Raw genomic sequence first — 56,665 nt, forward strand, 5'->3', positions numbered from 1 at the left:
GTGCCGGCATGAGCGGGCGCCAGCGAGCGAGTCATCGGCTCAGTGTGTGGGTGTCTCGTGGCGGTACGCAGCGCAGCGGAGTGCCGGCATGAGCGGGCGCCAGCGAGCGAGTCATCGGCTCAGTGTGTGGGTGTCTCGTGGCGGTACGCAGCGCAGCGGAGTGCCGGCATGAGCGTGCGGTCGGTGTTGGACGCCGCGCGGCGGCTGGCGCCCCGGCTGGCGGCCCGGGCGGCCGGGCACGACCGGGACGGGTCGTTCCCGGTGGACGACTTCGCCGATCTCGGTGCGGCCGGGCTGTTCGGGCTGATGGTCCCCGCCGAGCTGGGCGGCGCCGGGGCGACGTTCGCCGGGTACGCGGCCGTCGCCACCGAGCTGGCCCGGGGCAACGGTGCCACGGCTCTGGTGTTCAACATGCACGCCTCGGTCACCGGCGCCCTGGGTGCGGTCACCGAGGAACTGGCCGAGGCGTTGGGCGTACCGGACGAGGCGCTCGCCGCCCGCGACCGGTTGCTGCGGGCGGCGGCCGAGGGGGCGTGGTACGCGGTCGCGATGAGCGAGCGCGGCGCCGGTGCCCGGTTGTCCCAGCTCGCCACCGTCTACGAGCCGGTCGACGGCGGATGGCGGATCAAGGGCAGCAAGACCTTCTGCTCGGGCGCCGGCCACGCCGACGGCTACCTGGTGGCGGCCCGCAGCGCGGCCGACCCGTCGGTGGTCTCGCAGTTCCTGGTGCCGGCCGGTGCGGGGCTGACCGTCGAGCCGACCTGGGACGCGCTCGGCATGCGCGCGACCTCCTCGCACGACCTGCACCTGGACGTCACCGTGCCGGCCGATCGGCTGCTCGGCGGGGTCGAGGGCCTGGCCCTGGTGGTCGCCCAGCTCATGCCGCACTGGCTGGTGGCCAGCTACGCCGCCGTCTACGTCGGGGTGGCACAGGCGTCGATCGACGCGGCGGCGGAACACCTGAACGCCCGAGGTCTGACGCACCTGCCGGCGGTCCGCGCCCGGTTGGGGCGGGCCGACGCCGCGGTGGCGGCGGCGCGGCTCACGGTCGCCGAGGCGGCCCGCCGGGTGGACGAGGCACCGGGCGACGCCGAGACGAACCGTTGGGTGTGGCGGGCCAAGCTGCTGGCCGGTACGACCGCGGCGGAGGTGGCCGCGTCCATGCTGGAGGCGGCCGGCACGTCCGCCACCCGGCGCGGCCACCCGTTGGAGCGCCTCTACCGGGACGCCCGTTGCGGGTCGCTGCACCCGGCCACCTCCGACGTCTGCGCCGACTGGTTGGGCATCGCCGCGCTCGGCGGTGACCCGGACCGTGACGGGTCGGCTCCTCGTTGGTGAGCGTGGGGAGCCCGAGCGAGCGGAAGGTGGGACGGTGACCGTACCGGTGATCGCGGGTGTGGGTACGGCTCATCCGCCCTCGGCCGACCAGCAGGAACTCTGGGAGCGGTTCTTCTCCCGGCACTACTCCGGCAGTACTCGTGCGCTCGCCGAACGGATCTTCGCGAACTCGGGGGTGACCCGCCGGCAGGCGGCGGTGAGTCCGCTGATCGAGGACGTCTCGGACTGGCCGACCGAGCGGCGGATGCGCCGCTACCAGGTGGAGGCGTTGCCGCTGGGCAAGGAGGCGGTCGGTCGTGCGCTGACCTCGGCCGGGCTGGACGCCGGGGACGTCGGTCTCTTCGTGGTCTGCTCCTGCACCGGGTACGCCACCCCGGGGCTGGACATCCTGCTCGCTCGTGACCTGGGCATGTCCTCGACGACGCAGCGGATGTTCGTCGGCCACATGGGCTGTTACGCGGCCCTGCCGGGGCTGGGCGCGGCGAGTGACTTCGTGGTCTCCCGGGGACGCCCGGCGTTGCTGCTCTGCGCCGAGTTGACCAGCCTGCACCTGCAACCCTCGTCGGCCCGGGTGGACACCCAGCAGATCGTCTCCCACGCGCTCTTCTCGGACGCCGCGGTCGCCGCCGTGATCATGCCCGGCGGCCGGGGGTACGCGGTACGCGAGGTCACCTCGGTCACCGACACCTCCACGGCCGACCACATGACGTGGGACGTGACCGACACCGGATTCCGGATGGGGCTCTCGCCGAAGGTGCCGCAGGTGCTGTCGACCCACGTACGCGGGCTGGTGGAGGGCCTGCTGGCCCGGCACGGCGCCACGGTGTCCGGGGTGGACGGCTGGGCGGTGCACCCGGGCGGGCCGCGCATCCTGAACGTGGTGGAGCGCGAACTGGAGCTGCCGCCGACCGGGTTGGCGGCGTCCCGGGCGACGCTGGACGAGCACGGCAACTGCTCGTCCCCGACGGTGCTGCTGATCCTCGACCGTCTGCTGCGGGCCGCGCCGTCGCCTCGCCGGGTGCTGATGCTCGCGTTCGGACCCGGGCTGACCCTCTACGCGGTCCTGCTGGAACGGCACGTCTGATCGCGCGGGCGGCTACCCTGGAACTCATGCACGTCGATCCGGTTCATCGGCTGCGCGGCGCTCTGCTCGCCGGGATCGGTGCGGTCGCGCTGGCGCTCGGAGGCTGGTGGTGGCAGGCGCAGGCACCGACACCGGCCCCGGCGCCGATCGGTCCCGGCGACGGCCCGTGGTCGGCGACGACGTGGCGGATGGAGCCCGGCATCAGGACCAGCGTCGTACTCGACGGACGAAGCGGTGCCGTCGTCTCGGCGCATCCCGGCGGCGGGTACGGGCCGCCCGGCGGCACGGCGGACGCGTCGTCCAGTGCCGACCATCGGAGCCCAGGGCGGGCGGAGGTCCGCAATGTGGTCTGGACCGAGTCGACGAAGCTCAGCGAGGGCGCGTCGGTGGTCCGACGGGCCCCGATCGGGTACGGCGAGTCGTTCCGGCTCCGCTTCCGGTGCATCGGGCCGGGAGACCTGTTGGTGACGGTCGACGGAGCGCGGGCGGCGGACCCGATCACGATCGGCTGCGACGGTGCGGCGGCCACGACGGAGGTGACCGGCACCGGCGGCCCGGTACGCATCTCGTTCTCCACCGCAGGTGCGGAGCCGCTGCAACTGGAGGCCCGCCTGATCGCGCCGTCCTGAGCCGCTCGGGCAACTACTCTTCTCGGCATGCGTGACGATCCCGTCCATCGGCTCCGAGGCGCCCTGCTCGCCGGTGTGGCGGTGGTGGCGCTCGCTGCCGGTGGCGGTTGGTGGCAGGCGACCGCACCGGCCGGGCCGACATCCAGCAGCGTCCCCCAGGCGAGCGGCTGGCAGGTGGATCCGCTCACCGGTGGCTGGACCCGGCAGTATCGCGGTACCGACTCGCCCCGACCAGAGGCGACGGCGACATTCCGGGTGGATGCGGCGACCGGCGCGTCGTTCTGGGTGGATCCGGCCACCGGTTCCTCGCTCGTGTTCGAAACACGCGACGGCAGGAGACGCGTGCTGGCCGGGGCGGGTTCGGGTGACGTCAGCGTTCCGGAGACCGGAGAGCCGGGCCGGCGGCGGGCCGGCGGCGGCAACGTGGTGTGGATCGACCGATCGACGTTGCGGGCGGGCGAGCCCGTGGTCCGCAGGGCTCGGGTCGCCGACGGCGACCAGTTGACGTTGCTCGTCAACTGCACCGGTTCGGGCGAGGTCAGCGTCGCCGTCGACGGTGCCCGGGGTGCGTTCTACCCACACCGGGTCGAGTGCACGGGGGCGCTGTCGACGATCGGGATCACCGGTGCCGGTGGGCCGCTGCGGGTCACGTTCTATCCCGGCGAGGCGGCGCAGGCCCAACTGGTGGCCCGCCTGATCGCTCAGTCCTGAGATCGGTCAGACCGGCCAGGCCGGGTGTCGCGGCGGTGGCCGGGTCGGGCCCGGCCACCGGCTCACCGTCCAGCTCCGCGAGGCGCGGTCAGCCCGCCAGGCGGGCGAGTTCGGCCTGGTAGTCGGCGAGAGAGCCGACCTCGGGCACGACCAGGACGATCCGGCCGGTGCGGTCGGCGAGCAGGGCGGTCACGGTGTCCGGGCGGGCCGGCAGGTGCAGGAAGTCGCGGAGGCCACCGGCCGGATCGGCCAGCGCGCGGACCTCGGTGCCGGCCGGTGCGGCCCGAGGACGGGCGGCGGCGACGGTGACCACGCTCACTCCGGCCGGTGCCGCCGTCGCTGCCTCGGCGACCCGCTCCGGGCAGGCGCACCCGTCGACCAGCAGCACCACGGTCGGCACCAGGCCGCGCAGCGGCACCGGGGACTGCCCACCGTCGACCAGGTCCAGGGCGGGCAACGGTCGTCCGGTGAGGCGGATCGGTGCCGGGTCGGGAGTGCCGGTGGTCGGCCCGGGGGAGCGGCCGGCGCGGGGCCAGGTGCCAGCGGCCAGGCCGGCGACCGTCGCCACGACCGCGAGCAGCAGCGCGAGCACCGGCAACGCGGACGAACGCCACCGCCGGGCTCGTCCGGCGGTGGGGCCGTGCAGCTCACGGCGTACCTGCTCGGCCTCGTTCGCGAGGGCGGCGGCGTCGTCGGGGACGACCACCCGGCCCCACTCGGGCGGCAGGTCGGGTAACCCGGGACCGTCGGCGTCGGCCTTGCCCATCACCACCCCCTCAGGGCGACCGGCGGTGGGACCGCCCTGTCGCCGGTCGGTCCCGACCCTCGCGGATGCGGGTACGCGGGCACCCCTCCAGCGTCCCGTACCAGGCCCGGGTCGCGCTACCGCTGCCCACACTCCGCAACGGCGGGATATCATGGGGCGGGTGGCGTAGGCCCTGACGTGCAATGCCAATCGTGATCTTCGATGGCTCTCGCCGGACGATGTCCGGGGGTCATCTTCTGATTACGCAGCGTGGTCGAATCATTGTTTGGGTGGTCTGTCAAGCCGAAGAAATACCTCTCACAGGGCCCCTGAGCTGCGCCAACGGTCAGGACAGCGGTGAGACATCGGTGCCTGAGCGTGTTACCCTAGACACAGCGAAAGGGGTTTCGAACCTATGGTTTTCAGTGTCGGCGAGACCGTTGTTTACCCCCACCACGGGGCCGCACTCATCGAGGCAATCGAGACTCGGGTCATCAAGGGCGAGCCCAAGCAGTACCTCGTCCTGAGGGTCGCGCAGGGTGACCTGACGGTCCGGGTGCCCGCTGAGAACGCCGAGATCGTGGGTGTGCGCGAGGTGGTCGGCGAAGAGGGTCTCGGCAAGGTCTTCGACGTTCTCCGGGCTCCGCACACCGAGGAGCCGACCAACTGGTCGCGGCGTTACAAGGCAAATCTGGAGAAGCTGGCCTCCGGCAACCCGCTGAAGGTGGCCGAGGTCGTGCGTGACCTGTGGCGCCGGGAGCGGGAGCGTGGGCTGTCCGCAGGTGAGAAGCGGATGCTCGCCAAGGCTCGCGACATTCTCGTCGGCGAGGTCGCGCTGGCCGAGAAGAGCACCAAGGACGAGGCGGAGACGCTGCTCGACAAGGTGCTGACCGAGGCCTAGTCCGCACAGCATCGTCGTACCCACTTCGTAGCGAAGAAACCATCGAGGACCGCGACGTGACCGCGCAGCTTAATCCGCGCGGTGACGTCGCGGTCCTCGTGCCTGCGGCCGGTGCCGGCGTACGCCTGGGGCCGGGCCGTCCGAAGGCGCTACGGCTGCTGGCCGGCGAGCCGCTGCTGGTGCACGCGGTCCGCCGGCTCGCCGCCGCTCCGTCGGTGCGCACCATCGTGGTGGCCGCACCGGTCGCCGACGTCCCGGCGGTGCGCGACCTGCTCGCCCCGGTCGCGCCGGTGACGGTGGTGCCGGGCGGGGCGGAACGGCAGGCGTCGGTGGCCGCCGCCCTGGCCGCCGTGCCGGAGGGCCCCGAGATCGTCCTGGTGCACGACGCGGCCCGCGCGTTGACCCCGTCGACCCTGGTGGAGTCGGTGGCCGCTGCGGTCCGGGACGGCCACGACGCGGTGATCCCCGTGCTGCCCGTGGTCGACACGATCAAGGAGGTCGACGCCGGTGAGGTGGTGCTCGGCACCGTCGACCGGGCCGCGTTGCGGGCCGTGCAGACCCCGCAGGGCTTCCGCCGGGCGGTGCTGACCGCCGCGCACGCCGCTGCCGGTGACCCGCTCACCGACGACGCCGGGCTGGTCGAGAAGCAGGGGGTACCGGTGTACTGCGTACCCGGATCGGACCACGCTCTGAAGATCACCCGGCCGTTCGACCTGGCGCTGGCCGAGCACCTGCTCTCCGCCGGGCTCTGACGCGTACCCTCGTTTCATGATCGTTCCTCGGGTGGCCATCGGCACCGACGTGCACGCCTTCGAGGCCGGTCGGCCCTGCTGGGTCGCCGGCCTGCACTGGCCCGACCAGGACGGCCTGGCCGGACACTCGGACGCGGACGTCGCCGCCCACGCCGCCTGCAACGCGCTGCTCTCCGCCGCCGGTCTGGGCGATCTGGGTGCCAACTTCGGCGTGGACCAGCCCGAGTGGGCGGGTGCCAGCGGGGTGGCTCTGCTCGCCGAGTCGGCCCGTCGGGTCCGGGCTGCCGGCTTCGTCGTCGGCAACGTGTCGGTCCAGGTCGTGGGCGTACGCCCGAAGATCGGCCCACGGCGCGCGGAGGCCGAGCAGGTGCTCTCCGAGGCGGTCGGCGCACCGGTCACCGTCTCCGCCGCCACCACCGACGGCCTGGGCTTCACCGGGCGCGGCGAGGGGCTCGCCGGGATCGCGGTCGCCCTGGTCCACGAGCAGGCGAGCTAGGCTCGCGCGATGTCCGCCGACGTCCCCACCGATCCGCCCACCGCCGACGGCTACCTTGAGCGCGCCACCCTCCTCGCCGAGCTGGGCCGCTACGACGAGGCCGCCGCCGAGCTGGGCTTCGCCCTCGCCCTCGATCCGGCCGCCGTCGAGGCGTCGACGATGCTGGCCCGGGTGCACCTGGCCGCGGACCGCCCGGCCGAGGCGCTCACCGCCGCCGAGACGGCCGTCGCGGCGGCGCCGGGGCAGGTCGCCCCACTGGTCGTGCGGGGGCTGGCCCTGGGCGACCTGGAACGGTACGGCGAGGCTGCCCGTACCGCCGACGAGATCCTGGCGCTGGGGCCGGAGGACGCGTACGCGCAGCGCAGCGGGGCGGCGATCCTGGCCGGATCCCGTAACGGGCAGCCGGCGCTGAACGCGGCCTGGCACGGGGTGGAGCTGGCACCCGAGGAGCCGCAGGCGCACCTGGTGCTCGGTCTGGTCGCGGCCAACATGCAGATGTACGACCTGGCCGAGCGTGCCTATCGGGAGGCGCTGCGGCTGGACCCACGCCTGGCCGAGGTGAGCGGGGACGTCGGCGTGCTGCGGTTGGAGCAGCGCCGGTGGAGTGCCACGCTGGAACAGCTCGCGGAGGCGGCGGTGGCGAGCCTGCCGCCCGATTCGGGCCGCCGGGACGGGTCACGGACCGACCCGAACCGGCCGGACGCCGTCCCGGACGACCTGAGCGGTCTCGACCAGTTCCGGGACGACACCTCGGACGGGCGGAAACCGGGTCCGGGTGGGTCGGGCGGCCCGACGGCTGGCCAGAGCGGTCCGAGCTGGCCCAGCGGCGGCCCAAGTTGGCCCAGCGGCGGTCCGAGCTGGCCCACGGCGGGCCAGAGCGGGACGAGTCGGCCGGAGAACCCGACCGGGCCCGGGACGGGCCAGCCGGAGGGGCAGAGCGGCCCCGGTCGGCCGTTGGGCGGTCAGAGCGGCACGAACCAGGGCGGATCGGACCAGGCCAGCGCGGACCAGGGCGGCGCGGACCAGGCGGGGGCAAGCGCCGGGCGGTCGGCCGACGGGCGGGACGAGCCGCCGGCCTGGCCCGCCGAGAGCGGACCGGCCGAGGCGTACCGGGCTGACCCCTTCGCCGCACCGGGGGGCAGCGCGGGGCCGGTCGGTCCGGTCGCCGACCGTACCGTGCCGGCGGCGTTGCGGCAGCTTGTCGTCTGGGGCGCCGGCTGGTCGGTGATCGCCGCCGTGATGGTCGCCTGTTCGGCCGCCACCGGGCCCGGCTTCTCCCGTCTGATGGCGGTGCTGGCCGCGGCCGGCGGCGGCTTCGTGGTGTGGCGGCAGGCGTCGCGGCTGCCCGGGCTGACCCGGACCGTGCTGCCGGTGCTGCGGCGCACCGACCGGACGCTCGCGTTCGCCGTCTACGGTGCCTGCGTGGCACCCGTGTTCATCCTGCTCTACGCCCTGCTGGGCACCCCGTGGCCGCTGGTGCTGGCGATCGGGGTGGCGATGGCCGCGCAACTCGCGATCGTCACCCGACCGGTCGCCTGACCGGCTGGGGTACGGCGGCCCGGGTCAGGGGCGGCGGGCCCAGGTCCAGGCGTACGCGTCGTCCTCGCACTCGTTCGCCGCGTCGCACAGGTCGAGTGGCCGGAAGGTGTCGACCATGACCGCCAGCTCGTCGAAGAAGTCCACCCCGATCGAGCGCTCCGCCGCGCCGGGCTGCGGTCCGTGCGTGAAGCCGGACGGGTGCAGCGAGATGGACCCCTGCTCGATGCCGGAGCCGCGCCGGGCCTCGTAGTTGCCGCCGGTGTAGAAGAGCATCTCGTCGGAGTCGACGTTGTGGTGGTGGTACGGCACCGGGATGGCGCCCGGGTGGTAGTCGACCTTGCGCGGGACGAACGAGCAGATCACGAAGTTCGGCCCCTGGAAGGTCTGGTGCACCGGTGGCGGCTGGTGGACGCGGCCGGTGATCGGCTCGAAGTCGTGGATGGAGAAGGCCCACGGGTACATGTGCCCGTCCCACCCGACCACGTCGAACGGGTGGTTGGCGAAGACGTGTCGCGTCCAGCCCCGGCGGTGGCGGACCAGCACGTCCACGTCGGTGCCGTCGACCAGCAGCGGCGTGTCCGGGCCCCGGACGTCGCGCTCGCAGTACGGCGAGTGCTCCAGGAACTGCCCGCGTACGGAGAGGTAGCGCTTGGGCGGGCCGATGTGACCGGACGCCTCGACGGCGAGCAGCCGGGTCGGCGTGTCACCGGTGGGCACCAGACGGTGCACCGTGGAGGTCGGGATGATCACGTAGTCGCCGGCGGTCACGTCCAGCACCCCGAAGGTCGACTCGACCCGCAGCGCCCCGGACTCGACGTAGAGGCAGTGGTCGCCGGTGGCGTCCCGGAACAGCGGGGAGGGCCGTTCGGCCAGCACGTACGCGATCCGGACGTCGTCGTTGGCGAGCAGGTAGTGCCGTCCGAGGACCGGGTCGGTCCCGGTGCCGTCGAGCTTGTGGGTCCGCAGGTGCCGGGGCTTGAGCGGCAGGTTGGGCACCCGGGTCACCACCGGTGGGGTGAACTCCTCGGCGGCGACGATCGCGGTCGGCGCGTACCGGTGGTAGAGCAGGGAGGAGTCGGAGGAGAAGCCCTCCTGGCCCATCAGTTCCTCGGTGTAGAGGCTGCCGTCGGGCTGCCGGAACTGGGTGTGACGCTTGCGTGGCACCTCGCCGACGCTGCGGTAGTACGGCATCTCGCCTCCCGGTCACCAGCGCGTCCGATAATCGGACGCTGTTGTCCGCTTCTTAGAGCGTCCCGTACATTCTTGTCTCGTGTCAACGCAGCTTCCCGCGCTCGTCACCGGACTCGTCGACGACGCCGCCGTCTTCCCGCCGGGCAGCGCGTCGCTGCGCGACGCCCTCGCCGCCCACCGGCAGCACCGCGCCGCCTGGTACGCCGACCTCGTCGGCCCGCTGCTGCTGCCGGCCTCCACCGTGACCGCGGGCGAGCTGGACGGCCTGGTCGATCCCGGGCTCGCCATCGGGTTGATCGGCGACACCGGTCTGGACCGCCTGCCCTTCGCGCTGTCGTTCCTGCCGCCGCTCGGCGTGACCGCCCGGCAGGTCGAGGCACCGGTCGCCCGGCGCGGTGAGGACCCGCAGCCCGGCCTGGCCGAGCTGGTGACGCTGACCGACCGGCTGGACGGCGTCCCCGTCTATGCGGAGATCCCGCTGACCTTCGGGCTGATGGGGGCGCTGGACGCGCTGGCCGAGGCGCGGTCCGGTGGGCTGCCGGTCGCCGCGAAGTTCCGCACCGGCGGGCTCGCCGCCGAGCTGTTCCCCACTCCCGCCGAGCTGGCGGCGGTGATCTGCGCCTGCCGGGACCGCGAGCTGCCGTTCAAGCTGACCGCCGGGCTGCACCACGCGGTGCGGCAGGTGGATCCGGAGACCGGCTTCACCCACCACGGCTTCGGCAACGTGCTGACCGCCACGCTGGCCGCCGCCGACGGAGCCGGGGTGGACGCCGTCGCCGAGCTGCTCTCCGTGCGCGACGAGCGCCCGCTGGTGCAGGGCACCGAGGGACGACGGGACTCGGCGCGTCCACTCTGGGTGGGCTTCGGCTCGTGCAGCATTACCGAACCACTGACCGACCTGATCCGGCTCGGGCTGGTGAACGGAGGATTCGAGGGATGAGCGAGTGGGCACTGTGGAACGGAGGGGCGGCGTGAGCTGGGTGACGGGTGCCGAGAGTTCCGGGTACGGGGTGCACCACCTGCCGTACGGGGTGTTCCGGGTGGGCTCCGGCGAGCCCCGGATCGGCGTACGCGTCGGGGACCTCGTGCTGGACCTTGCCGGCGCGGAGGAGGCCGGCCTGGTGCTGGCCGGTGGCGCGTTGCGGCAGCCCACGCTCAACGCGTTCCTGGCGCTGGGCCGCCCGCAGTGGACCGCCGCCCGCCAGCGGATCACCGAGCTGCTCACCGAGGAGACCCATCGCGCGACGGTGGAACCGCTGCTGGTTTCGCTGGCCGAGGTGACGATGGAACTGCCCTTCGAGGTGGCCGACTACGTCGACTTCTACTCCTCGGAGCACCACGCCTCGAACGTCGGACTGATCTTCCGGCCGGGCCAGCCGCCGCTGCTGCCGAACTGGAAGCACCTGCCGATCGGTTACCACGGCCGGGCTGGCACGGTGGTGGTCTCCGGTACCCCGGTGGTGCGCCCGCACGGCCAGCGCCCCGGCCCGCAGGGGCCGGTCTACGGCGCGTCCGCCCGCCTGGACATCGAGGCCGAGGTCGGGTTCGTGGTGGGCGTACCGAGCCCGCTCGGCCGACGGGTCGCCGCCGCCGACTTCGCCGACCACGTCTTCGGGGTGGTGCTGGTCAACGACTGGTCCGCCCGGGACATCCAGGCGTGGGAGTACCAGCCGCTCGGGCCCTTCCTCGGCAAGTCGTTCGCCACATCGGTGGCCGCGTGGATCACCCCGCTGGACGCGTTGCGACACGCCTTCGTGCCCGCTCCGGAACAGGACCCGCCGGTGGTCGACTACCTGCGCGAGGAGTCCCGCCTGGGGTTGGACCTGCGGCTGACCGTGCACTGGAACGGCGAGGCGGTCAGCGAGCCGCCGTTCGCCGGCATGTACTGGACGCCCGCCCAGCAACTGGCGCACCTGACCGTCAACGGCGCCTCGCTGCGTACCGGCGATCTGTACGCCTCCGGCACCGTCTCCGGTCCGCAGCGGGACCAGGTCGGCTCGTTCCTGGAACTCACCTGGGGCGGCACCGAGCCGGTCGTGGTGGGCGGAGCGGAGCGAACCTTCCTCGCCGACGGGGACACGGTGACCATCACCGCGACCGCTCCCGGACCGGACGGCAGCACCATCGAGTTGGGTGCGGTCACCGGCACGGTCACGCCCGCCAACTGACCCCAACTTGACACTATTCCTTGATCGCACTCGATGTGCGATCAAGGACCGTCACCGACTTCGTTGATGACCTCGGAATCGCGTCGCCACGAGGAGCCGGGCCGGCCGGTGCCCCCCGTTCCGGTCGGCCCGGCCCCGACTGGCGACACGTCACAAACCGAGGAGATGACGATGCACGAACTCGTGGGCGCGGTCTGGCGCACCAGCAGCCGCTCGAACGACCAGGGACTCTGTGTGGAGGTGGCCGACAACCTGGCCCGTGTCCACGGCGTGGTGGGCATACGCGACTCCAAGGACCAGGCCGGGCCGGTCCTGGTGGTCAGCCCGCCGGACTGGACCTCGTTCGTCGGCGCGATCCGGGCGGGGCACTTCACCCGCTGACGCCGTAGGCCGTGTTCCGCGAGCGCCGTACCGTTCTCGTGGGACACGGCCGTTCCCGTGCCGGGACGGCCCGGTGGCGGTGGGTGTGCCGCCCGTACCGCCGGGACCGTCCCCCGGCGCACTCAGCCCGGCTGGATAGGGTGCCGGTCGGAGGTGCGGGATGGCGTTGACGACGGGCCGGCGACGGATCGTGGCGGTGGTGTCCGTGGCGGTCATGGTCGCGGTCACCGCGATCACCGCGTACCGCGTACTCGCTCCGGCCGAGGTCAGCACGACCGCGCGGGGTGAGTACCCGGCCGCCGCCGTCCGGGAGGCCGGGGTGGTCGGCCGGTTGCCGGTGGCACCGTTGATCGTCGACGGGCGCCTCCGCGTGTACGCGGCACAGCGCCAGGTGTACGCCGACGGGCCGGTGGACGCCCGGCACCGGGGCACGCCGTACTGGTCGTACCGGCGCTGGCCCGCCGAGGTGAGCGGGGTCGTGGCGGCCGGGACCACGGTGGTGAGCCACTGGTCGGACGGGAAGCTGGTGGCGCTGGACGCGCGTACCGGACAGGTGGCCTGGCAGGTCGACGGCCCGGCGCCCGCCGATGGGTGGACCGCGCGCCGCACCGGCGCCGGTGCGGTCTGGAGCCCGGCGGGCCTGTTCCACACCGGGACCGGCGACCCGCCGACGCTCGTGGTGTCCGGGCCGGAGCGCCTCGCCGCCTTCGCGTTCGACGATGGCCGGGAACTCTGGTCCACGGAGGTGGACGGCGCATGCCGCACCGACGTCGGTACCACCTCGACCGGTCGGTTCGCCGCGGTGGACCGCTGTGCGGGCCCGGCGGTGGTCGAGTTCCGCGACGTGCGCAGCGGTGAGCTGGTGGACCGGTGGCAGCCGCCGGGTGTCACGGCCGAGTGGAGCGTCACCCCGGTCGGTTGCGTCACCGAGGGCGTCCGCTGCGGTGGTCTGCGTGTCACCGGTCCGAGCGACGACGGCGGACGCGGCTGGTTGCTGGCCGCCGACGGCCCGGTGGCCGTGCCCGCGCTCGATCCGTCCGACGCCGAGCTGACCGGCGAGTGGGTCGTCCGGGCGGCGGACGGCGTGGTCACCGGCGGGTCCGCCCGCGACGGCGAGGAGGTCTGGCGACGCACCGACCTCGGGACGGTCCGGATCGTGGCGGTCCAGGCCGACCGGGTGCACCTGGTCACCGAGACCAACGACCTGATCACCGTCGACCCGGCCACCGGTGCCGAACGGTCCCGTTTCGTGCTGAACGTGGGCGCCGACGGGGTCGGCTGGACGCCTGGCGCGGCGTACGCGAGCGGGGGCTATCTGGCGCTGGAGCGGCTCCGGCCGCCGCCCGCCCCGGACGCCGACGACCAGCGCTACTTCCTCACCTCGGAGCCGCTGGTGCTGGCGGCGACCTGAGTCGGCGGGCGCTAGCGAGTCTCGGGCAAATCGGACAAAAGTTACGTATGCTCTCGGTGGGCTTCCGGGCCGGTCCGCTGGGGGATGGCGGACCGGCCCGGCACCGCTCGTGGCTCAGCCCAGCGCGGACTCGGCGGCGGCCAGGAAGGCGTCGTTCTCCTCCGGAGTACCGATGGTCACGCGCACCCCGTCACCCGCGAACGGCCGGACGATCACGCCCCGCGACTCGCACGCCTTGCCGAACGCCACCGCCCGCTCGCCCAACGGCAACCAGACGAAGTTCGCCTGGCTGCTCGGCACGTCCGGGACGAACTTGCGCAGCGCCTCGGTGACCCGGTCCCGCTCGGCCACCACCAGCGCACACCGTCGCTGCACCTCGTCGGCCTGGGCCAACGCGGCCAGCGCGCCCGCCTGCGCCGCCATGCTCGTGGAGAACGGCGTGACGACCTTGCGTACCGCCGCCGCCACCTGCGGCTGCGCGACGAGGAAACCGATCCGCAGACCGGCCAGGCCCCATGCCTTGGACAGGGTGCGCAGCACCGCCACGTTTGGCCGGTCGGCGTAGGTCAACCCGTCCGGCACCTCCGGGTCCGTGACGAACTCCCGGTACGCCTCGTCGATGACCACCAGCACGTCGTCCGGTACCGCGTCCAGGAAACGGTCCAGCTCGGCCCGGCGGACCGCCGTACCGGTCGGGTTGTTCGGGTTGCAGACCAGGATCATCCGCGTCCGGTCGGTCACCGCCGTGGCCATCGCGGGCAGGTCGTGCCCGTGCCCGGCCGCGTTGGGCACCTGCACGCTGGTCGCGCCGCTGGTCGCCGCGATGATCGGGTACGCCTCGAAGGAGCGCCACGAGTAGACCAACTCGTCACCGGGCAGGCAGGTGGCCCGGACCAGGTGCTCGGCCAGCGCCACCGAGCCGCAGCCGGTCGCGATCCGGTCCGGGTTCACGCCGTACCGGTCGGCCAGCGCCTGACGCAGCGCGACGACACCCATGTCCGGGTAGCGGTGCGCACCGGCGACCGCCTCGGCGACCGCCTCCACCACCCCGGGGAGCGGGCCGTACGGCACCTCGTTGCTGGCCAGCTTGATGGCCTCGGGCAGACCCAGCTCGCGGGCCAGGTCGGCCGGGCTGCGTCCGGGTACGTAGTTGGGCAGTGCGTCCAGGTCGGCGCGGGTCAACCGGGGTGCCGGCTGTCGTCCGGTGTCGGTCATGGGGTGTCTCCCGATGTGTCGGCACGGTCGTCGGGGCTGCGGTCGTCAGGGGTGCGGGGAAGCTGGACCACCACGGTCTGCGCCCGCTTGTCGTGCAGGGCCTGCCGTAGCGGGTGGTCGAAGAGCGGCGAGAGTGAGTCGATCAACTGGAGCACCAGGCCGAGGCCGCAGCAGTACCAGAGCAGGGTGGGCAGGCCGAGCGTGTTCCAGCGGCGCAGGGCCCGGGCGAAGCCCAGTGGTGCGTCCGCCTCGACCGGCACCGCCTTGACCCGGAGCAGCCGCTTGCCGAAGGTCTGCCCGTTGGCCGCCATCGCCGGAACCTCGTACGCCAACCACAGCGCGGTGGCGAGCAGCAGGATCACCACCACCAGCGAACCGGCCTGGTCCCCGGCCGGGGGCAGTGGGTCGGTGGTGCGGTCCTGCGCCTCCACCCGCCGCCAGAACTCGTTGAGCGGCGTGGCGTACGCCTGCGCCAGCCAATAGACGAAGATCCCGTTGACGAACACGTTGAGCAGGAAGACGATGCCGAAGTCGATCAGTCGGGCGCCGAAGCGGGCACCGAACGAGGCCAGCGGCAGCCCGTGCGGCCGAGGTGGGGGTAGCTGACCGGGCCAGGTCGGATACGGCCAGCCCGGCGGCGGTCCCGAGCCGGGCGGCCAGCCCGGCTGCTGTCCGGGGTGGCCGCCGGGTTGTTCGGTGGTGCCGCCGAGTTGGCCTGGCTGTGCTCCGGGTGTGCCGCCGGGCTGGCCGGGCCAGGTGGTCTGCGGGCCCGGCTCGGTGGGTGTGCCGGTCGACGAGCCGGGCCCGGCGGCCGGGGTCGCCGGCGCGGGTTCGGGCGTCGGCTCGGGTTCCGGTGGGGGTGGGCCCTCGGGTGGGGTGGCGTCCACCGGGATGGGCGCGCCGATCCAACCCTCACCGTCCCAGTACCTGCGGGTCTCGGGGTCGGCGGGGTCGACGTACCAACCGGGTGCCACGCTCACGTCGCGGCCTCGCTGCGCTCGTTCACCTCGACACCTTAACGACGACGGTCCCGGCGAACTTGTCGTGGAGGCACTGCTGCCAGGGCTTGTCCCACAACTGCCAGAGCCCGTCGAGGTAGCTGCCGCCCGGCACCAGGGACCCGCCGACGAACTGCACGAGGTACCGCCTACCTGCCGCCCGGCGGTCCAGGGCGTGCGTCGGGTCGAGCATCACCACCCGCAGGTTCATCACCCGCTTGCCGACGCTCTGCCCGCCGTTCCGGATCAGATACTCCACGTGGTAGACCCAGTACAGCGCGAACATCGCCACGAAGAGACCAGCCTGGAGCAGCAGGAGTGGCAGCAGGAAGTTGGTGACGATGTTCCCCGGGTCCGGTTCGACCAGGGTGCCGTCCGGGTTCGTCCGGGTCAACGCGCTGAACATCCGGAACCAGACGTAGAGGAAGGCCGGCACGAAGAACACCAGCAGCACCGCACCGGCGACCAGCGAGTCGATCATGTACGCGGCCAGCCGGTCACCGAAGCCGGCCAGCGGCTGCCCGCCCGGTCCGAGTACCGGTGGCGCCACACCCGGCGTCCAGCCGGGCGGCGGCTGCGGTCCGGGCGGACCCGGCCAGCCCGCGCCCGGCTGCTGCGGTCCAGGCGGACCCGACCAGCCGGGCGGTGGCGGATAGCCGGGCGGCGAGTGGCCCGGCGGTGTGTACTGGGGCGGAATCGGTTGCGGCGGGCCGAGGGGCGGCGGTGCGCCGCCGGCCGGGGGCGTAGGCCCACCGGCCGGCGACGGGTGCGCGGGAGGCTGGGTCACGCTGGACAGTGTTACAGGTTGCCGCGCTTGTCCTGCTCCCGCTCGATCGCCTCGAAGAGCGCCTTGAAGTTGCCCTTGCCGAAACCGAGCGAGCCGTGCCGCTCGATCAGCTCGAAGAAGACGGTCGGGCGATCCTGCACCGGCTTGGTGAAGATCTGGAGCAGGTAGCCGTCCTCGTCCCGGTCGACCAGGATCTTGCGGGACTTCAGCTCCTCGATCGGCACCCGCACCTCGCCGATGCGGGCCCGCAGCTCCGGGTCGTCGTAGTACGAGTCCGGCGTCTCCAGGAAGTCCACGCCGGCGGCGCGCATCGCGTCGACGCTGGCCAGGATGTCGTTGGTGGCGACGGCGATGTGCTGGGCCCCCGGGCCCTGGTAGAACTCCAGGTACTCGTCGATCTGCGACTTCTTCCGGGCGATCGCCGGCTCGTTGAGCGGGAACTTCACCTTCCGGGTGCCGTTCGCGACGACCTTGCTCATCAGTGCCGAGTAGTCGGTGGCGATGTCGTCGCCGACGAACTCCGCCATGTTGGTGAAGCCCATCACCCGCCGGTAGAACTCGACCCACTCGTCCATCCGGCCCAGCTCCACGTTGCCGACCACGTGGTCGACCGCCTGGAAGAAGCGCTTCGGCTGCACCCCGGCGTCGATCATCGGCTGCCGGTCCACGATCGGCTTACGGGCGACGAACCCGGGCAGGAACGGGCCGGAGTACCGGGAACGGTCGACCAGGGTGTGCCGGGTGTCGCCGTAGGTGGCGATGGCGGCCAGCCGTACGCTGCCGTGCTCGTCGGTGACGTCGTGCGGCTCCGCGAGCCCGGTGGCGCCCTGCGCGGTGGCGTGCGCGTACGCGGCGTCCACGTCCGGCACCTCCAGCGCGATGTCCGAGACACCGTCACTGTGCCGGGCGACGTGCTCGGTGCCGGTGGCGTCCGGCCGTACCGCGCCGGTCAGCACGAACCGGGCCGAACCGCTGGTCAGCACATACTCGGCGTGGTCGCGGTAGCCCTGCTCCGGGCCCCGGTAGGCCACGCAGGTCATGCCGAACGCGGTGGAGTAGTAGTGCGCGGCCTGCTTGGCGTTGCCGACCAGGAAGCGCACGTGATCCATGCCCTTGACCGGGAACGGGTCCTTGCTGGTGTCGTGGTCGACAGCGCCGACGAGCGCGTCGACGTCGACCTCCTCGGTCGACTGGGGTCGGTCGATCGCCTGGGTCATGGTGGTGGCCTCCCTTGCGTACCGGCCGGCCTCGTGGGCCGACGGGGTCGTCTGCTGCTGCGAGCATCGCGGTGACCGGGCTCACTGGGCAACACACTCCGCCTACGCTGGTCAGGTTGCGCAAACGGTATGGTGTTTCCACATGAACCCTGGGCAGGTTGTACAGCTCGACGCGTTGGACGCCAGACTGATCGAGCTGCTCGCGGCGGAACCCCGGATCGGTGTGCTGGAGTGCTCCCGTCGACTCCAGGTCGCCCGGGGCACCGTCCAGGCCCGGATGGACAAGCTGGTCGGCCGGGGCGTGATCACCGGTTTCGGGCCGGACCTCGGGCCCGCCGCCCTCGGTTTCACGGTGACCAGCTTCGTCACGCTGGAGATCAGCCAGCGGCTCGGGCACGACCCGGTGACCCGTCACCTCGCGGCGATCCCCGAGGTGCTGGAGGCGCACACCATCACCGGCTCGGGTGACGTGCTCTGCCGCATCGTGGCCCGCTCGAACACCGACCTCCAGCGGGTCATCGACCAGATCGTGGCGTACGAGGGGATCACCCGCGCCTCGACGATCATCGCGCTCGCCGAGCAGATCCCGTACCGCGTCCTCCCGCTGGTCCGCTCCGCCGCTGTGTAAGGAGGGGACCCCTGCTAACGCCTGGTGTATAGGAAGGGACCCTTCCTTGCATCCTCAGCGTTCGGCGAGGGCGTCGCCGAGCGGGGTGCGTCGGTAGCGGACGGCGCGGCCGGAACGCACCCGGCTGACCAGGCCGGCCTCGCGCAGCACGGTCAGGTGGTCACCCACCCCGCCCAGGCTCAGCCCGAGTTGGGCGACGAGCTGACTGGTGGTGGCGGGCAGGGCGAGCGCCCGCAGCACCGCCGCCCGGGACCGTCCGACCAGGCGGTCCAGCACCTCGTCGGGGCGGCTCGGGTCGGGCGGTCCGAGCAGTTCCGCCGCACCGTAGGCCGGGTAGACGATCGCGAACGGCCAGGGCGGTTCGAGGTATTTGATCAGGATGCCGAAGACGGTGGGTACGAAGAGCAGGCCCCGCCCGGCCAGCGAGTGTGTCTCCTCCTGGTGCGGGTCGTCGACCTCGATGGTGCCCACGTCGCCGCCGGGCACCCAGCGCATCCGGGGGTCCAGGTCCGCCACCGCCGAACCCCAGCCGTACGCGAGCAGCCGGCCCGCCCGGTGCAGCAGGTCGCGTTCCAGCACTGCCCGCAGGCGGGGCCAGTCCGGCTGTACGAGCGTCGTCCAAGCCGCCTCGATCGCGTCCGCGAGCAGATCCACCACGTTCGGCGACCGGTAGATCCGGCGGGCGTACCCGGGGGGTGTGGTGTGCGGGGCGACGAGGTTGCGGGCCAGTTCGTCGCGCGCCTGGGCGAGCGGGGTGGCCCGGACCACCGCCAGTTCGTCGGCGAAGTCCTGGGCGGTGTCCGCCGGTGGCGGATGGATGAAGTCGGCGTTGTAGCCGCCCCGGCGCATCAGCGCCAGCAGTGCACCGACCTCCGGCAGGTCGCGCCGTAGTCGCTCGTACACCGGCCGTTGCCGGGCCACCCAGGGGGTGAGCCCGGGGGCGCTGTTCAGCCCGGCCAGCAGCCGCAGCGCGGAGACCGTCTCACCCAGTGGCGAGATGGCGAACCGGCTCGCCGCCAGGTCGGCCGGGGTCACCTCGATCCGCATGCCCATGACCTTTCGCCTCCTGGCGAAAGGATAGAGCCCGCCCGGCCGGACCACGAAGCTTGCCGACGTGAACAGCACCAGTGCCACCGCAGCTCAGGCTGCTGCCGACCGGCCCGCGACGTTCCGGGACGTCTTCGCCGTCGCCGAGTTCCGGGTGATCTTCGCGAGTTTCAGCGTCTTCATGATCGGCGAGACGGTGAAGATGCTCGCCCTGTCCGTGCTGGTCTACGAGCGCACCGGCTCCGGACTGCTGGCTGCCCTGGCGTACGTGACCGGGTTCCTGCCGCACGCCCTGGGCGGGGTGTTCCTGCTGGCGCTGGCCGACCGGTGGCCGGCCCGGGCCATGATGGTCGGGTACGACCTGCTCCGGATGGCCATGGTGGCGGTGCTCGCCGTCGGAGCGCTGTCCCCGTCGGCCATGCTCGGGCTGGTCGCGGTGGTGGCCCTGTTCGGCCCGGTCAGCAACGCCGCCCGCACCGCGCTTCTGCCCGAGGTGCTGCACGGCGACGCGTACGTGCTGGGGCGCTCGCTGCTCTCGGTCGCCTCCGGTGGGACCCAGGTGGCCGGGTTCGCGGTCGGCGGACTGCTGCTCGGGCTGGTCGGCCCGTACGGTGCGCTCTGGTTGACCGCGGTCACCTGCGGGCTCTCGGCGCTGTTGGTGCGGGTCGGTCTCACCCGACGCCCGGCCCGCATCCAGTACGCCCCGACGACCGACAAGCCGGCACGCGGGGCGGTACGCGAGACCCTGCGGGTCAACCGGAGCCTGCTCGCCGATCGCCGGATCCGGGGACTGCTGCTCGCCCAGTGGCTGCCCGGTTCGCTGCTGGTGGGCGCGGAGGGGGTGGCCGTGCCGTACGCGGCCGACCTGGGTCCGGGCGCCAGCGCGGGCGTACTGCTGATGGCCGGTGCGGGCGGCATGCTCGTCGGTGACCTGCTGGTGGGGCGGTTCGTGGCACCGGCCCGGCGGGAGCGGTGGACGCCCTGGCTCGCGCTGCTGCTCGGCGTACCGATGCTCGCGTTCGTGGCCCGGCCGTCGTTGGTGCCGGCGGCGGCGCTGTTCGCGGTGGCCACCGCGGGCTTCGCCTACCAGCTCGGGTTGGCCCGGCGGTTCCTCGACGCGGTGCCCGAGGGGCGGCGTGGGCAGGCGTTCGGGCTGGTCAGCACCGGCATGATGGCGATGCAGGGGTTGGCTGCGGCGGGCGCGGGCGCGCTCAGCGAGGTGCTCGCGCCGGGCCTCGTGATGGCGCTGGCCGGTGCCGCGTCGGCGACGGCGACGTTGGTCCTGTGGCCGGTGCTCGCCCCGACGGGCCGCACGCGTCGGGTCGCCGCGTGAGGCGGCCGTGTGAGGTCGCCGCGAGCAGTTAGGAAGGGACCCCTTTACCACCGGAGCCGTTAACAAGGTGCCCTTCCTTTCACGACACGCGGGGCGGTGCGGGCGGTTCAGAGCGCGGGTGGCTACCGTGATCCGGTGGCGAAGGGCAGCGGGCTCGGCGTGCGTGGCGGCCTGCTGCTCGGGCTGGCCGCGGTGGTGGCGCTCGCCGCGACCGGAGTGTGGAATCCGTTCCCCACGATGTGGGACTGGGTGAATCGGCGTCAGCCCATCTCCTCCCCGGACGTGCAGTGGCAGCAGCGCATCGGCGGCACCCCGCGCAGCGTCACGATCGCCGGCGAGGCGGTGGTCGTCGAGCAGCGCACCCGCGTCGAGGCCCGCAGCCTGGCCACCGGCTCGCAGCTCTGGGAACGCAAGGCCGACTGGAGCGCGGTCGCGGGCGTCGGCCCGGAGTCCGTCGTCGCCGTGGGCAAACTGCTGGTCAAGGGGTACGAGGTCCTCGACCCCAGCACCGGTGTGACGCGCCGACGCGACGACGACGCGGTGGCCGTCTGGACGTACCGGAACATGCTGCTCGACGCGCGGTGCGTGGAGGCCACCGACTGCACACTGAGCGCCTGGGATCCGCGCGGCACCGCCCCGATCTGGACGGCGTTCCTGCCCGGCGTCAGCAGTGGTCTGCTCGCCGACAACCCGAACCTGCTGGACACCCGTCGCCTCAGCGCCAACCGCATCCATGAGGAGGTGGCCGGCCCGGAGTCGGTGCCACCGCTGCTCGGGTTCCCGGTCGACGGCCGGGTGCACGTGGTCGACACCGCCACCGGACGGGTGTTGCAGAACGTCGAGCCCGGCCGGGACGAGCGGCTGGCGGTGATCGGTGGGCGTCTGCTGCACGTCGCCGCCCGCTCACAGGACGGCAACTGCTACTTCGCCATCACCGGACGTGACCCGGCCACCGGTCAGGAGGCGTGGCGGCGGTCCGGGATCAACCTGCGGACCGCCGACAGCGCGGGCTGCGTGCAGCGGGAGGACCCGTACGGTGCCCGCAACGTGCTGATCGGGGTCGCGCCCGACGGCCGGGAGACGGTTCTCGACGGCTACGACGGACGGCTGCTGCTGGTGGCCGCCGAGGGGGAGCGGGTACTCGCCGTCGACGACCGGTACGGCGTGGTGCGGACCGCCGACGGGGAGACCGTCTCCGGCCGGGAACTCGGCACCGACCGGACCAGGTGGAACCGGCCCGCCGGGCAGAAGACGGGTGCCGCGCTGACCCAGTACGCGGCGGTACTCGCCGACGAGAAGCCGAACCGGCTGGTGGCGCTCGATCCGCGTACCGGTCGGGAACTGGCCGTGCTGCGGACCTCCGCCAACGCCCTCGCGGTCGGCCCCGCCGGCATGGTGATCGGCGAGGGCCGCGAGATCGGGTACGTCCGCTTCGGTGCCACGGGCGGCCCGGCGCGCGACGGTGACGGGGGAGTACCCGGTCCCGCCGGCAGCGGCCAGGGGCCGCAACCCCAGGACAGTTGCGGCCCCAAGAACGAACTCTGCGCCGCCCCCGATCCCGGCAAGTGAGCCGGTAACCGGGGCGGATGAGTGCGACGCCCCACCGCCCCACCCGGCGGGTGGGAATGATCGACCCGTCTGCCCTAGGCTTTGCCGTCATGAGCGAGCGCCAGCGAGCGAATCATCAACTCGGTGCGGTGATGGCCTCATGGCGACACGCAGCGAAGCGGAGTGTCGTCATGAGCGAGCGCCAGCGAGCGAATCATCAGCGCAGTGCGGCGGTGCCTCATGGTGGCGCGGAGCGAAGCGGAGCGTCGTCATGAGCGGTGCTGTGGATTTCTCGTACGCCCCCCTGCTGCCGACCGGTCCCGACCAGACGGAGTACCGCCTGATCACCGACGAGGGCGTCGACGTCGTCAACGGTCCCGGTGGTCGGCGGTTCCTGACCGTGGACCCGGCGGCGCTGACCGCGTTGACCGCCGAGGCGATGCACGACATCGCGCACTTCCTGCGGCCGGCGCACCTGGCCCAGTTGCGGTCGATCGTCGACGACCCGCAGGCGTCGCCGAACGACCGGTTCGTGGCGCTCGACCTGCTGCGTAACGCCAACATCGCGGCCGGCGGGGTGCTGCCGATGTGCCAGGACACCGGTACCGCGATCGTGATGGGCAAGCGTGGGCGGCACGTGCTCACCGACGGCAGCGACGCCGAGGCGATCTCGCGCGGCGTGTGGCAGGCGTACACGCGGTTGAACCTGCGCTACTCCCAGCTCGCCCCGCTCACCATGTGGGAGGAACGCAACACCGGCAGCAACCTCCCGGCCCAGGTGGATCTGTACGCGGAGGACCCGGACGGGCACCCAGACGCGTACAAGTTCCTGTTCATGGCCAAGGGGGGCGGCTCGGCCAACAAGTCGTACCTCTACCAGGAGACGAAGGCGCTGCTGAACCCGACGCGGATGATGCAGTTCCTGGACGAGAAGCTGCGGCTGATCGGCACCTCGGCCTGCCCGCCGTACCACCTGGCGGTGGTGATCGGCGGCACCAGCGCCGAGTACGCCCTCAAGACCGCCAAGTACGCCAGCGCCAAGTACCTCGACGCGCTGCCCACCTCCGGCTCGATGACCGCGCACGGCTTCCGGGACCTGGAGTTGGAGGCCGAGGTGCTGGAGCTGACCCGCAACTTCGGCATCGGCGCGCAGTTCGGTGGGCGGTACTTCTGCCACGACGTGCGGGTGGTGCGGCTGCCCCGACACGGCGCGTCCTGCCCGGTGGCGATCGCGGTGTCCTGCTCGGCGGACCGCCAGGCGGTCGCGAAGATCACCCCGTCGGGTGTGTGGCTGGAGCGACTCGAAACCGACCCGGCCCGCTATCTGCCCGAGGTCACCGAGGCGCAGTTGGATGCCACCGAGGTGGTCCGCGTCGACCTGAATCGCCCGATGGACGAGATCCGGGCCGAGCTGTCGAAGTACCCGGTGAAGACGCGTTTGTCGCTGACCGGCCCGCTGGTGGTGGCCCGCGACATCGCGCACGCGAAGATCGCCGAGCGGCTGGACGCGGGCGAGTCGATGCCGCAGTATCTCCGCGACCACGCCGTCTACTACGCCGGTCCTGCGAAGACCCCGGAGGGGTACGCCTCCGGCTCGTTCGGTCCGACCACGGCCGGGCGGATGGACGCGTACGTGGAGAAGTTCCAGGCGGCCGGCGGCTCGATGGTGATGCTCGCCAAGGGCAACCGGTCGACCCAGGTGACCCGCTCCTGTGAGCAGCACGGCGGCTTCTACCTGGGCTCGATCGGTGGGCCGGCGGCCCGGCTCGCCCAGGACTGCATCAAGCACGTCGAGGTCCTGGAGTACGCGGAACTCGGCATGGAGGCGGTCTGGAAGATCGAGGTGGAGGACTTCCCGGCCTTCATCGTGGTCGACGACAAGGGCAACGACTTCTTCGCCGAGGTGACCAAGCCGGTCCTCAGCATCGGTCGCCGCTGACCGCGCTGCCGCGATCATCTGCACGTCCGCTGTCTGCGGGGCAGGATGGAACGCGTGACGAACACGGAGACCACGGGCTACCGGATCGAACGCGACTCGATGGGCGAGGTGGAGGTGCCCGCCGAGGCGCTCTGGCGGGCCCAGACGCAGCGGGCGGTGCAGAACTTCCCGATCTCGGGCCGGGGGATCGAGCCGGCGCAGATCCGCGCCCTCGCGCAGATCAAGGGCGCGGCGGCCGAGGTCAACGGGGATCTGGGCGTGATCGCCGGGAACGTGGCCGCCGCGATCGCCGCCGCCGCCGCGCACGTGGCCGACGGCGGGTACGACGACCAGTTCCCGGTCGACGTGTTCCAGACCGGCTCCGGCACGTCGTCCAACATGAACACCAACGAGGTGATCGCCACGCTCGCCGGGCGGGAGCTGGGCGACGCCGTCCACCCCAACGACGACGTCAACGCCTCGCAGTCCAGCAACGACGTCTTCCCCTCCTCGATCCACCTGGCGGCCACCGAGGCCGTCGTACGGGATCTGCTGCCGGCGCTGGACCACCTGGCCGCCGCGCTGGAGGCGAAGGCGTCGGAGTTCGAGACCGTGGTCAAGGCCGGGCGTACCCACCTGATGGACGCCACGCCGGTTACCCTCGGGCAGGAGTTCGGCGGGTACGCCGCCCAGATCCGCTATGGCCGGGACCGGGTGGAGGGCGTGCTGCCCCGGCTGGCCGAGCTGCCGCTGGGCGGTACGGCGGTGGGCACCGGCATCAACACGCCGCTCGGATTCGCCGCCCGCGTGATCGAGAAGCTGCGTGACTCGACCGGGCTGCCGCTGAGCGAGGCGCGGAACCACTTCGAGGCGCAGGGCGCCCGCGACGCGCTGGTGGAGACGTCGGGCCAGTTGCGTACCGTCGCGGTGGGGCTTTACAAGATCGCCAACGACATCCGCTGGATGGGTTCCGGCCCGCGCGCCGGCCTGCGTGAGCTGCGTATACCCGACCTCCAGCCGGGCTCCTCGATCATGCCGGGCAAGGTCAACCCGGTGGTCTGCGAGGCGGTTCGGCAGGTCTGCGCGCAGGTCGTCGGCAACGACGCCACGGTGGCCTTCGCCGGTTCGCAGGGCGACTTCGAACTGAACGTCATGCTGCCGGTGATGGGCCGCAACCTCCTGGAGTCGATCCGGCTGATCGCCGCGTCGAGCCGCCTGCTCGCCGACCGCTGCGTGGTCGGCCTGGTCGCGGACGCCGAGGTCTGTCTGTCGTACGCCGAGGGCTCGCCGTCGATCGTCACCCCGCTCAACCGCCACCTCGGGTACGACGAGGCCGCCTCGATCGCGAAGGAGGCGCTGGAGAAGCAGATCTCCATCCGGGAGGTGGTGATCTCGCGGGGCCACGTCGAGTCCGGCAAACTCAGCGAGACGCAACTGGACGAGGCGCTCGACCTGCTCCGGATGACCCACCCCTGAGCGTGGACCTCTGCGGGGGCGCCGGTCACGGGCCGGGGGTGTGTCACGGGTCAGGCTGGTCACGGTCAGGTTGACCGCGCGGCACCCAGGCGAGGAGCGGGCGAAGAGTGCCGCTGGAGTCGGTCCGTCGTCCGGATTCAGGCGGTACAGGTCGGCGGTGGCGTCGTGCAGCACCGCACACAGGTAGACGCTGAGCGCGACGCGGTCGTGGGCGTACTCGGCGACGAGGGGCGGGCCCCGCGGTGGCGCAGGGCCAGGGTGCGGCGCAGACCCGGCAGAGCCACAGCGGACGCAACGCCAGGTGCGGGCGGACCGGCGTGACCGGCACCGACGAGCCGGTCACCACTGGCCGCCGTCGGCCCGCCAGGACTGTGTCAGCGTGCGCCTGCCGGCCCTGCCGAACTGCGGGTTCGCCACGGCGGCCTGGGCCACGGCGGCCTGGGCCACGGCGGCCTGGGCCCACGAGGGACGGTTCGGCGGCGGCGCGGCGGTCGGCTCGGTCGGCACCGGGGCGTGCCGGTCCGGGCAGGTGCGCCAGCGCAGGCCACAGGAGCAGTAGCGGCGCAGCCCACGCCAGACCCGACGGTGTCGGGGCGCGAGGGGGATCGGCCGTTGATTGCGGCGGGTGCTGCGGAACCAGGTCGGTCGGGCGGGTCGGGACAGGCGCGGCGTCCTTTCGAGCTGAGTCGGATATGCCATCGCCCCCGGCAGTGGTCCCGTCGGCTCAGTGTGTCTCGGGACCAAGATCATGCTCGATCCGGGATCGAGTGGCATCGGTCGCCCGCGATAACCACTTGATCCTGGATCGAGCGTGACCTTGCTCCCGAGCGTGACCTTGCTCCCGAGGACGGCGGGCGGGCGATGAACGGCTCGGGGTCGGGTCACCTCAGGAGCGGGCGGCGGCCTTTCGGGCGCGGTAGGCGCTGACGGCGGCGCGGTTGCCGCAGCCCGCTTCGCAGAACCGGCGGGACCGGTTCTTCGACAGGTCGACGAGTACGTTGTCGCAGTCGGGGTGATCGCAGGTCCGCAGTCGGCGTAGCTCGCCGCCGCGGACCACGTCGGCGATCGCCATCGCGGCCTCGACCGCCATCCGGGTGGCCAGCGGGGCGTCGCGGGGGACGGCGTGCAGGTGGTACGGCTCGTCGTCGTGCGTGATGAGCTGCGGCAGGGCGCGGTGCTCGCGGAGCAGCCCGTTGACGATCTCGACGATCTCGTCGACGCCGGCGGACCAGAATCGTCGCAGGCGGGGACGCAGGGCGCGTACCGCGCGGAGTTCGGCCTCGCTGTGCTCGTGCCGACCGCTGTAGGAGTGGGTGACGTAGAAGGCGTCCAGCGCGGCGACGTCGGGCAGTTTGTCGCCGTCCCGTCCGTCGGTGTTGACCAGCGCGGCGGCGGCGGTCAGCGAACATTCGGTGTCATGGGCGAAAAGCAACTTGACTCCTGTCGTGGCCCCGCTTTAGCGTCATCGGCGTAAGACTAGTTTGCCCATGGCGGGCGACCGTGCCAAGGAGAGTCGATGCGTCATTCCCCCGTCGCGGGGGCCGGGCTCGCCCTGGCTCTGCTCTCCGCCGTCACGTTCGCCACGTCGGGCACCTTCGCCCGTTCGCTGATCAACGAGGGCTGGTCCGCCGAGGCGGTCGTCGCCGCCCGGGTCGGCATCGCGGCCCTGGTGCTGGCCGGGCCGGCACTGCTCGTGCTGCGAGGCCGGTGGACGGTGCTCCGCCGCAACATCGGCTCGATCGGCGTCTTCGGGCTGCTCGGGGTGGCGCTCGCCCAGGTCTGCTTCTTCAACGCGGTCCGCTATCTGCCGGTCGGTGTCGCGCTGCTGCTGGAGTACCTCGGCATCATCCTCGTCGTCGGATGGACCTGGTTGGTCCAGGGGCAGCGACCCCGCCGGCTGACCGTGGCCGGCTCGGCGGCGGCCCTCGCCGGTCTCTTCTTCGTGCTCGACCTCACCGGAGCCGGGCGACTCGACCCGATCGGGGTGCTCTGGGGGTTGGGCGCGGCGGTCGGTCTGGCCGGCTACTTCGTACTGGCCGGCCGGGTCGACGCCGCATTGCCGTCGGTGGTCATGGCCAGCGGCGGAATGGCCGTCGGTGCCGGTGCGCTGCTGGTGCTCGGCCTGCTCGGCGCGCTACCGCTGCGGGCCAGCTTCGGCACGGTCGAGTTCGCTGGACAGGAGACGAGTTGGCTGGTGCCGATCGTCGGCCTCGCGCTGGTGGCGGCGGTGGTCGCCTACCTGGCCGGGATCGCCGCGGCCCGTGTCCTGGGTGCCCGGATGGCCTCCTTCGTCGGGCTCACCGAGGTGATGTTCGCGGTGCTGATCGCCTGGCTGGTGCTGGGTGAACTGCCGACGGTCGTGCAACTGCTGGGCGGCGCGTTGATCGTCGCCGGGGTGGCCCTGGTCCGCGTCGACGAACTGCGCGCACCCGCCGCCACGGATCAGACGAAGGCGGCGGAGCCGGCCCTCACGTAGGACGCGACAGTGTCCATGCTTGCGGAGCTGCCTGCCGTCCTGGTCGGCCTTTCCGGCGAAGCGGAACTTCCGCCGCGTTACCGACGCCGGTCTGGCGAAACGTCATGCGTTGATGTCTGATGACGCCACGTCCCTCAAAGAGAGGATTCGATGTGGTGAGCAAGCGCTTCACCGTCGGTGTCGTCGCGACCGCGGCGGCACTGGCACTCACGGTGACGGGTCTGGGCGTGCCGGCCAGCGCCGAGCCGACGACCGTCCGGACGTTCACCGTGGTCGCGGAGGACGGGTACTCCGCCGACGCGGCCCTCGCCGCGATCCGGTCGGCCGGCGGGACCGTGGTGTCCCGCACCGACGAGGTCGGCGTGTTCCAGGTGACCAGCGACCGGGCCGACTTCGCGACGAAGGCGACGGCTGCCGCCGCCCTGATCGGTGCCGCCGAGCAGAAGGCGATCGGCCGCAAGCCGAAGCTGGACCGGGTCGAGCAGGAGAACCTGCTGGCCGTGGCCGCCGCGAAGGGGGCCGGCAAGCAGCGGGGCAAGAAGCTGGACCCGCTCGACGACAAGCTGTGGGGCCTGGAGATGATCCGGGCCGACAAGGCACGCAAGATCGAGCCCGGCGACCGCCGGGTGACCGTCGGCGTGCTGGACACCGGCGTGGACGCCGCCCACCCGGACATCGCGCCGAACTTCAACTGGGCACTGTCGCGCAACTTCGCCCCGGACATTCCCGAGATCGACGGGGAGTGCGAGGTGCCGAGCTGCCTCGACCCGGTCGGCACCGACGACGGCGGGCACGGTACGCACGTGGCCGGCACCATCGGCGCCGCCGCCAACGGATTCGGCCTGTCCGGCGTCGCTCCGAAGGTCTCCCTGGTCAACCTCAAGGGCGGCCAGGACTCCGGGTACTTCTTCCTGAACCCGGTGGTCAACGCGCTGCTGCACGCCGGCCGCTCGGGCCTGGACGTGGTGAACATGTCGTTCTACGTCGACCCGTGGCTCTACAACTGCACGGCCAACCCGGCCGACTCGCCGGAGGCGCAGGCGGCGCAGCGGGCCACCATCCGTGCCATGAAGCGGGCTCTGACGTACGCCCACAACCGGGGCGTCACGCTGGTCGGCGCGCTCGGCAACAACCACGAGGACCTGGGCGACCCGCGTACCGACGTGTCCAGCCCGAACTACGGTGACGTGGCGCCGTACCCCCGGGAGATCGACAACGAGAGCTGCTGGGACCTGCCCGCCGAGGGGCCGCACGTGATCAGCGTGTCCTCGGTCGGCCCGTCCGGCAAGAAGGCCGACTACTCCAACTACGGCACCGAGCAGACGGCGGTGGCCGCGCCGGGTGGGTGGTTCCGGGACGGCTTCGGCACCGACACGTTCCGCACCGACGCCAACATGATCCTCTCCACCTATCCCAAGAAGGTGCTCCAGGAGGAGGGGACGGTCGACGAGGCCGGCAACATCGTGCCGGGCGCCGAGACCTTCGTGTTCAAGGAGTGCAAGGCCAACGGGCAGTGCGGCTACTACACGTACCTCCAGGGCACCTCGATGGCCGCTCCGCACGCCTCCGGCGTGGCTGCGCTCATCGTGAGCAGGTACGGCAAGCCGCAGGGCCGGGGCGACTTCGGTCTGGCCCCGAAGCTGGTCGAGAAGCACCTGCTCCGGACCGCCACCGAGCGGGCCTGCCCCGAGCCGCGGTTGCAGACCTACACCAACGAGGGGCGGCCGGCCGAGTTCGACGCCTACTGTGACGGTTCGGTCGACTTCAACGGCTTCTACGGCCACGGCATCATCGACGCGTATGCGGCGGTGACCGCGCCGCTGCGCCGGTGACCGGATAGGACACCCGCCCTCGACGGGCGAACAGACGGCCCGGCCGGGTTGCCCCCGGCCGGGCCGTCCCCCGTTCTGCCCCGTCACCGACGCAGGCCCCCGTCGAGGAGTGCGGCGCGGATCTCGCGGGCGACCCCGGGGAGATCCTGGTGCAGACGCCGGCCGGTGACGTGCCGTATCAGCCAACCCGCCCCGGCCAGCGGATAGAGCCGCTGACCGTCGAACTCCACCGCCACCCGCTGCTCCGGCCAGCACAGGACGGGTCGCAGCACCACGCCGCCGGGCAGGCCCACCGGATGGTGGGCCACCGGGCGTGGTAGCCCGGCCAGCACCAACCCGACCCGCAGCCGCGACTCGTCGGGAGACTGCGCGGCCGGGTCGGCCAGGTCGAACACCCAGCGCGCCCGGCGTCCGCCGGGGCGGTCGTCGTTCGCGCCCGCCACCTCGGCCAACGCCGCCGTGGTGGTCAGCCCTCGGCCCAGCAGCGCGTCCACGATGCCGACCGAGCGACTCGGCTCCAGCCACACCGCGCTCTCCCAGGCGGCTCGGGCGGTGTCGGTGTGCGGCGGGGTGCCCTTGATCGTCAGCCGGGCCAGCGACTGCGGGGACTCGGTGTGCACCTGGAGCCCGCGCTGGCTGCGCAGCCCGGCCCGGGTCGGCACCAGGACGTGGACGGCCTGGTCGAAGTCGGCGGCGTGCCCGACGCCGTGCAGGTAGGCCGCGGACGGCCCGGCGACGGCCGCCCCGGCGGGCAGTTGCAGGGCCGCCGCGCGGCAGGCCAGGGTGTGGTCCCGGTCGAGTCGGGCGTCGGCGTAGACGTCGTGCCGCAGTCGGATCCAGGCGGAGTTGCGGAGTTGGTGGGCGGTGAGCAGACCTCGGCGGACGACGTCCGAGCCGCGGAAGACCTGCCACGCCAGGGCATCCGGTGGCTGTGTGCGAACTGGCATGAGAGCAGCCTGCGGCCCGTGCCACCGCCCCGGCGACCCCTGTGGACAACCGCGACGGCAACCGGGACGACCGCCTGTGGACAACGCCTACCGAGGGCGTGGGATGTGGTATGCCGCCGGATCAGCTCAGCGCGGTGGCGATCGCGGTGGCGGCGGCGAGTACCTGCGCACCGACCGCCTCGGCGTCCAGCGGAGCCAGCGCGACGACCCCCACGCTCGCCTCCAGCCCCGGCACCCCGAGCACCGGCGCGGCCACCCCGTACGCGCCGGGTTGCAGCTCACCGGCGGTGCTCACCGGGTCGGCGACGCCGGCCCGTCCGGCGAGGATGGCCTGCCCGGCGGCTCCCCGCTCCAGCGGGTGTCGGGACCCGGTCCGGTACGCCACGTGGAACGACGTCCAACTCGGCTCCACCACCGCCAGCGCCACCCCCTCACCGCCCTCCACCACGGTCAGGTGGGCGGTTGCCCCGGCCTGCTCGGCCAGCCGACGCAGGGCGGGCAGTGCCCCCTCGGCGAGCAGCGGTTGGGCCCGGCGGGCCAGGTGCAGCACACCGGCGCCGAGGCGCAACCGACCGGTGGCGTCCCGGCGCAGCATGCCGTGCCCGGCCAGCGGGCCGACCAGTCGATAGACGGCCGCCCGACCGATGCCCAGCCGGGTCGCCGCCTCGGTGACCGTCAGCCCGCCCGCCGCCTCCGCCACCAGGTGCAGCAACCGTAGGCCCCGGTCCAGCGTCTGCGACGTCTCGCCACCGGGTACGGCGGGTGCCGGCGGATCGATGTCGGGCGTCGCTGCGGAGTCCACGACCAGCAGCGTACGACCCGGCTCCGGCGGACCCGGAAAACGACGGACGGCTACCCTTGTACGGTGACGCTACGCCTGTATGACACCGCCACCCGATCGGTGCGGGACTTCGTCCCGCGGGAAGCCGGCAAGGTGGGGGTATACCTGTGTGGTCTCACCCTCCAGGCACCGCCGCACATCGGCCATCTCCGCTCCGGCGTCAACTACGACGTGTTACGGCGCTGGCTGCTGGCCGCCGGCTTCGAGGTCACCTTCGTCCGCAACCTGACCGACATCGACGACAAGATCCTGGTCAAGGCGCAGGAGCAGGCGCAGCCCTTCTGGTCGATCGCGTACGCCAACGAGTTGAAGCTCGGCGAGGCGTACCGGGCGTTGAACGTGCTGCCGCCGACCTACGAGCCGCGCGCCACCGGGCACATCCCGGAGATGCACCAGCTCATCGCGGAGTTGATCGAGCGGGGGCACGCGTACCCGGCCACCGACGACTCCGGGGACGTCTACTTCGACGTGCGGTCCTGGTCGGCGTACGGCGCGTTGTCCAACCAGTCGCCGGACGACATGCTCTCCGCCTGCGAGGGCCCGGAACGCGGCAAGCGGGACCCGCGTGACTTCGCGCTGTGGAAGGGTGCGAAACCGGACGAGCCGACCGACGCCTACTGGTCCTCGCCGTGGGGGCTGGGCCGTCCCGGTTGGCACATCGAGTGCTCGGCGATGTGCTGGCGCTACCTCGGCGCCGAGTTCGACATCCACGGCGGCGGGCTGGACCTGATCTTCCCCCACCACGAGAACGAGCTGGCCCAGTCGCAGGCCGCCGACCTGCCGTTCGCCCGGTACTGGGTGCACCACGGCCTGCTCGGCATCGGCGGGACCAAGATGGGCAAGTCGCTGGGCAACACCCTCGACCTGGCCTACGTCGCCTCGCTCGGGGTGCGGCCGGTCGAACTGCGCTACTACTACGTGGCCGCGCACTACCGCTCCCGGATCGACTACTCCGAGGACGCGTTGCGGGAGGCGGCCGTCGCGTACCGGCGGATCGAGGGCTTCGTCCAGCGGGCCGTGGAACGGGTCGGGGTCGGCCAGGTCGGCGCGGTGCCGGCGGCGTTCGCCGCGGCGATGGACGACGACCTCAACACGTCGGCCGCGCTGGCCGTGCTGCACGACGTGGTGCGCGACGGCAACACCGCGTTGGCCGACGCGGACGATGTGACCGTCCGCACGACGCTCGCCGACGTCCGGGCCATGCTGGATATCCTCGGCGTCGACCCGCTCGACCCGGTGTGGACGGGTGGCGCCCGGGCGAGCGACCTCCGTGGTGTGGTCGACTCCCTGGTCGCCCTGGCCCTCGAACAGCGCGCACAGGCCCGGGTCCGCAAGGACTGGGCCGCCGCGGACGCGCTGCGGGATCAACTCAAGCGAGCCGGTGTGGTGGTCGAGGACACCCCGCAGGGCCCGCGTTGGACAATTGGAGAACATGACTGATGGCCGGCAATTCGCAACGCCGTGGCCGGCGGATGACGTCGAAGGCGGGAGCCCCGAAGGGCTCCGGCGGCAAGAACCGGGACTCCCTCGCCGGGCGTGGCCGGACCCTGCCGGCCGACGAACGTCCCTGGCACAAGGGTTACTCGGGCACCGAGAAGCTGCCCCAACGCACCGCCTGGAAGCAGGAGAAGGAGCGTCGGGCGGCGGCCGAGGAGGGGCGCGCCCCGAAGATCGGTACGCCCGGCAGCAAGGACACCACCTGGGGTCGGGGCGGCGGTCGGGGCACCCAGGCGGCCAAGCCGACCCGGGGTAGGCAGCCCGCCGCGCGCGGTGGCCCCCGGGTCGCGCCCGGGCGCAAGTCGAACCCGGCGAAGGACTCGCCGGAGCTGCTGGTCGGGCGCAACCCGGTGCTGGAGGCGCTACGCGCCCAGGTGCCGGCCACCGCGCTCTACACCGCGCAGGGCATCGATGTCGACGACCGGATGAAGGAGATCGTCCGCACCGCGGCCGACCGGGGCATCGCGATCATGGAGGTCAGCCGGGCCGAGCTGGACCGGATGACCGGGGGCGTGCTGCACCAGGGCGTCGGCCTCCAGGTGCCGCCGTTCGCGTACCAGCCGTTCGAGGACCTGGTCGCCGCCGCGGTGGAGCAGACCGCGCCGCTGTTGGTGGCGCTGGACGGTGTCACCGACCCGCGCAACCTCGGCGCGGTGATCCGGTCGGCTGCCGCGTTCGGCGCGCAGGGTGTCTTCGTACCCGAGCGGCGGGCCGCCGGGATCACCGCGACCGCCTGGCGGACCAGTGCCGGTGCGGCGGCCCGGGTGCCGGTGGCGCAGGTCACCAACCTGACTCGGGCGCTGAAGGCGTGCCAGGACGCCGGCTTCCTGGTCGTCGGGCTGGACGCCGACGGTGAGACGGACCTCTACGACTTGGCGGCTGCGGTCGGCCCGCTGGTCGTGGTGGTCGGCTCGGAGGGGCGCGGGCTGTCCCGCCTGGTCGGCCAGACCTGCGACCTGACCGTCAGCATCCCGATGATCTCCGAGGTGGAGTCGCTCAACGCGAGCGTCGCCGCCGCGGTGACGCTCGCCGAGGTGGCGCGCCGCCGCGCCGCCGAGCTCTGACCCCCCCCCACCAGACCCCGGGAGTACGCGGAAGGGGCGGGCCGCCATCGGCGGACCGCCCCTTCGCGGTTGCTACGTCAGATCCGCTTGCCGTTGGCGGCGTGGAAGACGTGGCTGCGGCCGGTACGCGGCTTCACGAAGATCGTGTCGCCCATGTTCGGGCTGTGCTGCCGGTCGGTACGCACCACGAACCGCTCGGAGGAACCGTCCAGGGCGGCGTGCCCGTAGACGTTGGCGTCCGAACCGAGGTCCTCGACCAGCTCGACGACGACCGGCATGCCGCCCTCGGTCGGGCTGACGATGTCGCAGTCCTCCGGACGGAAGCCCACGGTGACCTTGCCGTCGCCGCCCTCGGCGCGGGCCGCCTCGGCCTGCTCCCGGGTCAGCGGGACGAACATCTCGGCGAACGACGCACCCTGCTCGGTGAGCGCCACGGTCTTGATGTTCATCGCGGGCGAGCCCATGAAGCCGGCGACGAAGACGTTGGCCGGGGTGTCGTAGAGCGCACGCGGGGTGTCCACCTGCTGGAGCACACCGTCGAGCATGACCGCCACCCGGTGACCCATGGTCATGGCCTCGACCTGGTCGTGGGTCACGTAGACGGTGGTGACGCCGAGCTTGGCCTGCAGCGAGGCGATCTGGGTACGGGTCTGCACCCGGAGCTTGGCGTCGAGGTTCGACAGCGGCTCGTCCATGAGGAAGACCTGCGGCTCCCGGACGATGGCGCGGCCCATCGCGACCCGCTGGCGCTGACCACCGGAGAGCGCCTTGGGCTTACGGCTGAGGTACTCCTCCAACTGGAGCAGCGCCGCCGCCTCCTTGACCCGACGGTCGATCTCGGCCTTGGAGGTCTTGCGCAGCTTGAGCGCGAACGCCATGTTCTCGTACACCGTCATGTGCGGGTAGAGGGCGTAGTTCTGGAAGACCATCGCGATGTCGCGGGCCTTCGGCGGGAGGTGCGTGACGTCCCGGTCGTCGATGTAGATCGCGCCGTCGTCGACGTCCTCCAGGCCGGCGAGCATGCGCAGGCTGGTGGACTTACCACAACCGGAGGGGCCGACCAGGACGAGGAACTCCCCGTCGCCGATCTGGAGGTCGAGCTGGTTGACCGCCGGGCGTTCGGTGCCCGGGTAGATCCGGGACGCCTTCGCGTACGTGACCGTAGCCATGAGGGGGTGCGCTTCCTTTCACCGGCAGGAACGTGCCGGACGATCCGAGTGAAGGAGCGACCGGCACGGGAGACCCGGACCGGCGCGACGGACGACGTGAGGAAAACCCCGGTGTCGCCCGTGTCACTGCACGGTAAACGGCTTTCGCCGCGATGCCAAGGTTCGGGACGATGCATGGGACTGAGAGCATTCGCATTCCGGTCACTCGGGCACGGTCGGACACGAATCGACGCCCGCGGGTCGGGATGTTGACGTTTCCCGTGCTCGGGACCCCTGCCGAGCGGGAAAAGCAGACGTCGGTCGCTATGCTGACCGGGAAACAACGCCCCTGTAGCTCAGCTGGCCAGAGCACCCGCCTTGTAAGCGGGATGTCGCCGGTTCGATCCCGGCCGGGGGCTCCATCCGTATCGCGCACGGAACACCGGGCGACACCTCGTCGTGGCCGGGCGTTCAGGCGGGCTGGTTACCGTCCGCCTGAACGCCCCCGCCACCCCCCAGGGACACCCACACCGTGCACCACGCCAACCACTACTACGGGCACTCCCACGTGCTGGCCCGCTACTGCGGACTCGACGACCGGGAGCCGCCCCGGATACCCGGCTACCTGCAACACGGCTGGAACATCGGCGACGGGATGGCCCCCGACCACGAGTTCGTACCCGGGGTCCCGCTGTTCCTCTGGTCCGAGCGGACGCGCCGCCGCGCCTGGTCCCTCGGGCACCGGCGGACGTACGTCCTCGGTGCGCCGTTCGCGTACCTGGCCGCCCTGACGCCCGCCGGACCGTCCCGGCGCGAGGGCACCGTCTGGTACCCCTTCCACGGCTGGGAGGGGCAGCGGATCCTCGGCCACCACGGCCGGCTGGTCGACGAGATCCGGGCCGAGGAGCCGGGTCCGGTGACGGTCTGCCTCTACTGGCAGGAGTACCGGTCGACGCGGGTCCGCCGATACTACGAGCAGGCCGGGTTCCGGGTCGTCTGCCACGGCTACCGGGGCGGCCGGTGGACCGACCTGGACCCGGCGTTCCTCGGCCGGCAGCTCGCCGAACTGCGTCGGCACCGACGGGTCGCCTCCAACCGGCTGTGCAGCGCGATCCTCTACGGCGTCCTGGCCGGTTGTGAGCCCGCCGTGTACGGCGACCCGATGCGACTGGCCGGGGAGGCCCCCGTCTGGGGCGGCCAGCAACGCATCCGCCGCCAGTGGGCCGACCTGCACGGTCCCCGGGTCGACGTCACCGTGGCGCGCGCGGTCGCCGACGCCGAGTTGGGCGCCGACCGCCTGTTGACCCCCGCCGAGTTGCGCCACCTGTTCCGCTGGCCGACGCCGGCCGCCGTACCGGCCCCGCCGGATGTCCCTGCGGGCGTACCGGCACCGCTGCCCGCCGCAGGCGCGCGGCGGGGTGCGGGGGCGGCGTCCGGCGATCGGAGTTCGGCATGACCCCCGGAAGCCCGCGGCTGCTCGGCGGCGAGATGCTCGGCTGGTCCGACCTCGACGGGTCCCGTGGGCCCGGCCCGGTGGGCGGGCCCACGCTGGCCGCGCTGCTGACCGCCGTCGGCGGACGCACCCTGGTGGTCGGACCGCACCATCCCGACCTGCTCGACGTGGTGCCCTCGTCCGACCTGACGATTCTGGTACGCGGACTGGCGGACGCCGAGACGCTGGCCGCCCGGTACGCCGATCGGCCGGAAGTGCAGGTGTGCTGCGGCAGCCCCGAGAAACTGCCCGCCTCGCCGCAGTACGACAACCTGGTGGCCCTGGACGGGCTGGGGCGGCTCGCCTCGGTGGAAGGGCCGGAGCTGAGTTGGACCGACCTGTTCGACCTGCTGACGTCGATGCTGCGCCCCACCGGCCGACTGCTGCTCGGCGCGGAGAACCCTCTCGGGCTGCACCGGTTGCCGTTTCCGCCGCCGCCACGCACCGACTCGGACTGGGCCGCACCGGACGACGAGTACGACCACACCCGTCCCGCCGGTCTGCCCCGGCTGCGGGATCGGCTGGCCGCGTCCGGCCTGTGGACCGTCGGCACCTGGGCCACCTTTCCGTCGCCGCGAACGCCGACCGCCCTGCTCGGGTCCGCCCTGCTGGCCGACGCCGACCTGACCGGCTTTCTCCAGGCCACCCTGAGCACGACCCAGCCGACCGGAGCCGCCGATTCGGACCGGCCGATCCCGGTGCCGCCGTTCGCCGATCCGGCCCGGCTGACGGCGTTGGCCGTCCGGCACGGGGGTGCCACGGAGTCGGCCCCCGGCTGGGTGGTGCTGGCCGAGCGCCTGGCCGCCGCCGACTCCACTTCGGACCTGTCCGACGAGGTCACCGATCAGGTCGAGGGTCGGCCTCCGGCGGGGGTGCTGATGCGGGACGGTCAGCGTCGAGAGGTCCGCCGTGGTCCGGCCGTCGGATGGCGGTTCGCCGACGGGACGGTGGTGCCGTCGGGGCGTACCGTCGAGGACCTGGCCTTGACCGCGACGGCCCGGCGGGATCTGCCCGGGTTGCGTGCGCTGCTCACCGGCTGGCAGGCCGGTGCGGTGGCGGACGTGCCGGCGGACCAGGTGGTGGTCGCACCTGACGGCGCCTGGCACGCCGTCGTGGCGGCCGGGTCGGCGGGGGTCGAGCTGCGGGAGGCCGGGTCGGTGCGGGTGCTGCACCGGTTGGCGGCCCGGACGGCCGATGCCGGGCTGGCGCACCTCCTGCCGTCCGGTGAACTGGCGGCCACCCTGGCCGTCCTGGCGGGGCGGGATCCGGAGTCGTTCGCCGACGACCGTGTGCAGACCACCGCACGAGGGTGGCGGGAGTTGCTGATCGACCGGGACGAGCTGGCGTGGAAACTGGGCGAGGCCCGAGCCCTGGCGCAGTGGTACGAACGGACGCTGGCCGAGCGCGACCACGAGTTGACGCGGCTGCGGCGGATCGTCTCGCTGCTCAGCGGCACCCCGACCGCCCGCGTCGCCCGAATCCTGCTGGCCGGTGCCAGGTCCGCCCGCCGCTCCGCCCTCCACCACCTACGCCGCCCCACCTGACCCCCTACACCCCCATCCCTGCCCGGCCCTCTCGGCGCGTCGATCATGGAGTGGTGGTGAGTGCAAATCAGGCTCAAGGGTGCGTATCGCTCGCCGCACCTCCATGATCGATGGGGGAGGGGTGGGGTGAGGGGGCGGTCAGGCTGGTATAGAGGGATTCCAGGGTGTGGCTTTGGCGGTGGAGGTCGAAGCGGGCGGCGGCGTGGCGGTGGGCCGCTTCGCCGAGGCGCTGGCGTAGCGGGCTGTCGGTGAGTAGTCGACGGAGGTTGGCGGCCAGGGCAGGCGGGTCGGCCTCGGGACCGAGCAGGCCGGTCACCTCGTGCCTGACCGCTTCGGGAATGCCGCTGTGGTACGTCGACACCACCGGTACGCTCCGGCTCGCCGCCTCCAGGATCGTCGTCGGCAGGCCCTCGGTGTCGCCGTCGGCGGCGGTACGTGACGGGGCGGCGAGCACCCGGGACCCGGCGATGTGCCGCAGCACCTCGTCCGGTGGCAGCGCCCCGGCGAATGTCGCGTCCACACCCGAGCGCTCGGCCTGGGCGCGTACCCGGGCGAGCAGCGGGCCGGTGCCGATGAGCAGCGTGCGGGGGCGCAGGTCGGCGAGCAGGCCCAGCGCCTCGACGAGGTCGTCCACGCCCTTCTTGTCGACGAAGCGGCCGACGAAGACCACGTCCCAGTTCTTCGGGCCGGTCGGCGGCTCGGCGGGTACCGGCACGCCGGTGTGGTGCACGCGTACCTTGGCCGGGTCCGCGCCCAGTTCCAGCGCCCGGTCGCGGATCGGGCCGGAGACGGCGAGGATCAGCGCGGCCCGGTCGAATGCGGTCCGGAGGTGGCGTCGGTGCCGGGCACCCCGCCAGCCCGGGGCGGTCGGTTGGCGGGTGACGTCCAGCCCGTGCAGGGTGATCACCAGCGGGATGCCGAGCCGGGTGGCGGCACGGCTGACCAGCCAGCCGTCCCCGCCGAAGTGGGCGTGGACCACGTCGGGCCGCAGTCGGGCCAGCAGCCGGCGCAGTCGGGGCAGATCGCCGGTCAGTCGCAGCCGGAGCCAGTCCCGGCGACCACGGGGGGTGTCCGGGCAGAGCAGCACGTCGGTGTCCCGGCTCAACGGCGAGTCGACCCGGATCGCGCCGAGGTAGACCGCACGCCAGGTGGGCAACGTGTCGCCCTGGTGGCGGACGAACGTCTCCGAGCCGGGCAGCAGGCAGCTCCGCCAGATCACGGCGACCCTAGCGTCCGACATCGGCTCCGAGCTCCGTGGCCACCGGGATCGCGGCGGAAGGTGAGGCTGTGGCGGAAGGCGGGGCCGGGCGTACGGTCCGGCGGGCGAGGATCCGGTCGCGTACCCGGTGGCGCAGGGCCGGTGGGATCAGCCAGATCTGCGCGAAGGTCAGATAGTCGACCAGGCCGGGGCTGCCGTGTCGACGTGCCTCGGCCAGCAACAGGCGGAAGACCCGGAGGCTGCGGGTGGGTGCGGCCATCGAGCTGATGATGCTCATCGTGATCGCCGCGTACGCGCGTGGGGTGATCAGCGGCCGGATGCCTTGCAGCCAGGCGAGTTGGGCCTCCCACGGCGAGCTGAGGCTGATCCGGGGCCGGTCCTCGTCCTGGTGCCAGAGCACCAGCGGCTCGGCGGCGAAGACCAGCTCGACGTCGGGGTGGCCGGTGGCGCGGACGGTCCAGTCGAGTTCCTGCTGCCGACGGAGGCCGACGGTGAACGGCACCCGCCGTAGCAACTCGGTCGGCGCCATGATCGTCGAGGTCTGGATGAAACCGTCACCGTGGAACAGGCCCCGGCGCACGGTCAGGTACTCGCTGATCGGCTCGCCCGGCTCGGGTAGCCGACGGGGCAGGACGAACTCCGCCCGGGGCGTCTTGTTGATCAGGCGGCTGGCCACCACCGGGCTGGACACACGGCTGCGTCGGGCGACGTCGAACTGAACGGCGAGCTTGGTGGGCAGCCATTCGTCGTCATCGTCGAGCAGGGCCGTCCACGGCGCGCGGGCCTCGCGTATCCCCGTGTTGCGGGCGTTCGGCGCGCCGCCCCGGCCGGGCAGCTCCACCACCCGTACCCGGGGGTCCCCGATCTCGGCGAGGGCCGCGCCGGTCGCGGCGTCCGGTCCGTCGACGACGACGATGACCTCGATGTCGGTCACCGTCTGGGCGAGGACGCTGCGGACCGCGCGGGTCACCAACGAGGGTCGGGCGAAGGTCGGCACGACCACGCTGACCTGGGGTGTGAAAGCCATGATCACCTGTTCGCTCGGCCGGAAAGGAGACGCGCACACCGACGCTGTCAGGCGTGGGCGGCCCGTCGGTGAATGCCGGGCAGCTACCAGGCGTACAGCTCGGGTCACCGGACGGGCGGCGGGCGCGGCCACGGTGCGGGTTACCCTCAGGCCGTCGGCAGGAGGGGGTCGGTGATGGCAGACGCGGAACTCGTCGTCGAGGTGACCGGCGCGGTGGCCACGGTGGTGATCCGCAACCCGGGCCGTCGCAACGCGATGACCACGGCGATGTGGCGGCAGCTCCCGGTGCTGCTCGACGGCTTGGAGGCCGATCCGGCGGTACGCGTGCTGGTGCTCACCGGCGCCGACGGCACCTTCTGCGCCGGTGTCGACCTCGGTGATCTCGACGAGGTGCTGAACCCGGGCGACGGCAACGTGGTGGACGTGGCGGAGCGACGGCTGGCCGACTTCGCCAAGCCGACCGTCGCCGCCGTGCGGGGTGCCTGCGTCGGCGGTGGTTGCCTGCTGGCCGTCGCCTGTGACCTGCGGCTGGCCGCCGACGACGCGCGGTTCGGCGTACCACCGGCGCGGCTCGGCCTGGTCTATCCGGCGCCGGCCACCCGGCGGCTGACCCGGCTGGTCGGCCCGTCGGCGGCCAAGCACCTGCTCTTCACCGGCGAACTGGTCGACGCCGACCGGGCGTTGCGCACCGGCCTGGTGGACGAGCTGCTTCCCGGCGCAGACCTGGCCGTCCGGGTCGCCGGGCTCACCGCGACGATCGCCGAACGCTCGCAGCTCAGCGTCGCCGCCGCCAAGGAGATCGTGGACGGTCGGGCCGGCGTCGCCCGCATCGCCTGGTGGCACGGGCAGGCGCGGGACAGCGGCGAGGCCCGGGAGGGCGTCGCCGCCTTCCACGAACGCCGACCGGCCCGCTTCGGCTGGACCCCGCCCACGGCCGGCTGACCGGGCCGGTCAGGGCCGGGCGAGCAGGCCCCGGGGGCGTACCGAGTGGATCGGCTCGGCCGCGCCGCCCTCGGCCCGCAGGATGTGGTTCGCGGCCAGGATGCCGGTTGCCGCGGACCGCTCCATCAGCGCGCTGGGGAAGTCGGTGCGGATGCCGTCGCCAGCCAGGTACAGCCCGGCGGCCTCGGTGCGGACGCCGGGCCGTCCGGGCTGGCTGCCGGGGGTGAAGGCGGGTGCCTTGGCCTCCACCCGGGCGCGCCGCTCGCGGATCCGCAACCGGTGCGTCTCCGGCCAGAGCGCGCCCAGCTCGGCCCACATCCGGTCGGCCAGATCCTCGGCGGACACGTCCGGATCGCAGGCGTACGCGTGCAGCTCGACCACCGAGCCGCCGTTCTGCGCCGCCCAGCGTCGCGGCTCCTCCTCCAGCCGGTGGTACAGGGTCACCGAGTCCAGGGTGGACTGCCGGGACACCCCGTTGAAGGTCGCCCGACCCGGGTCCACGTCGCCGTCGCACCAGTGCCTCGCCACCGCGTACGGCGGACCGGGCCGACCGTACGCGGGCATCGCCGCCGCCAGGGCCGGTGCCGCCTCGGCCAGGGCCGGGGAGGCGGCGACCAGGTCGGCCAGGGCCGGCGGGTCGAGGGCGAGCACCACGTGCCGGGCCGGGTACGAGCCGTCGTCGGTGCGTACCCGCCAGCCGGTGCCCTCGCGGTCCACCGTGGTCGCCGCGACGCCGGTCTGCACCCGTCCGCCGTGGCGCTCCAGGTGACGGGTCAGCGGCTGCCAGATCGCGGTCGCGTAGTCCTCGTCCGGGCAGTCGAAGGCCAGCCCCTCGGGGTTGCCGAGCAGATAGAAGTGGAACTGGGCGATCATCTCGGCGGCCGACATCTGCCCCTCGTGGTTGAAGAACGAGTGCGAGAAGACCTCGAAGAGCATGGCCCGGGCACGGTCCGGCAGCCGCAGCGAGGTGAGCAACTCGTCGGCGGTGCGGTGGTCGAACTCGGCGTACGTGCGCTCCGGGTGGTAGGTCAGCAGCGGCAGGGCGGCGTCGCGGTCCATCGTGCGCAGGTCACGCAGCCGCAGGCTGGGGCTGCGGGCCAACAGGGTGAGCAGGTTGGCCGGCGGCGCGGGTGGCAACCGTCCGAACTCCTCGGTCGGCCACTGCGCGCTGAGCACCGGGTAGCCGGGCACGGGTCGCAGGAAGCGGAGCGTCGGATCGACGCGGCGCAGGATGTTGCGCCAGTTGTAGTACTGCCGGAAGAAGGCGTGGAAGCCGTGCTCGTCGACCTGCCCGGTGCCGTCGGTCAGCGTGTCGGGCCAGGCGCCGAGCCGTCCGCCGAGAGTCGGCGCGGCCTCCAGCACCGTCACCTCGACCCCGCGTTCGGCGAGCACCACCGCCGCCGACATTCCGGCGATGCCGCCGCCCACCACCACCGCGTGCACCGGACGCGGCACGCGGGTCGCGCCACCGCCGCCCGGGTCCACCTGGTGCGGCCGTACGCCGATGAGCCGACCGAACGCCTGTGACAGCTTCACACCGCACCTCCAGATGACCTCTCAGTCTGCCCGAGCGCACGGCATCGCCGTGGGTATGGGTGTAAGGAAGGGACCCTTGTAATACACGAGGCGTTAGCAGGGGGCCCTTCCTTTCACCGGTCCTTTCACCGGTCGGAGGTCGGCCAGACGTACTCGACGTCGGTGGGGGTGTCGTCGCCGAAGATCGGGCGGTAGTGCTCGGGATCCTTGCGCAGCAGCGACGAACGGTGGCTCAGGTGCAGGTCGGCGCGGCCCAGCCAGGGCGGCAGCTCACCGGCCTCGGCCAGTTCCGGTTGGGTACGGACCCGCTCGATGCCCCGGGCGGCGGCGAGGTCGGCGGTCAACGTGGTGGCGCAGGTGTCGGCCCGTCCGGTCGCACACCAGACCGCGCAGACGTCAAGCCCGTAGCGGGTGAGGGCCTCCTCGTAACCGGTCCACATCTTGACGGCGGGATGGTGACGCCAGCCGTACCCGGGGCGGGTCAGACCGCGCAGCACCTGGATCGCCTCCACCCGCTGCTTGCCCAGCCGCCGTTGATCCAGCGCACGGGCACTGGCCAGGAAGTCCGGGTACGGCAGGAAGGTCTGCATGGGGCTGCCGTACCCGTCCTCGACCCGGACATGCCGGGAGAGGACTTTCATGATCGTCGCGGGGCTGCGCGGAATGCGATCGGCTGTTTACGATGCGAAGCATGGCGGAGCCGCTGCTCGATCGCGCTCGGCGGGCAGGCCGCCGGTTGCGGGTCAACGGGGAGCCGCGGGCGCACTACGTGGTCTGCGGCCAGGACCCACTCGCGTACTGGGTGGTGCGGGCGATGCTGGCCAGCGAGACGCAGGCCGGGCGGCTGCGGATCACCCTCATCGTGCCCGAGCGGCAGCGGTCACCCGGCCCGGACGGGCGTGACCTGCCCGGCATCGAGGTGATCCCGGCCGACCGCCTGGACGAGGCCACGTTCCGCCGGGCCGGGCTGGCCGGGGCGGCCGGGCTGGCCCTGCTGCACCAGGACGACGTGGGCAACATGCAGGCCGCCCTCTGCGCACAGGAGGTCGAGCCCCGGCTGCGGCTGGTCGTCCGGATGTTCAACACCGGCCTGGCCAACGGCGTACGACAGATCTTCCCCGACTCGTCGGTGCTCTCCGACGCCTCGATGGCCGCCCCGGCCTTCGTGGCCGCCGCGCTCGGCGAGGTCGCGCCGACGCACTTCCGGCACGGCGGTCGCACGCTGTACGTCGCCCGCCGCGACGACGTACGCCCGAGCGAGATCGTCTGCGGGGTGGCCGACACCCGTGACGCCCAGCAGGACCTGGTGCTTCCGGCCGACGACGAGGACGCCGACGTGGTGCTCGCGGAGGCCGTGGGCCGCCCGGCCGGCACCGAGCTGGCCGCCCGCCGGCTGGTCCGGGCGCGGCGTCGGCGACGCCCGGTGGCGATGTTCCTCGGGGCCGTGCGGGGCTTCGCCACCCGCAAGATCGGCATCGCGGTGATCGTGCTGCTCGCCGTGATCGCCGCGCTCGGCGGGCTCTACGGGTACGCCGCACACGTCCCGTGGGCCGACGCGCTCTACCTGACCATGGTCACCACACTCACCGGGCAGGACCCGGACACCGACAAGGGCGGTGCCGAGCAGGTCATGCAGGTGGTGCTCAACCTCGCCGGGCTGGCGTTGATCCCGCTGATCACGGCGGTGGTCGTCGACGGCGTGGTCCGGGCGCGGCTGGCCCTGCACGCCGGGCGGAACTTCATCGAGCGTTCCGGGCACGTCGTGGTGGTCGGGCTGGGCAACATCGGCACCCGGGTGATGGCCCAGCTCAACGACTTCGGCGTCGAGGTGGTCGCGATCGACAGCAACGCCGACGCCCGGGGTGCCGGGTTGGCCCGGCGGCTGGGCGTACCACTCGTGGTGGGCGACGCGGCGCAGGAGGAGACGCTGCGCGCCGCCTCGGTCGCCACCTGCCAGGCGCTGGTGGTGGTCTCCACCGACGACGGCGCCAACCTGCGGGCGGCACTGAACGGCCGCACCATCAACGACCGGCTCCGGGTGGTGCTGCGACTCTTCGACGGCGACTTCGCCGAACGGGTCCAGCGGGCCTTCGGCATCGGCACCTCACGCAGCGTCTCCTACCTGGCCGCGCCCTCGTTCGCGGCGGCCCTGCTGGACCGCGCGGTGATCGCCACCATCCCGGTCGGCCGGCACGCGTTGCTGGTCACCGAGGTCGCGGTGGCGGCCGGCTCGACGCTGGACGGCCGGACGCTCGCCAGCGTCGGCCGACCGGGCAGCGTCCGGTTGCTCGCGCACGCGAAGGTCGGGCAGCGACTCGACTGGTCGCCGGACCGGCGGATGGTGGTCTCGGCCGGGGACCGGCTGACCGTGATGGCCCGCCGCGCCGGGCTGAACTCCCTGCTCCGCGAGGTCGCACCGCCCGAGCCGGAGCCACCGGCACCGACCGGCCCGCCGGTGCCGCGCGCGACCGACGAGTAACGGTCCACGGACTCTTCGCCGACTCGTCGACGACGAACGGCGCACGGTCTGGTTCACGTCGGTCGGCACCGGCCATCCACGCGAGACGGCGTGACCGGGCCGGGTCAGGCGTGACCGGGGCGCAGGGCGTACCAGGCGGCGCCGAGGGCCAGCCCGCCGAGGCCGGCCAGCACGCTGGTCAGGGGCAGGTTGACCGCGAGCACGACGCAGCCGACCAACCCCACCACGGCGAGTGCCCGCACCGGCAGTCTCCGTGCCGGGTCCGGTCCGAGGGTCAGCGCCGCCGCGTTGGTGATCGCGTAGTAGACCAGCACGGTGACGCTGGAGAAGCCGATCGCGGCCCGGACGTCGCCGAGCGCCACCACCAGGATCACCACGGAGGCGACGGCCAGTTCGGCGCGGTGCGGCACCCGGTGTACGGGGTGCACGGCGGCCAGGGCGGCGGGCAGGTCGTGACGGCGGGCCATCGCCAGCGTGGTGCGGCCCACCCCGGCCAGCAGCGACAGCAGCACCCCGGTCACCGCGACGGTCGCCCCGGCGCGGACCACCCAGGCCAGGCCGGGCTGCCCGGCGGCGCTGACCACGTCGGCCAGCGGCGCGGTGGATCCGGCGAGCCGGTCCGGCCCGAGCACCCCGAGCGTGATCACGGCCAGCACCAGGTAGACCACCAGCACCAGGCCGAGCGCCAGCGGTACCGCCCGTGGAATGGTCCGCTCCGGCTCGCGTACCTCCTCGCCGAGGGTGGCGATCCGGGCGTACCCGGCGAAGGCGAAGAAGAGCAGCCCGGCGGCGGTGAGCACACCCCGCGCGGAGCCGCCGGACTGGTCGATCCGGGCGATCTGGACGCCGGTCGCGCCGGCCACCGCGACCAGGGCCAGCACCGCCAGCACGACCAGCACCAGGACCCGGGTGGCGCCGGCGGTCTTGGTGACCCCGCGCAGGTTCACGCCGGTGACCGCCACGACGGCGGCGACGGCCACGAGCCGGGCCTGCCCGGGCCAGAGGTACGCCCCGACGGTCAGCGCCATCGCCGCGCAACTGGCCGTCTTGCCGACCACGAACCCCCAGCCGGCGACGAATCCGGCGAACGGACCGAGTCGTTCCCGCCCGTAGACGTAGGTGCCGCCGGATTCCGGATAGCGGGCCGCCAGCCGGGCCGAACTGGTCGCGTTGCAGAACGCCACGGCTCCGGCCAGCGCCAGCGCGACCAGCAGCCCGGTGCCGCCGGCTGCCGCAGCGGCCGGGGCGAAGACCACGAAGACGCCCGCGCCGAGCATCGACCCCAGACCGATGACGACCGCGTCCGGTACGCCCAACCGCCGTGCCAACCGTTCCACGGCGGCAGCCTAGGGGCGTTCGGTGAACGGAGCGCTCCAATCGCGTAGCCGACCGGGGAGCGGCAGCCCGTCCCAGGGCACCCGGTGCAGCAGCCGGTCCAGCAGCAGGCCCAGCAGCAGGGCGGCCAGCCCGTCGGTGAGCCAGTGGAAGTTCAGATACGTGGTGGTGACCAGCAGGATCGCCGGGGGCGCGTACCGGACCAGCCGGTAGAGGCCGGTCGGGAGCCGGCCGGCGGCCAGCGAGAGCAGCAGGACGGCGATCACGCCGTACCAGACGATGGCGTTGGCGACGTGGCCCGACGGGTACGACAGCGAGTAGGCGTCCGGTGGCAGCTCGTGGAAGATCCGTACCGCCTCCTCCGGTGCCAGGTACGGCTCCTTGACCGAGGCGGTCGGCGCGGCCCGGTCGGTCCAGAGCTTGAGCGGGCCGATCGTCAGCATGGTGCCCACGAAGGCGGCCCCCACCAGCAGGAACGGCCGGATCGTACGGCGTCGCCAGGCCACCGCCACGGCCAGTCCGCCGGAGAGCGGCAGCAGCAGCCCGCCGCCCTGACCGAGCAGGTTGAACGCCCGAGCGGTCCAGTACAGCGGGGTCGGTGCGTGTGTGAAGGCCCACTCGCTCACCGCGAGGTCGAGACCGTAGAACCGGCCGGTGGCGAGCACTGCGGTCAGCGCCGCGAACCCGGCGACCAGCAGGGCGTCGAACCACCAGCCGGCCGGGCGTACCGGCGCCGGGCGCAGCCTCCGGGGTGTCGTTTCCCGCACCCCGCCACGCTACCGGCCCACCCGGACGGACGGACCGCGCCTCCGCCTCGGCACTGTGGGGCCGACCACGCGGGGAAGCGTTCCGGGCGGGAAGCCGTCAGACTTGAGGCCGTGCGGATCACTTCGGCCCTCGTAGACCCGGCGTTGCTCGACCTGCCCTGGTCGACACCGCTGGAGGAGTGGCCGGCCGAACACCTGGTCGCGCTTCCGCAGGGCATCTCCCGGCACGTCGTGCGCTTCGTCCGCCTCGGCGGTTTCGTCTACGCGGTCAAGGAGACCGGCGAGCGGGTGGCCGAGCGGGAGTACGACCTGCTGCGCGCGCTGGAACGGATCGACTTCCCGTCGGTGCAGGCGGTGGCGATCGTCGCCGACCGGCAGTCCGACGCCGGTGAGCCGCTCGACCCGGTGCTGATCACCCGGCACCTCCAGTTCTCCCTGCCGTATCGGGCGTTGTTCTCGCACACGCTGCGGCCGGAGACGATGGGCCGACTACTGGACGCGCTCGCCGCGTTGCTGGTCCGGATGCACCTGACCGGCTTCTTCTGGGGCGACTGCTCGCTGTCGAACACGTTGTTCCGCCGGGACGCCGGCGCGTTCGCCGCGTACCTTGTCGACGCCGAGACCGGGGCGCTGCGCAGCGCACTCAGCAACGGTCAGCGTGGTGAGGACCTGGAGATCGCCCGGGTCAACATCTTCGGCGAGGCGCTCGACCTCGCCGCCGCCGGTCTGCTGCACGACTCGATCGACCCGGAGGTGGTCTGCGAGGAGGTCGTGCAGCGGTACGAGCGGCTCTGGCACGAGATCACCTACGAGCAGCAGGTGGAGCGGGACGCCCGACACGACGTCGAGGGTCGGATCCGGCGACTCAACGAGCTGGGCTTCGACGTGGCCGAGGTGGCCATGTCGACGATCGACAACGGGCGGTACCTGATCCGGCCGAAGGTGGTCGACGCCGGCTACCACCACCGGCGGCTGCTCCGGCTCACCGGCCTGGACGCCGAGGAGAACCAGGCCCGCCGGCTGCTCAACGACCTCGACGCGTACCGGGCGGAGAGCGACCTGATCGACGAGCAGCAGGCGGCGCACCGCTGGCTGACCGAGGTGTTCGAGCCGGTGGTCCGCGCCGTGCCCGCGCACCTGCGGCGCAAGCTGGAGCCGCAGGAGCTGTTCGCGCAGATCATCGAGCACAAGTGGCTGCTCTCCGAGGAGGCCGGCCGGGACGTCGGCATGCGGCACGCGGTGCACTCGTTCCTCGGCGACGTGCTGGTGCACCGCCCCGACGAGCAGGCGGTGCTCGGCGTGGAGATCCCGGCGCCCCGCTGACCGACCGGGTCACTCGACCCAGTCGCCGCCGCGCATCACCCGGACGACCCGCAGGTCGTCGTCGAGCACCACCAGGTCGGCGCGCAAACCGACCTGGAGGGCGCCGACCTGGTCGGCGAGGCCGATCGCGAGAGCCGGCGTGGTGGACACCATGCGGACCGCGTCGGCTACCGGGACTCCGGCAGCCACCGCGTTGCGCAGTGCCGCGTCCATGGTCAGGGTGCTGCCGGCGATCGCGCCGTCGCGGGCCAGCCGGGCCTCGCCGCCGGTCACGGTCACCGCCTGCCCGCCCAGCTCGTACTCGCCGTCGGGCATCCCGGCGGCGGCCATCGCGTCGGTGATCAGCGCACAGCGCTCCGGGCCGGCCGTGCCGGTGGCGAACGTCAACGTGCCCTCGTGCAGGTGCACCCCGTCGGCGACCAGCTCGCACACCACGTTCGGGGCGGTCAGCAACGCCACCACCGGCCCCGGCTCGCGGTGGTGCACCGGACGCATCCCGTTGAACAGGTGGGTGCCGACGTTCGCCCCGGCCGCCACCGCCGCCACGGTCTGCTCGTACGTGGCGTCGGTGTGCCCGACCGCGGCGACCACGCCGTGCCGGGTGAGCAGCTCGATGGCCTCCAGCGCTCCCGGGCGTTCCGGGGCGAGGGTGACCATCCGGACCGCCCCGTCGCCGATCTTGATCAACTCGTCCAGTTCGTCGGTGGACGGGTCACGGAGGAACTCCGGGTTCTGCGCGCCGCACCGGGCGGCGGAGAGGTACGGCCCCTCGAAGTGGACACCGGCCAGCACCCCGTCGCCCACCAACGGCGCGAACGCGGTGGTGGCCGAGCGCATCAGCTCGAACGGCGCGCTGACCAGGCTGGCGAGCAGGCTGGTGGTGCCGTGCCGCAGGTGGAACGCGGCGGCGGCCCGGGCCTGGTCGGCGTCGCCGGTGGTGAAGGTGTGCCCGCCGCCGCCGTGGGTGTGCATGTCGACGAAGCCGGGCACCACCCAGTGACCGTCCCGGACCGACGGGTACTCGGCGACAGCGCTGATCCGGTCACCCCTGACCTCGACGCAACCCTGCCGGATCACCCCGCCCGGGGTCACCACCCTGCCGTTAACCCGTTCGGTCATCACGTCTCCAACTGGTCGAGGGCGAGCAGGGCGGCACCGAGGCAGCCCGCCTCGTCGCCGAGGGCGGCCGGGACCAGCCGTGGCTCCCGGTGGAACGTCAGCCGGTCCCGCAGCGCCGTACGCAGCGGATCGAACAGCCCGGCACCGGCCTGGGCGAGCCCACCGCCCAGGACGATCGTCTCCACGTCGAAGAGGGCCTGGCCGGTGGCCAGCCCGTCGGCCAGCGCCACGACGGCGTCCCGCCAGACCCGGCCGGCGAGCTCCTCGCCGGCCGCCGCGCGGGCGGCCACCTCGGCGGCGCTGACCATCGTCGGCGGCGTACCGGGACCGGTGGCGGACCCGCCGTCCGACCCGGCGCGCCCGGTGGTGGCGGCGCTCGACCCGGCGTGTCCGGCGGCGGACCCGTCGGTCGCCGGCGTGGCGGCGGACCCGGCCGTGCCCGGTGCGGCGGTGAGTGCGGCGTAACGGCGGGCCACGGCCGAGGCGGAGGCGATCGACTCCAGGCAGCCGGCCCGGCCGCAGCCGCAGGGCGGGCCGTCCGGGCGGACCAGGATGTGGCCGAGCTCCCCGGCCGCGCCGTGCGCGCCGGTGGCGGCCGACCCGGCGACCACGTGCGCGGCGGCGATGCCGGTGCCGATGGCCACGAACAGCACGTGCCCCGCGTCGCGACCGGCGCCGAGGCGGGCCTCGGCGAGCCCGCCGGCCCGCACGTCGTGCCCCAGCGCCGTGGGCAGGCCGAGCCGTGCCGTGGCCAGCTCCCGCAGGGGTACGTCCCGGAAGCCCACGTTCGCCGACCAGACCGCGACCCCTCGGGCCTCGTCGACGACGCCCGGGACCACGATGCCGAGTGCGGCCGGGGCGAGGCCGTCGGCGCGGGCCTTGTCGGCCAGCCCCTCGGCCACGGCGAGGATCGTGTCGACCACCGCCTCGGCACCCCGGTCCGCCTCGGTGGGGTGCCGTTCGGCGTGCACCACGGCACCGTCGGGCCGGATCAGCGCGCACTTCATCCCGGTGCCGCCGACGTCCAACGCGACGACGACCCGCTCGTGGTCAGCGGTCACGTGAGTACCACGGACCTGCTCAGGTGCCGGGGTGCGTCGGGGTCGAGCCCGCGACTGGTGGCCAGGGCGACGGCGAAGCGTTGGGCCAGGATCAGGTCGGCCATCGGGTCGACCGGCGTACGTCCGGCGGCCCAGCGGCCCAGCACGGTCCGGACGCCGTGGGTGCGGCTGTGCGCGAACGCCGCACCGGTGGCGGCGACGTCCTCGGGCAGCCCGTCGGGCAGCTCGCCGAAGGCCCAGACCAGCCGGCCGGGTGCGGCCACCGAGATCGGACCGTGCCGGTAGTCCATCGCCGGGTACGCCTCGGCCCAGAAGGTGGCCGCCTCGCGGCACTTGAGCGCCGCCTCCTGGGCCAGTCCGATGGTCCAGCCCCGGCCGAGGAAGGTGACCTGCTCGATCAGGCTCGGGTCGATCGGCAGCGGGGCGCGGACCGCGACCTCCGCGTCGGCGACCAGCGCGGTGATGTTGTCGCCCAGGTGGGCGCGGAGCAGCGCCAGGGCGGTGGTGGGGAAGCGGGTCTGGATGACCGAGCGTTCGTCGGCGAAGGGCATGGTGACGCTGGCGTCGGCGATCTCGACCGCCGGGGAGGCGGGGTCGCCGACCAGCACGGTGGTCGGGATCCGTCCGCGTACCGTGGTGAGCAGGTCGAGCACCTCGGTCGTGGTGCCGGAGCGGGTGATCGCCAGCAGCCGGTCGTACCGCCGGTCGGTGGGGAACTCGCTGGCCTGGAAGGCGTCGGTCTCGCCGTGCCCGGCGGCCTCGCGGCGGGCCGCGTACGCGGAGGCCATGAACCACGAGGTGCCGCAGCCGACGACGGCGACCCGTTCACCGGTGCGGGGTAGCCGGTCGACCACCGAGGGAGCCAGGTCGGCCGCCTGGCGCCAGCAGTCCGGCTGACTCGTGATCTCCGCGGAAACGTAGGTCATGAGAACTCCTCGCAGGCCGGCTCGCTGCCCGGGGGCAGCGTGTCGCGTCGTGCAGTGCGTCGCGCGGTGCACCTTTGCAGCGCAACGGCGGTCCGGTGCGCAGTGCAACGTGTTGCGCGATGCAGCTCACTGCGCAATACGGCTCGTTAACCGCATCTTTCGAGCGCCATTCTGCTCGAAACGCGGTGGTAATGGCAACCGCAGGGGTGAACGCGCAGTCGGAGGTTTTGCCTCATCGTAGTTTCGCGCACTACTGTGCACGCAACCAATCACGGATCGTGCAGTGACGGAGGCTCCGGGGTGGACCGCTACGCGAGATGGAACGCCCTGCTCGAAATGCTGACCGACTCCGGTCGGGTCACCGTCGAGGAGGCCGCCGAGCGCCTGGACGTCTCGCAGGCCACCATCCGCCGCGACTTCGACCAGCTCGCCCAGCAGCAGATGATCACGCGTACCCGGGGCGGCGCGGTCGCCAACGGCGTCTCGTACGACCTGCCGCTGCGGTACAAGACCGCCAAGCACTCCGCCGAGAAGCAGCGCATCGGCACCGCCGCCGCGGCGCTGGTGTCACCGGGCACCGTGGTCGGCCTCAACGGCGGCACCACCAGCACCGAGGTGGCCCGGGCGCTGGCCGTCCGCCCGGATCTCAACACCAACGCCGAGGGCGCGCAGTTGACCGTGGTCACCAACGCCCTGAACATCGCCAACGAGCTGCTGGTCCGCTCCCGGATGAAGGTCGTGGTGGCCGGCGGGGTGGTGCGGCCGAAGTCGTTCGAGCTGGTCGGGCCGTTGGGCGGGGCGCTGCTGCGCGAGGTCACCCTGGACGTGGCGCTGCTCGGCGTGGACGCGATCGACCCGCAGCTCGGGGCCGCCGCCCATCACGAGGGTGAGGCGGCGATGAACAACCTGATGGTGGCAAGGGCCAAGCGGGTCGTGATCATCGCCGACTCGTCCAAGTTGGGCGGTCACGCCTTCGCCCGCATCTGCCCGGTCGACCGGGTCGAGACGCTGGTCACCGACTCGGGTGCGGCACCCGGGGTGGTCGATGCCTTCCGGGCTGCCGGCGTGCACGTCATCTGCGCCTGACCTGCAAGGAAGGGCACCTTTCCATCGTCTGCGGTAGAGCAGGGGACCCCTGCTTGCAGAACGCCCGGCGTGGCGGTGCATACCGGGTATTGCCTTCCGCTGCATACCGCGTATGGTGTCGTCGTCGCCCACACACCAACGGGGGAGGTGCAGCTTGCCGGCTGTCCTGGAAATCGAAGGTCTACGAAAGACGTACCGGAGCCGACGACGTGGCACCCGCAACGCCTTGGACGGCTTCGACATGCGCGTCGAGGCGGGGCAGGTGCACGGCTTCCTCGGCCCCAACGGGTCGGGCAAGACCACCACACTGCGTACGCTGCTCGGCCTGATCCGGCCCGACGGCGGTCGGATGGCGATCCTCGGGCACGAGGTGCCCGCAGCGTTGCCGCAGGTCGCCGGTCAGGTCGGTGCGATCGTGGAGAGCCCGCAGTTCTTCCCGCACTTCAGTGCCCGGGACACCCTGTCGCTGCTGGCCGGCGCCGGTGACGTGCCCGCGCAGCGGGTCGACGAGGTGTTGGAACTCGTCGGCCTGCGTGACCGGGCCGTCGAGCGGGTCAAGACGTACTCGCTCGGCATGAAGCAGCGGCTCGCGGTCGCCTCGGCGCTGCTCAAGAACCCACGGCTGCTGATCCTGGACGAGCCGGCCAACGGCCTCGACCCGGGTGGCATCCGGGAGATGCGCACCCTGATGCGCAACCTCTCCGAGTCCGGCATGACGGTGGTGCTGTCCAGCCACATCCTGGGCGAGATCCAGCTCATCTGCGACTCGGTCACCATCATCTCGCTGGGTCGGCGGGTCGCCTTCGGCCCGGTCGACGAGGTGCTGGCGCAGCACTCGTCCGGCGGGGTACGGGTCCGGCTGGAGGCCGTGACCGACCTGCCGGTCGCCGCCGCCGCGCTGACCCGGGCCGGCGTACGGGTCACCACGAACGACGACCACCTGATGCTCGCCGGAGTGGACAAGCCGGCCACCGTTACCCGGCTGCTCGCCGAGCAGGGCCTCTACGTCAGCGAACTCGCACCGATCGCGGTGGACCTGGAGAGCGTCTTCCTCGAACTGACCGCCACCACACCGGTCCCCGGTCAACACCGGCAGGTCGACCAGTCCGTACGAATGGATGGGGCGGCACCGTCCGCGCCCACCGCAGGAGGTTGGGGCGCGTGAGTCTCTTCCGTACCGAGTTGCGCAGGTTGGCCAAGCGGCGCTTCGCCCGCTTCATGACGGCCGGTGGCCTGCTGGTGCTGGCCCTCGTCGTGGTCGGCATGTTCCTCAGCAATCAGAAGATCGGCGCGGACCAGTGGGCCGAAGCCGAACGCGCCGCCGACCGGCAACACCAGGAGCAGGTCCGCGGAGCCGAGCAGGAACGCGCCGCCTGCGAGCGGGCCAAGGCGGCAGGCGAGGAGTTCTGGACGGACGACTGCGCCGACATCAGCCCGCCGTTGCGCGAGGACATCCAGGCGGAGTGGTTCCTGCCCTCGACGTTCGACTTCCGGGAGAGCTTCGGCGACATGCTGATCCCGCTCGCCGCGATCCTGGCCCTGATCGGGTTCGTGGTCGGCGCCTCCTTCGTCGGCGCCGAGTGGAGCACCGGCGGGATGATGAACCTGCTGCTCTGGCGACCGAAACGGCTGACCGTGCTGCTGACCAAGCTGGGCGCGCTGCTCACCGGGCTGCTCGCCCTGGCGCTGCCCGCCACGGTGGCCTGGTTCGGCAGCCTGTGGCTGGTCGCCAACCTGCGCGGCAGCACCGCGGAGATGACCTCCGGCGTCTGGCAGTCGTTCCTGCTCACCGGGGTGCGCGGCATCGTGCTGGCGCTGGTGGCGGCGACCGTGGGCTTCGCCCTGGCGTCGCTGGGTCGGCACACCGCGATGGCGCTCGGCGGGGCGATCGGAGTGCTGGTGGTCGGTCAGGTGGCGATCGCCATGCTGCTGAGCATGATCCAGGTGCGCTACCTCGACGCGTGGCTGCTGCCCACCTACGCGTACGCCTGGATGACCAAGAAGGTCGAGCTCCAGGACTGGCGCTCCTGCAACGACTCGTACAGCGGCATGTGCGAGCCGGCCACCCTCGACATCACCTGGCAGCACTCGTCGGCGCTGTTCACGGTCGGCGTCGTGCTGGTCCTCGGCGGGGCGCTCTGGGCGATGCGCCGCCGCGACATCAACTGACCCGTCCGGGCTGCGACACCACTGCCGTCACCGACCTCACCGCCGGTGGTGGCAGTGGTGCCTACGCGTCCAGTGCGTCGGGTGATGGCCCTGGTTAGGCTGGTGGGACCCGGTCGGCGCGGCTCGTGCCGGCCGCCCCTCGCAGAGGAGCCCCATGCAGCCCGCCGACGCCGCGCAGAGCGCGGAGACCGGCCCGGACGCCGTCACGGTGCCGCCGCCACGGTCCGCCCCCGAGATGGAGTCGAACCCGGCGCCGGACACGGGTGCCGATGAACCCGACGACACTGCGGCGGAGGGTGCCCGCGAGGCGGCCGGAGGGCTCGGCGAGCGGGATCGCGAGATCCTCGCCTTCGAACGCCAGTGGTGGCGGCACGCCGGTGCCAAGGAACAGGCCATCCGGGACCGCTTCGGGCTCTCCGCGACCCGCTACTACCAGTTGCTGAACGCGTTGCTGGACAACCCGGCCGCGCTGGCCGCCGATCCGGTGCTGGTCGGCCGGCTGGCCCGGTTGCGCGCCTCCCGGGCGCGGAACAGGCGCCGCTGACCCGGGAAGAATGTCGGGCCGTCCGGCGGGTAGCCGGGGCGCGGAGGTGGCGACGATGACCGGAGCCGGCCCGGCGCGATCGAGGCGTACCGCACAGGTGACGTATCCGAGGACGGACACCGGGCTGCCCGAGGCCGTCGCCGAGGAGCGTCGGCGGGGCCCGGCGGTCGGTGCCGCACCGATCATGCGGGTACGCTCCGCGTCCGCCCCGCCACCCGGCCGGACGGTCAACGAGGATCTGGTGTTCCGGTTCGGCCCGCTGGTCGGGGTACTGGACGGGGCGACCGTGCCGGAGGGCTTCGACACCGGCTGCGTACACGGGCCGCAGTGGTACGTCCGGCACCTGGCCGCCCGGCTGGGGCTGGCCGAGGCGGCCCGTCCGGCGGCGACGCTGGTGAGCAACCTGGCGGCGGCGATCCTGGCGGTCCGCTCCGACCACGGCGGGCAGTGTGACCTCGACCACCCCGGTACGCCGTCGAGTACGGTGTGCCTGCTGCGCGACGGCGGCGACCAGGTCGACTACCTGGTGCTCTGCGACAGTCCGCTGGTGCTCGACATCGGCGGCCGGGTCGGGGTGGTCACCGACGACCGGCTTGCCGCCTCGGTGGCCCGCCTGCGTGCCGTCGCCACCGCACTGCCCGACTCCGCCGATCGGGCGACCCGCTTCCGGCACGCCGTCACCGCACAGCGCGAGCAGATGAACCGTACGCACGGTTACTGGGTCGCCGCCGCCGATCCGGATGCGGCGTACCAGGCGGTGGTCGGCACCCTCCCGTTG

Annotated in this window: 51 protein-coding genes, 1 tRNA gene and 2 pseudogenes (1 of these 54 running past the window's edge); 32 read left to right on the forward strand and 22 right to left on the reverse strand. The window is 72.8% G+C overall.

Annotated elements, in window-relative coordinates; all coding sequences use genetic code 11:
- The first annotated feature begins 168 nt into the window (after nt 1-168).
- The 4 genes from ACIBMZ_RS00805 to ACIBMZ_RS00820 are packed head-to-tail and all read left to right on the forward strand — an operon-like array spanning nt 169 to nt 3,762.
- The gene (locus ACIBMZ_RS00805) at nt 169-1,338 is read left to right on the forward strand and encodes an acyl-CoA dehydrogenase family protein (protein WP_396689836.1); all 1,170 of its coding nucleotides are present in this window, start codon (nt 169-171) and stop codon (nt 1,336-1,338) included.
- Nucleotides 1,339-1,372: 34 nt separating this feature from the next.
- Complete coding sequence (locus tag ACIBMZ_RS00810; RefSeq protein WP_396689838.1) at nt 1,373-2,422, forward strand: type III polyketide synthase; 1,050 nt, start codon at nt 1,373-1,375, stop codon at nt 2,420-2,422.
- Nucleotides 2,423-2,448: 26 nt separating this feature from the next.
- Entirely contained in the window at nt 2,449-3,051 is a 603-nt protein-coding gene (locus tag ACIBMZ_RS00815) for a hypothetical protein (RefSeq protein ID WP_396689839.1), read from the forward strand.
- Nucleotides 3,052-3,078: 27 nt separating this feature from the next.
- Nucleotides 3,079-3,762 (forward strand): hypothetical protein, encoded by a 684-nt coding sequence (locus tag ACIBMZ_RS00820; RefSeq protein WP_396689841.1) that lies wholly within the window; start codon nt 3,079-3,081, stop codon nt 3,760-3,762.
- Between the two features lie 88 nt (nt 3,763-3,850).
- On the opposite strand, the gene ACIBMZ_RS00825 is transcribed toward ACIBMZ_RS00820, so the two are convergent.
- Nucleotides 3,851-4,528 (reverse strand): hypothetical protein, encoded by a 678-nt coding sequence (locus ACIBMZ_RS00825; protein WP_396689842.1) that lies wholly within the window; start codon nt 4,526-4,528, stop codon nt 3,851-3,853.
- A gap of 394 nt (nt 4,529-4,922) precedes the next feature.
- Between ACIBMZ_RS00825 and ACIBMZ_RS00830 the strand changes: the two genes are divergently transcribed.
- The 4 genes and pseudogenes from ACIBMZ_RS00830 to ACIBMZ_RS00845 all read left to right on the forward strand — a co-directional run.
- Nucleotides 4,923-5,408 carry a CarD family transcriptional regulator gene (locus ACIBMZ_RS00830; RefSeq protein WP_007073334.1) on the forward strand — a complete coding sequence of 162 codons (486 nt, stop codon included), beginning with the start codon at nt 4,923-4,925 and terminating at the stop codon, nt 5,406-5,408.
- Nucleotides 5,409-5,464: 56 nt separating this feature from the next.
- Nucleotides 5,465-6,160, forward strand: coding sequence for a 2-C-methyl-D-erythritol 4-phosphate cytidylyltransferase (gene ispD, locus ACIBMZ_RS00835; RefSeq protein WP_396689845.1), 696 nt, complete (start codon nt 5,465-5,467; stop codon nt 6,158-6,160).
- A 16-nt stretch (nt 6,161-6,176) separates the two neighbouring features.
- The gene (gene ispF, locus ACIBMZ_RS00840) at nt 6,177-6,656 is read left to right on the forward strand and encodes a 2-C-methyl-D-erythritol 2,4-cyclodiphosphate synthase (protein ID WP_396689847.1); all 480 of its coding nucleotides are present in this window, start codon (nt 6,177-6,179) and stop codon (nt 6,654-6,656) included.
- A 9-nt stretch (nt 6,657-6,665) separates the two neighbouring features.
- Nucleotides 6,666-7,340 (forward strand): annotated as a pseudogene (locus ACIBMZ_RS00845) (tetratricopeptide repeat protein); the annotation flags it as partial.
- 879 nt (nt 7,341-8,219) lie between these two features.
- On the opposite strand, the gene ACIBMZ_RS00850 reads toward ACIBMZ_RS00845, so the two are convergent.
- Nucleotides 8,220-9,386: a homogentisate 1,2-dioxygenase gene (locus ACIBMZ_RS00850; protein ID WP_396689849.1), complete on the reverse strand. Its 1,167-nt coding sequence runs from the start codon at nt 9,384-9,386 to the stop codon at nt 8,220-8,222.
- 79 nt (nt 9,387-9,465) lie between these two features.
- On the opposite strand from ACIBMZ_RS00850, the gene ACIBMZ_RS00855 reads away from it, so the two are divergent.
- The 4 genes from ACIBMZ_RS00855 (at nt 9,466) to ACIBMZ_RS00870 (ending at nt 13,346) form a co-directional block, all read left to right on the forward strand.
- Nucleotides 9,466-10,326, forward strand: coding sequence for a hypothetical protein (locus tag ACIBMZ_RS00855; RefSeq protein WP_396689851.1), 861 nt, complete (start codon nt 9,466-9,468; stop codon nt 10,324-10,326).
- Between the two features lie 31 nt (nt 10,327-10,357).
- Nucleotides 10,358-11,554: a fumarylacetoacetase gene (gene fahA, locus ACIBMZ_RS00860; RefSeq protein WP_396689853.1), complete on the forward strand. Its 1,197-nt coding sequence runs from the start codon at nt 10,358-10,360 to the stop codon at nt 11,552-11,554.
- A gap of 171 nt (nt 11,555-11,725) precedes the next feature.
- Nucleotides 11,726-11,935: a DUF397 domain-containing protein gene (locus tag ACIBMZ_RS00865; protein WP_131054730.1), complete on the forward strand. Its 210-nt coding sequence runs from the start codon at nt 11,726-11,728 to the stop codon at nt 11,933-11,935.
- Nucleotides 11,936-12,095: 160 nt separating this feature from the next.
- Entirely contained in the window at nt 12,096-13,346 is a 1,251-nt protein-coding gene (locus ACIBMZ_RS00870; RefSeq protein WP_396689855.1) for a PQQ-binding-like beta-propeller repeat protein, read from the forward strand.
- Between the two features lie 114 nt (nt 13,347-13,460).
- On the opposite strand, the gene hisC is transcribed toward ACIBMZ_RS00870, so the two are convergent.
- Genes hisC through hppD form a run of 4 tightly spaced genes read right to left on the reverse strand, consistent with a single transcriptional unit; the run spans nt 13,461 to nt 17,563 of the window.
- A complete protein-coding gene (gene hisC / locus ACIBMZ_RS00875) occupies nt 13,461-14,561 on the reverse strand; it encodes a histidinol-phosphate transaminase (protein WP_396689856.1) in 1,101 nt (366 codons plus the stop codon).
- Nucleotides 14,558-15,541: an RDD family protein gene (locus tag ACIBMZ_RS00880; protein WP_396689858.1), complete on the reverse strand. Its 984-nt coding sequence runs from the start codon at nt 15,539-15,541 to the stop codon at nt 14,558-14,560. Before ACIBMZ_RS00880 ends, hisC begins: the two co-directional genes overlap by 4 nt.
- Before the next feature lie 22 nt (nt 15,542-15,563).
- Complete coding sequence (locus ACIBMZ_RS00885) at nt 15,564-16,346, reverse strand: RDD family protein (RefSeq protein WP_396689860.1); 783 nt, start codon at nt 16,344-16,346, stop codon at nt 15,564-15,566.
- Between the two features lie 11 nt (nt 16,347-16,357).
- Nucleotides 16,358-17,563 carry a 4-hydroxyphenylpyruvate dioxygenase gene (gene hppD, locus ACIBMZ_RS00890; protein ID WP_396689862.1) on the reverse strand — a complete coding sequence of 402 codons (1,206 nt, stop codon included), beginning with the start codon at nt 17,561-17,563 and terminating at the stop codon, nt 16,358-16,360.
- 142 nt (nt 17,564-17,705) lie between these two features.
- Between hppD and ACIBMZ_RS00895 the strand changes: the two genes are divergently transcribed.
- A complete protein-coding gene (locus ACIBMZ_RS00895) occupies nt 17,706-18,191 on the forward strand; it encodes an Lrp/AsnC family transcriptional regulator (protein WP_396689863.1) in 486 nt (161 codons plus the stop codon).
- A gap of 54 nt (nt 18,192-18,245) precedes the next feature.
- On the opposite strand, the gene ACIBMZ_RS00900 is transcribed toward ACIBMZ_RS00895, so the two are convergent.
- Nucleotides 18,246-19,238, reverse strand: a complete 993-nt coding sequence (locus ACIBMZ_RS00900; protein ID WP_396689865.1) for a helix-turn-helix domain-containing protein — start codon at nt 19,236-19,238, stop codon at nt 18,246-18,248.
- Between the two features lie 67 nt (nt 19,239-19,305).
- Here ACIBMZ_RS00900 and ACIBMZ_RS00905 point away from each other — a divergent pair, with 67 nt between their 5' ends.
- From ACIBMZ_RS00905 to ACIBMZ_RS00920, 4 genes are all read left to right on the forward strand, one after another.
- Nucleotides 19,306-20,571, forward strand: a complete 1,266-nt coding sequence (locus ACIBMZ_RS00905; RefSeq protein WP_396689866.1) for an MFS transporter — start codon at nt 19,306-19,308, stop codon at nt 20,569-20,571.
- 135 nt (nt 20,572-20,706) lie between these two features.
- The gene (locus tag ACIBMZ_RS00910) at nt 20,707-22,140 is read left to right on the forward strand and encodes a PQQ-binding-like beta-propeller repeat protein (RefSeq protein ID WP_396689868.1); all 1,434 of its coding nucleotides are present in this window, start codon (nt 20,707-20,709) and stop codon (nt 22,138-22,140) included.
- 250 nt (nt 22,141-22,390) lie between these two features.
- Nucleotides 22,391-24,058: a fumarate hydratase gene (locus ACIBMZ_RS00915; RefSeq protein WP_396689870.1), complete on the forward strand. Its 1,668-nt coding sequence runs from the start codon at nt 22,391-22,393 to the stop codon at nt 24,056-24,058.
- Nucleotides 24,059-24,112: 54 nt separating this feature from the next.
- Nucleotides 24,113-25,513 carry a class II fumarate hydratase gene (locus ACIBMZ_RS00920; RefSeq protein ID WP_396689872.1) on the forward strand — a complete coding sequence of 467 codons (1,401 nt, stop codon included), beginning with the start codon at nt 24,113-24,115 and terminating at the stop codon, nt 25,511-25,513.
- Between the two features lie 43 nt (nt 25,514-25,556).
- Here the strand turns inward: ACIBMZ_RS00920 and ACIBMZ_RS00925 are convergent.
- From ACIBMZ_RS00925 to ACIBMZ_RS00935, 3 genes and pseudogenes are all read right to left on the reverse strand, one after another.
- Nucleotides 25,557-25,841: pseudogene (locus tag ACIBMZ_RS00925) on the reverse strand (hypothetical protein).
- A gap of 11 nt (nt 25,842-25,852) precedes the next feature.
- Entirely contained in the window at nt 25,853-26,212 is a 360-nt protein-coding gene (locus ACIBMZ_RS00930; RefSeq protein ID WP_396689874.1) for a hypothetical protein, read from the reverse strand.
- Nucleotides 26,213-26,399: 187 nt separating this feature from the next.
- Nucleotides 26,400-26,945 (reverse strand): CGNR zinc finger domain-containing protein, encoded by a 546-nt coding sequence (locus ACIBMZ_RS00935; protein WP_396689875.1) that lies wholly within the window; start codon nt 26,943-26,945, stop codon nt 26,400-26,402.
- 84 nt (nt 26,946-27,029) lie between these two features.
- On the opposite strand from ACIBMZ_RS00935, the gene ACIBMZ_RS00940 reads away from it, so the two are divergent.
- Complete coding sequence (locus ACIBMZ_RS00940; RefSeq protein ID WP_396689877.1) at nt 27,030-27,989, forward strand: EamA family transporter; 960 nt, start codon at nt 27,030-27,032, stop codon at nt 27,987-27,989.
- Between the two features lie 155 nt (nt 27,990-28,144).
- A complete protein-coding gene (locus ACIBMZ_RS00945) occupies nt 28,145-29,821 on the forward strand; it encodes a S8 family serine peptidase (RefSeq protein ID WP_396689878.1) in 1,677 nt (558 codons plus the stop codon).
- An 83-nt stretch (nt 29,822-29,904) separates the two neighbouring features.
- Here the strand turns inward: ACIBMZ_RS00945 and ACIBMZ_RS00950 are convergent, their stop codons facing one another.
- On the reverse strand, nt 29,905-30,768 hold the full coding sequence (locus tag ACIBMZ_RS00950) for a hypothetical protein (protein ID WP_396689879.1): 864 nt from the start codon (nt 30,766-30,768) through the stop codon (nt 29,905-29,907).
- A gap of 121 nt (nt 30,769-30,889) precedes the next feature.
- Nucleotides 30,890-31,570, reverse strand: a complete 681-nt coding sequence (locus ACIBMZ_RS00955; protein ID WP_396689881.1) for an IclR family transcriptional regulator — start codon at nt 31,568-31,570, stop codon at nt 30,890-30,892.
- A 63-nt stretch (nt 31,571-31,633) separates the two neighbouring features.
- On the opposite strand from ACIBMZ_RS00955, the gene cysS reads away from it, so the two are divergent.
- Together cysS and rlmB are read left to right on the forward strand one after the other, a co-directional pair.
- Entirely contained in the window at nt 31,634-33,049 is a 1,416-nt protein-coding gene (gene cysS, locus ACIBMZ_RS00960; RefSeq protein WP_396689882.1) for a cysteine--tRNA ligase, read from the forward strand.
- The gene (gene rlmB, locus ACIBMZ_RS00965; RefSeq protein ID WP_396689884.1) at nt 33,049-34,170 is read left to right on the forward strand and encodes a 23S rRNA (guanosine(2251)-2'-O)-methyltransferase RlmB; all 1,122 of its coding nucleotides are present in this window, start codon (nt 33,049-33,051) and stop codon (nt 34,168-34,170) included. Before cysS ends, rlmB begins: the two co-directional genes overlap by 1 nt.
- Before the next feature lie 77 nt (nt 34,171-34,247).
- Here the strand turns inward: rlmB and ACIBMZ_RS00970 are convergent, their stop codons facing one another.
- Entirely contained in the window at nt 34,248-35,339 is a 1,092-nt protein-coding gene (locus tag ACIBMZ_RS00970) for an ABC transporter ATP-binding protein (protein ID WP_396689886.1), read from the reverse strand.
- Nucleotides 35,340-35,663: 324 nt separating this feature from the next.
- Between ACIBMZ_RS00970 and ACIBMZ_RS00975 the strand changes: the two genes are divergently transcribed.
- From ACIBMZ_RS00975 to ACIBMZ_RS00985, 3 genes are all read left to right on the forward strand, one after another.
- Nucleotides 35,664-35,740, forward strand: a tRNA-Thr gene (locus ACIBMZ_RS00975).
- 110 nt (nt 35,741-35,850) lie between these two features.
- Nucleotides 35,851-36,774 carry a hypothetical protein gene (locus ACIBMZ_RS00980; RefSeq protein WP_396689888.1) on the forward strand — a complete coding sequence of 308 codons (924 nt, stop codon included), beginning with the start codon at nt 35,851-35,853 and terminating at the stop codon, nt 36,772-36,774.
- Complete coding sequence (locus ACIBMZ_RS00985; protein WP_396689890.1) at nt 36,771-38,354, forward strand: hypothetical protein; 1,584 nt, start codon at nt 36,771-36,773, stop codon at nt 38,352-38,354. The genes ACIBMZ_RS00980 and ACIBMZ_RS00985 overlap by 4 nt, the downstream gene beginning before the upstream one ends.
- A gap of 73 nt (nt 38,355-38,427) precedes the next feature.
- Here ACIBMZ_RS00985 and ACIBMZ_RS00990 read toward each other — a convergent pair whose 3' ends face one another.
- Entirely contained in the window at nt 38,428-39,594 is a 1,167-nt protein-coding gene (locus ACIBMZ_RS00990; protein WP_396689891.1) for a glycosyltransferase, read from the reverse strand.
- Entirely contained in the window at nt 39,581-40,600 is a 1,020-nt protein-coding gene (locus ACIBMZ_RS00995; protein WP_396689893.1) for a glycosyltransferase family 2 protein, read from the reverse strand. The genes ACIBMZ_RS00990 and ACIBMZ_RS00995 overlap by 14 nt, the downstream gene beginning before the upstream one ends.
- A gap of 174 nt (nt 40,601-40,774) precedes the next feature.
- On the opposite strand from ACIBMZ_RS00995, the gene ACIBMZ_RS01000 reads away from it, so the two are divergent.
- Nucleotides 40,775-41,542 (forward strand): enoyl-CoA hydratase/isomerase family protein, encoded by a 768-nt coding sequence (locus ACIBMZ_RS01000; RefSeq protein ID WP_396690946.1) that lies wholly within the window; start codon nt 40,775-40,777, stop codon nt 41,540-41,542.
- A gap of 9 nt (nt 41,543-41,551) precedes the next feature.
- Here the strand turns inward: ACIBMZ_RS01000 and ACIBMZ_RS01005 are convergent, their stop codons facing one another.
- Complete coding sequence (locus ACIBMZ_RS01005) at nt 41,552-43,078, reverse strand: FAD-dependent oxidoreductase (RefSeq protein WP_396689895.1); 1,527 nt, start codon at nt 43,076-43,078, stop codon at nt 41,552-41,554.
- Nucleotides 43,079-43,203: 125 nt separating this feature from the next.
- Nucleotides 43,204-43,668, reverse strand: a complete 465-nt coding sequence (locus ACIBMZ_RS01010) for an MSMEG_6728 family protein (RefSeq protein ID WP_396690947.1) — start codon at nt 43,666-43,668, stop codon at nt 43,204-43,206.
- A 92-nt stretch (nt 43,669-43,760) separates the two neighbouring features.
- Between ACIBMZ_RS01010 and ACIBMZ_RS01015 the strand changes: the two genes are divergently transcribed.
- The gene (locus ACIBMZ_RS01015) at nt 43,761-45,557 is read left to right on the forward strand and encodes a potassium channel family protein (protein ID WP_396689897.1); all 1,797 of its coding nucleotides are present in this window, start codon (nt 43,761-43,763) and stop codon (nt 45,555-45,557) included.
- A 104-nt stretch (nt 45,558-45,661) separates the two neighbouring features.
- On the opposite strand, the gene ACIBMZ_RS01020 is transcribed toward ACIBMZ_RS01015, so the two are convergent.
- The gene (locus ACIBMZ_RS01020) at nt 45,662-46,894 is read right to left on the reverse strand and encodes an APC family permease (RefSeq protein WP_396689899.1); all 1,233 of its coding nucleotides are present in this window, start codon (nt 46,892-46,894) and stop codon (nt 45,662-45,664) included.
- A gap of 9 nt (nt 46,895-46,903) precedes the next feature.
- Nucleotides 46,904-47,635 carry a phosphatase PAP2 family protein gene (locus tag ACIBMZ_RS01025; RefSeq protein WP_396690949.1) on the reverse strand — a complete coding sequence of 244 codons (732 nt, stop codon included), beginning with the start codon at nt 47,633-47,635 and terminating at the stop codon, nt 46,904-46,906.
- A 135-nt stretch (nt 47,636-47,770) separates the two neighbouring features.
- On the opposite strand from ACIBMZ_RS01025, the gene ACIBMZ_RS01030 reads away from it, so the two are divergent.
- The gene (locus tag ACIBMZ_RS01030; RefSeq protein WP_396689901.1) at nt 47,771-48,982 is read left to right on the forward strand and encodes a DUF4032 domain-containing protein; all 1,212 of its coding nucleotides are present in this window, start codon (nt 47,771-47,773) and stop codon (nt 48,980-48,982) included.
- Nucleotides 48,983-48,991: 9 nt separating this feature from the next.
- Here the strand turns inward: ACIBMZ_RS01030 and nagA are convergent, their stop codons facing one another.
- Genes nagA through ACIBMZ_RS01045 form a run of 3 tightly spaced genes read right to left on the reverse strand, consistent with a single transcriptional unit; the run spans nt 48,992 to nt 52,088 of the window.
- Entirely contained in the window at nt 48,992-50,101 is a 1,110-nt protein-coding gene (gene nagA, locus ACIBMZ_RS01035) for an N-acetylglucosamine-6-phosphate deacetylase (protein ID WP_396689902.1), read from the reverse strand.
- Nucleotides 50,101-51,162: an ROK family protein gene (locus tag ACIBMZ_RS01040; RefSeq protein ID WP_396689903.1), complete on the reverse strand. Its 1,062-nt coding sequence runs from the start codon at nt 51,160-51,162 to the stop codon at nt 50,101-50,103. The genes nagA and ACIBMZ_RS01040 overlap by 1 nt, the downstream gene beginning before the upstream one ends.
- Nucleotides 51,159-52,088: an SIS domain-containing protein gene (locus ACIBMZ_RS01045; RefSeq protein ID WP_396689905.1), complete on the reverse strand. Its 930-nt coding sequence runs from the start codon at nt 52,086-52,088 to the stop codon at nt 51,159-51,161. Before ACIBMZ_RS01045 ends, ACIBMZ_RS01040 begins: the two co-directional genes overlap by 4 nt.
- Nucleotides 52,089-52,388: 300 nt before the next feature.
- On the opposite strand from ACIBMZ_RS01045, the gene ACIBMZ_RS01050 reads away from it, so the two are divergent.
- The 5 genes from ACIBMZ_RS01050 to ACIBMZ_RS01070 all read left to right on the forward strand — a co-directional run.
- A complete protein-coding gene (locus ACIBMZ_RS01050; RefSeq protein ID WP_396689907.1) occupies nt 52,389-53,174 on the forward strand; it encodes a DeoR/GlpR family DNA-binding transcription regulator in 786 nt (261 codons plus the stop codon).
- Nucleotides 53,175-53,328: 154 nt separating this feature from the next.
- A complete protein-coding gene (locus tag ACIBMZ_RS01055; protein WP_396689908.1) occupies nt 53,329-54,339 on the forward strand; it encodes an ATP-binding cassette domain-containing protein in 1,011 nt (336 codons plus the stop codon).
- A complete protein-coding gene (locus ACIBMZ_RS01060; RefSeq protein ID WP_396689910.1) occupies nt 54,336-55,343 on the forward strand; it encodes an ABC transporter permease subunit in 1,008 nt (335 codons plus the stop codon). The genes ACIBMZ_RS01055 and ACIBMZ_RS01060 overlap by 4 nt, the downstream gene beginning before the upstream one ends.
- A 154-nt stretch (nt 55,344-55,497) precedes the next feature.
- A complete protein-coding gene (locus ACIBMZ_RS01065; protein WP_396689912.1) occupies nt 55,498-55,887 on the forward strand; it encodes a DUF3263 domain-containing protein in 390 nt (129 codons plus the stop codon).
- Nucleotides 55,888-55,942: 55 nt separating this feature from the next.
- Nucleotides 55,943-56,665: the 5' portion of a hypothetical protein gene (locus ACIBMZ_RS01070; RefSeq protein ID WP_396689913.1), read on the forward strand. The gene runs 249 nt beyond the window's last position; 723 of the gene's 972 nt are visible here — the first part of the coding sequence; it begins with the start codon at nt 55,943-55,945; its stop codon lies off the right edge, out of view.

This window comes from Micromonospora sp. NPDC049900, assembly GCF_044461025.1.
GTDB lineage: Bacteria > Actinomycetota > Actinomycetes > Mycobacteriales > Micromonosporaceae > Micromonospora.

Bases quoted from the DNA above. Each gene is read 5' to 3' on its own strand.
- ACIBMZ_RS00805 (WP_396689836.1), top strand. From the start codon at position 169: ATGAGCGTGCGGTCGGTGTTGGACGCCGCGCGGCGGCTGGCGCCCCGG.
- ACIBMZ_RS00815 (WP_396689839.1), top strand. From the start codon at position 2,449: ATGCACGTCGATCCGGTTCATCGGCTGCGCGGCGCTCTGCTCGCCGGG.
- ACIBMZ_RS00820 (WP_396689841.1), top strand. From the start codon at position 3,079: ATGCGTGACGATCCCGTCCATCGGCTCCGAGGCGCCCTGCTCGCCGGT.
- ACIBMZ_RS00825 (WP_396689842.1), bottom strand. From the start codon at position 4,528: ATGGGCAAGGCCGACGCCGACGGTCCCGGGTTACCCGACCTGCCGCCC.
- ACIBMZ_RS00830 (WP_007073334.1), top strand. From the start codon at position 4,923: ATGGTTTTCAGTGTCGGCGAGACCGTTGTTTACCCCCACCACGGGGCC.
- ispF (WP_396689847.1), top strand. From the start codon at position 6,177: ATGATCGTTCCTCGGGTGGCCATCGGCACCGACGTGCACGCCTTCGAG.
- ACIBMZ_RS00850 (WP_396689849.1), bottom strand. From the start codon at position 9,386: ATGCCGTACTACCGCAGCGTCGGCGAGGTGCCACGCAAGCGTCACACC.
- ACIBMZ_RS00865 (WP_131054730.1), top strand. From the start codon at position 11,726: ATGCACGAACTCGTGGGCGCGGTCTGGCGCACCAGCAGCCGCTCGAAC.
- ACIBMZ_RS00870 (WP_396689855.1), top strand. From the start codon at position 12,096: ATGGCGTTGACGACGGGCCGGCGACGGATCGTGGCGGTGGTGTCCGTG.
- hisC (WP_396689856.1), bottom strand. From the start codon at position 14,561: ATGACCGACACCGGACGACAGCCGGCACCCCGGTTGACCCGCGCCGAC.
- hppD (WP_396689862.1), bottom strand. From the start codon at position 17,563: ATGACCCAGGCGATCGACCGACCCCAGTCGACCGAGGAGGTCGACGTC.
- ACIBMZ_RS00895 (WP_396689863.1), top strand. From the start codon at position 17,706: ATGAACCCTGGGCAGGTTGTACAGCTCGACGCGTTGGACGCCAGACTG.
- ACIBMZ_RS00900 (WP_396689865.1), bottom strand. From the start codon at position 19,238: ATGCGGATCGAGGTGACCCCGGCCGACCTGGCGGCGAGCCGGTTCGCC.
- ACIBMZ_RS00915 (WP_396689870.1), top strand. From the start codon at position 22,391: ATGAGCGGTGCTGTGGATTTCTCGTACGCCCCCCTGCTGCCGACCGGT.
- ACIBMZ_RS00930 (WP_396689874.1), bottom strand. From the start codon at position 26,212: ATGGCATATCCGACTCAGCTCGAAAGGACGCCGCGCCTGTCCCGACCC.
- ACIBMZ_RS00940 (WP_396689877.1), top strand. From the start codon at position 27,030: ATGCGTCATTCCCCCGTCGCGGGGGCCGGGCTCGCCCTGGCTCTGCTC.
- ACIBMZ_RS00950 (WP_396689879.1), bottom strand. From the start codon at position 30,768: ATGCCAGTTCGCACACAGCCACCGGATGCCCTGGCGTGGCAGGTCTTC.
- rlmB (WP_396689884.1), top strand. From the start codon at position 33,049: ATGGCCGGCAATTCGCAACGCCGTGGCCGGCGGATGACGTCGAAGGCG.
- ACIBMZ_RS00970 (WP_396689886.1), bottom strand. From the start codon at position 35,339: ATGGCTACGGTCACGTACGCGAAGGCGTCCCGGATCTACCCGGGCACC.
- ACIBMZ_RS00985 (WP_396689890.1), top strand. From the start codon at position 36,771: ATGACCCCCGGAAGCCCGCGGCTGCTCGGCGGCGAGATGCTCGGCTGG.
- ACIBMZ_RS00990 (WP_396689891.1), bottom strand. From the start codon at position 39,594: ATGTCGGACGCTAGGGTCGCCGTGATCTGGCGGAGCTGCCTGCTGCCC.
- ACIBMZ_RS00995 (WP_396689893.1), bottom strand. From the start codon at position 40,600: ATGGCTTTCACACCCCAGGTCAGCGTGGTCGTGCCGACCTTCGCCCGA.
- ACIBMZ_RS01000 (WP_396690946.1), top strand. From the start codon at position 40,775: ATGGCAGACGCGGAACTCGTCGTCGAGGTGACCGGCGCGGTGGCCACG.
- ACIBMZ_RS01010 (WP_396690947.1), bottom strand. From the start codon at position 43,668: ATGCAGACCTTCCTGCCGTACCCGGACTTCCTGGCCAGTGCCCGTGCG.
- ACIBMZ_RS01015 (WP_396689897.1), top strand. From the start codon at position 43,761: ATGCGAAGCATGGCGGAGCCGCTGCTCGATCGCGCTCGGCGGGCAGGC.
- nagA (WP_396689902.1), bottom strand. From the start codon at position 50,101: ATGACCGAACGGGTTAACGGCAGGGTGGTGACCCCGGGCGGGGTGATC.
- ACIBMZ_RS01045 (WP_396689905.1), bottom strand. From the start codon at position 52,088: ATGACCTACGTTTCCGCGGAGATCACGAGTCAGCCGGACTGCTGGCGC.
- ACIBMZ_RS01065 (WP_396689912.1), top strand. From the start codon at position 55,498: ATGCAGCCCGCCGACGCCGCGCAGAGCGCGGAGACCGGCCCGGACGCC.